The organism is Inquilinus sp. NPDC058860 (assembly GCF_042743185.1).
In the GTDB taxonomy this organism is placed as follows: domain Bacteria; phylum Pseudomonadota; class Alphaproteobacteria; order DSM-16000; family Inquilinaceae; genus Inquilinus.
In genome coordinates this window covers 1-54992 of the sequence record NZ_JBHYMS010000037.1, presented here as the reverse complement: position 1 = coordinate 54992, position 54992 = coordinate 1, and the positions used below count along the sequence as shown (strand labels likewise).

Sequence of the window (54992 nt, the reverse complement as noted above, 5' to 3'; positions counted from 1 at the left end):
CGATCAGCCAGAGATCATGCGCTTCCGCCAAAGCCGCAAGCGCGGCCATTTCGGCCGGGCGCCCATGCAGATGCACAGGAACGATCGCCTTCGTGCGTGGCGTGATCGCGGCTCTGACCGCCTCGGCGTCGATCGTCCACGCATGGGGTTCGATGTCGACGAGAACCGGGCGCGCGCCGGTATATTGGATGGCCGCGATGGTCGCCACGAAGGTGAACGCCACTGTGATGACCTCATCGCCCGCTCCAATGCCACAGGCCAACAGCGCAAGATGCAGGGCGGAGGTTCCGGAATTGACTGCCACAGCATATGAAGTTTCGCAAAAATCAGCGAAGCCCTTCTGAAACACATCCACTTCGTCGCCGAGTCCGTATCTACCGGATCTGAGAACGCGCATTGCGGCATCTTCAATCGATTCGCGCAGCGAGGCGTTCTGCGCCTTCAGATCGACAAGCGGTATTTTCACCCGACCTGCTCCGCAATCAGTGATGGGTAAATATCTCTATCGACCGGCTCAAGTTTAACAGTGTTCCGGGTAAGCCGGCCGTCCGGGAAAATCACGACCGATCTGAATATAGATCCGCAATAGGATCAACCTCATAGAGATGCCGCAGGGCCTGCGACGATGGCGGAGGCCCGCGAGACCGGTCCGGCCTCGCCCCGCCGCTACGCCAGCTTCCGCTCGCGCCGGATGATGTCGTAGGCGGCGTTGATCCGGGCCATCTTGTCGGTGGCGACGGCGATGAAGTCGGCCGGCATGCCGCGGGCCACCAGCCGGTCCGGGTGGTGCTCGCGGATCAGCCGGCGATAGGCCGCCTTCAGGCTCTCGTCGTCGATCTGCCGCTCGACCCCCAGCACGCCGTAGGGATCGACGTCGCAGCCGGCGCATTCCTCGGCACACAGGCGATGGAAGTCGGACTGGGCCAGGCCGAACAGCCCGGCCACGGCGCGCAGATAGTCCAGTTCCGCCGGCTTCACGTCGCCATCGGCCTTGGCGATATGGAACAGGCACTGGAGCAGCTCCTCCAGCACCTCCGGCCGGTCCTTGAACATGCCGGCGAGCTGCCGGGCATAGGGCTCGAACCCCGCCGAATCGCGGCGTGCCAGGTTGAACAGGCGCTCGACATTCGCCTCTTCCTCCGGCGGCACGCGGAAGACCCGGCGGAAGGCCGACACCTCCTCCGCCGTCACCGCGCCGTCGGCCTTCGCCATCTTGGCGCCCAGCGCGATCACGCCGATGGTGAAGGCGATGTGCTGGGTGGCGTCGCCATCGGCCGGCGGCTGGCCGCGATACCAGTCGACGGCATGGCCGGCCACGGCGCCCAGCAGCGCCCCGATCGGGCCGCCGATGGCCAGCCCTGCGGCCGCACCGACGATCTTACCCCAAATGCCGCTCATCCCTCGTTCCGTCCGCCGATACGCCGCCCATCGACCGCCATGATAACAGGTCGCGCGGCGGAACGGAGGGGCCGCGATGACGCGGGCCCAGCGGTTCAGCTCGCCTCCGCCGGGTTGCGCAGATAGTAGCGCCGGGTCGGGAACACCGCCTTGATCGTGGCGAAGTCCGCCGATCCGACAGACCCGCCGCCGGCCGGCAGCTTCGCCGCCGCCTCGTCGATCAGCTCGATGCGGTCGCGGGTGTCGGGATGCGACGAGAACAGCGAGGTGGTGTTGTCCTCGCCCGGCGGCACCAGCGAATCCAGGGTCTTGAACACCGCCGAGGCCTGGCGCGGATCGTAGCCGGTGGCGCGGAAGACAGTCAGCACATAGGCGTCGGCCTCACGCTCGTGGCTGCGCGAGTAGCCGGAGGTGACCAGCGCCTTGACCGGGCCTTCGAGCTGGTCGAGGGCGGCACTGCTCAGCGGCTCGACCACCCCGCTCAGCGACCCGGCCTGGGCGCTGATCTCGGTCTGGGCGACGCCCTTGCCGAAGGCGGCCAGCCGGTCGAGCATGCCCTTGCGGTCGAGCTCCTGCACCTGATGGCTCAGCTCGGCATGGCCCATCTCATGCGCGATCACGGCCGCCAGCTCGGACTCGCTGGCGACGTAGCGCAGCAGGCCCTTGTTGATGCCCAGCTTGCCGCCCGGCAGAGCCCAGGCGTTCGGGCTGTTGTCGTCCAGCACCGTGATCTCCCACCGGAACTGCCGCTTGGAGACACGGAACAGCGGCTCGGCGAAGCCGCGCACCGCCGACTGGACCCGGGCGTTCGGGTAGGCCCCGCCCGAATCCGCGACCAGGCGGGGATACAGCCCCTCGCCCATCGCCAGCTCCTCGGTCGGACTCATCTCCTTCGAGGCGAACAGCTGGCCGATGGTGCTGGCCGCCGACACCGGGTCGCTGGCGTAGTTCTGCACGGTCTGGCAGCCGCCGAGCGCGAGCGCCGCGAGGCTGGTGCCGGCCCCGGCGAGAAAGAAGCGGCGATGCAGGGTGGTGAATGGCGTGTTCAAAATATCCCCCTCATTTCGTGGTCAGACTATGGCTGCGGTCCCAGTCGGCCGGCGGCGGCGCCTGGGCGCAGGCCTTCGCGCGGTCGCGGTAGAGCGCGGCGGCCGGATCGGTGCCGGCCATCTCGGCGAAGCGCTCCGCCGCCTCGGCGAAGCGGCGGCGGTAGTAGAGGGCCAGCGCGGCGTGGAACCGCCGCACGGCCTGCACCTGCTCGGCCGTGGCATCGACCAGCGGCGCGATCGGCTCGTACACCCGGACCGGCCGCAGCTTGCCCTTGACCGCCAGATAGTCGAGCCGCCGCACCAGCCAGCGCCGCGGCAGGGCGCGATAGGTCGCCTCGCCGATCATCAGTCGGCTGCCGTAGAGCTTGTTGGCGCCTTCCAGCCGCGAGGCCAGGTTCACCGCGTCGCCGAGGACCGTATAGTTCAGCCGGGTCGGCGACCCGACATTGCCGACCACGGCCGGGCCGGAGTTGATGCCGGCCCGCAGGCCGAGCGGCGGCAGGCCCTGGTCCTGCATCGCGGTGCGGTTGTACCGGCCGAGCGCCACGAAGGCGTCCATGCCCGCGGCGACGGCGTGCTCCGCGGCGCGGGAATCGGGCAGCGGCGCGCCCCACACCGCCATCACCGAATCGCCGATGAACTTGTCGACATAGCCGCCATGGCGCTCGACCGCATCGGCGACGCGGGCCAGCAGGCCGTTGACCACCTCGACCAGCCGTTCCGGCTCGTCCTCCAGCCGTTCGCTCAGATCGGTGAAGCCGGCGATGTCGTAGAAGGCGATGGTGATCGGCCGGGTCTCGCCGGCGAGGGTCAGGGCGTCGGGATTCTCGGCCAGCCGCTCGACCAATGCCGGGGCGAGATAGTGGCGGAAGGCGTGCACCACCCGGCGCCGCGTCCGGTCCTCGACCACGAAACGGTAGACATAGACCGCGGTGTAGGTCAGGGCGAAGGCCAGCAGCAGCGGCAAGAGCGGCGGGACGATGCCGCTACCGAGCGCCGGCAGCGAGGCCAGGACCGCGACCGCGGCGGCGCCGAGCAGCGCCAGCACGCCCCAGCCCGGCGCCAGCAGGAACAGAAACATCCCCAGCGCGGTCGAGGCGACCCCGACCACGGCAGCGGCGGCCGGCGGCGGCAGCATCTGCGGCGCCCGGCCGAGGGCGAAGGTCAGCGCCGCGACGGCGTGGACCAGGGTGCCCGGCATGTTGGACCGGCTGAGCGTGCTGGCCATCGGCGCCGGCGGGCGCGCACAGCGCGCCGCCGGGTCGTGGTCCGACGCCTCGGCGAGCAGCCGCCGCGCCGTGAGGTGGCGGTCCTCGACATCGAGCAGCGGACCGATGATGACGATGCGGTCGGCGAATTCGCGGCGGAAGAAGTCGGCCTGGCCGGCCTCGGCGCAGGCAGCCAGGTCGGCGAAGTCATAGATCGGCACGTCGCGCGGACCGATGGTGAAGTCGATCACCGAAACACCCTGCGGCACGGCACGGCCGGCCCGGGCGACGAGCTCCGCCGCCAAGGTCGGCACGGTGTCCCCGCCGTCCTGGCGCCGCATGACGGCCGGGTAGGTCCGGACCACGTTGTCGGGGTCGTAATGCAGGTTGACCGGGCTCAGGTTGCGGTCGCCCCCGACCGCCGTGACCTGCCCCTGCTCCGGCCGCACCGGGACATCGCCGGACTGGGCGAAGCCGAGGACGATCCGGCCGGTCGGCGCGATCGCGGCCAGCGCCTGCTTCAACGGCCGATCGTATCTCTCGATCAGATCCCGCCGGTCCAGCGTGGTCGGGAAGATCTCGTCCAGGCCGATCACCGCAGCCCCGCCCTGGGCCAGACCGGCCAGCACCTGAGCGAGCTCCGGCGTCCAGGAGACCTTCGGCCGGTTCCACAGCGGCGGGGTGCGGTAGGTCTCCTCCCGGATCGCCACCACCGCCACCGGCAGGCGGTGCGGCAGCGGCCGGGACGTCCAGCCGAGCGGCCGGTCGAGCCGCAGCAGCACGTCAATGCCGAGACGCTGCAGGAAGCCGGCGCCGGGCAGCAGCTGGCTGCAGCCCAGGACCAGGCCGATCCCCAGCGCCACGGCCGGGCGACGGAGCCTTCGCATGATCGGGAGAGAGAAGGGAGCGTCCGGCCGCGCGTCAGCGCAGCACCACCGTGCCGCCCGCCCCCTTGGCCCCGGGATCGATCGAGAACACGGCGGACCGGCTGCCGGCCACGATCTTGTAGGGCACGCCGGTCTGCAGCTTCGGCGCGGTGCCGGGGTAGCGGAAGCCGCTGCCGCCCTGGCCTTCCCACACGCTCTGCGGCGACGGCGCGTCCAGCATCACGATGCTGACGGCGCCGTTGGCGCCGGAGAATTGCGGCCGGGCGGAGGAGACGGTGGTCTCGGCCCAGAGCCGCGGGTCGAACGGGCTCTCGCCCAGCCGGTTGACGCCGGCGCCGGCCTCGGCCGAGCGGGCGTTCACCGCGACCTGGGTGCGGGCGCAGTCGCCGCTGCCGGTCTGCACCTGCCCCCCGGCGACGCGGCTCGAGGCGACGCCGACCGTGACGACGCCGCCGCGGATGGTCTCGACCGTGCAGCCGCCGCCATAGGCCAGAACCAGCCGGCCGCTGCGGCCGAGATCGATGGTCTGGCCGGGATAGACGCTGTCCGTCACCTCGACATCGGCATCGGGCACGCCGCTGATTGCCGTCACCTGTGCCGACGGCTCCCGCCCGGCCGGGGCGGCGGTGTCGGACTGGGTGGGTGAGGAGAGGAGGTTGTCCAGCAGCCCTTCGAACTGGGCGGACGCAGCCGAAGGAACCAGAAGGGCCGCCGAGAACAGAACGGCGGCGCACGCTGAAACCAGCTTGTTCATATTCGTCAAATCCCCCGACCTCAAATTCACGACGGATGCTCTTCCGCCGCCCCCGGGACGTCAAATGCACCGCCATTGTGTCGCATTGACGGCGTCGTGGCCACGGGATTGCGGCGGCAAGGCCGCCACGGCGCGGCCTTGCCGCGCGGCAGGCGCAGGCTTAAGGTCGACGGTCGCCGTTGTTATGTCAGACCTTTGAACCGGATCATGGCCGTTCCCCAGTCGCCCCGCCCCGTCCTCGACGATCGCGCCCTCGCCGCCCTGCGCACCCTGCTGGGCGACCGCCTGTCCACCGCCGCCGCGGTGCGCGAGCAGCATGGCCGGGAGGAGACCTGGCACCCGACCATGCCGCCCGACGCGGTCGCCTTCCCGCATTCGACCGAGGAGGTGGCGGCGGTGGTGCGGATCTGCGCCGAGCACGAGATCCCGGTCATCCCCTACGGCACCGGCACCTCCCTGGAAGGCGGCATCGCGGCGCTGCGCGGCGGCGTCACCATCGACCTGTCGCAGATGAACCGGGTGACCAGGGTCTCGGCCGAGGATCTCGACTGCACCGTCGAGGCCGGGGTGACGCGCAAGCAGTTGAACGAGCATCTGCGCGACACCGGCCTGTTCTTCCCGATCGACCCCGGCGCCGACGCCAGCCTGGGCGGCATGGCGGCGACCCGCGCCTCCGGCACCAACGCGGTGCGCTACGGCACCATGCGCGACAACGTGCTGGGGCTGACGGTCGTCATGGCCGACGGCCGCATCATCCGCACCGGCGGCCGGGCGCGCAAATCCTCGGCCGGCTACGACCTGACCCGGCTGTTCGTCGGCTCGGAGGGCACGCTGGGCCTGATCACCGAGGTGACGCTGAAGCTGTACGGCATCCCGGAGGCGATCTCCTCGGCCGTCTGCGCCTTCCCGACCGTGGCCGACGCGGTCAACACGACGATCGCCACCATCCAGCTCGGCATCCCGGTGGCCCGGATCGAGCTGCTGGACGAGGTGCAGATCGGCGCCAGCAATACCTATTCGAAGCTCGAACTCGAGGTGGCGCCGACGCTGTTTTTCGAGTTCCACGGCACCGAGGCCGGCGTCGCCGAGCAGGCCGAGACGGTGAAGGCCCTGGCGCAGGAGAATGGCGGCGGCGAGTTCCGCTGGGCCACCAAGGCCGAGGACCGCACCAGGCTGTGGGAGGCGCGGCACAAGGCCTATTACGCCGGCATCGCGCTGCGCCCCGGCTGCCGCGGCATGCCGACCGATGTCTGCGTCCCGATCAGCCGGCTGGCCGACTGCCTGGTCGAGACCAAGGCCGACATCGCGGCCAGCGGCCTGGTGGCGCCGATCGTCGGCCATGTCGGCGACGGCAATTTCCACACCTGCATGATCCTGAACCCGGACGACCCGGACGAGATCGCCCGGGCCGAGGCCTTCCACGACCGGCTGGTGATGCGGGCCCTGGCGATGGGCGGCACCTGCACCGGCGAGCACGGCATCGGCTACGGCAAGATCCGCTTCCTGGAGCAGGAGCACGGCGACGGCGTGGCGGTGATGCAGGCGCTGAAGCGGGCGCTCGACCCCGCCGGCATCCTCAACCCGGGCAAGGTGCTGCCGGGGAATTGAGGCCACGGGATGTAGGTTGGGTTCGCGGGAGCGAACCCAACACCGTACGGCCCGAGCCATTGTTGGGTTCGCAAGGGCGAACCCAACCTACGAAGGTCATCCGAACAGCAGCCACAGCAGCACGATCACCGCCGCCACGGCGATGATCGCCACCACCGGAGCGTTGCGCTTCGGCTCGGCTTGGTGATTTGGCGCACCGCTGGTCACGCTCGACCGATAGGCCGGGGGATCGCTGGCCGGGAAGCTCTCCTCGACCGCCTCGTCGACCTTGTCGTCCGGCGCCGGTTCGGCCTGGCGCGGCTCGGCAGCAGACATCGTGGCCTCCCTTGGTCGTCTGCAATCTCAACGGACCGCACGGTGCCGAGTTCCCCCGGCTCCGCCTTGCCCGTATCATGGCACGATCATGCCCAGGCTGCGCATCCGTATCGACTTCGACCCCGCCGGCCCGGACCGGCAGCTCGGCCCCGGCAAGATCGGGCTGCTCGAGCACATCGCCGAGACCGGATCGATCTCCGCCGCCGGACGGGCGATGGGGATGTCCTATCGTCGCGCTTGGCTGCTGATCGACAGCCTGAACGGCTGCTTCCGCGAGAAGGTGATCGAGACCCGGCACGGCGGCCCGCAGGGCGGCGGCGCCGCGCTGACCCCCTTCGGGCAGTGGCTGGTCGAGCAGTTCCGCGCCATCGAGCAGGAGACCACGGCCAGCGTCGCCCGCCGGCTGGCCGGGCTGCAGACGGCGACGGCGGCGCCGGGTGACGCCGCCGCCAGGCCGGCGGAGGTCGAGGACTAGCGAGGCGCCCCGGCCGGCGGCAAGGCACTGTCCGGCGAGCGGCCGGCATGCCCGGACCGCGGCGTCGGCCGATCGTCGGGAGGCCGGGACGCGAAGGCCGCGCCCACCGCCATCCCCACCGAGGGGCCGATGACCGCCCAGAGGATGAGGCCGATGATCACGGCCAGTCCTCCCGCCATCCGCATTGCAGGCAGGAACGCGCCGGACGCCCCGCGGGCCGTCCGACGGCCGGACCGGACAGCGGGCAGCCGGCGGGCCGGCCGGGCTTGTAGAGATCGAAAGAGGGGACGTATTCCGGCAGGCCGAGGCCGGGATCACCGGCCCGGCGGGGAAGATCCTGCGGCGAAACCTCCTCCTCGTCGTCATCGTCGTCGTCGTCCCACCACGCGACGACGACGATCCCTGCGATGAAGGCCAGGGTGGGGCCGAGGGCGGCCCAGACGATCAGGCCTTCCATCATGGCCGGCCCTCCTCGGGCGACGGGACCGCCCGCCCGCGGCGGGGGGGCGGGAAACGCGACCGCAGATAGACCCCGAGCCAGGGCAGCATCAGCAGGATCGGCTGCAACATCGATCGCTCCTCAGAACAGGCCCGAGAGCCGGAGGAAGGACAGGCTCGACAGCTTGTCGATGGCGAGCTCCATGAGCATCAGGCCGAAGCCGGTCATCACGGCGATCGCCATCGAGGCCACCATGATCCGGCGGATCACTCCCCTGCCGGCGGCCCTGTGCATCGTCGCCGGGCTGCGGCTCCTGCGCGATCGACGGCGGCGAGGCCTCTCGGGTCGGCTCCAGCGTTCGCATGACGGCTCCTCGTTCGTGGGAATTTCTCCCACGATGAATCTGTGGGATTTTTGCCCACGTCAAATGAAATCGCATTTCGTGGGTATTTTTCCCACATCCCGGCATGATAAGGTCCGGCCGAACCGACGGACTCGCCCGCGAATGCCATCTTCCCTGCCCCCGGCTCCCCAGGCCCTGCTCAAGCCGCTGGCGCGCCTGCTGCGGCCGCTGGTGCGGCTGCTGATCCGCAGCGGCGTGACCTTTCCGGTCCTGGCCGACCTGCTGCGCGGCCTGTATGTCGACGTCGCCGCGCGCGACCTGCTGCCGGACCCGAAGGCACAGACCGACAGCCGCATCAGCCTGCTGACGGGCGTGCACCGGAAGGAAATCCGCCGGCTGCGGACCCACGCTCCCGCCGCCGACGAGACGCCGGCGGTGGTGACGCTGGGCAGCCAGATCATCGCCCGCTGGCTGGGCGCGCCGCCCTATGCGGAGGCGGACGGCCGCCCCCGGCCCCTGCCGCGCACGGGCCGCACCGCCGGCGAAGCCTCGTTCGAAGGGCTGGTCGAATCGGTCACCAAGGATGTGCGGGCCCGGTCGGTGCTGGACGACTGGATCGGCCAGGGGACCGTGTCGCTGGACGCGCAGGACCGCGTGCACCTGAACACGGCGGCCTTCATCCCCCGCCCGGGCGGGGAGGAGCAGCTGTTCTACTTCGCCCGCAACCTGCACGACCACATCGCCGCCGCGGCCGCGAATGTGTCGACCGCCGGACCCGCGCCGTTCCTCGACCGCAGCATGCATTACGACCGGCTGCGCCCGGAGACGGTGGCGCAGCTGGAGGCGACGGCCCGCCAGGCGGCGCAGCAACTGCTGACCGACGTCAACCGCATCGCGCTGGCGATGGCCGAGGGCGACGACCAGGCGGCCCCCTCCGGCGGCCCGGCGACGCCGCTGCGGCGGATCAACCTGGGTGTCTACGTGTATGTCGAGGATGATCCCATCGACGAGGAGACGGCGCCGTGATGAGCCGCATGCGACTCCTGGCTCTCGCCCTGCTGGCCGCCTGCTCCTCCGCCGGCAGCGGTGACCGTGCGGTTGCCCCGGCGGCGACCGGAGGCCCGACGGCCGGCACCGCCGGCACGACGGAGGCCGTTGCCGACCGAGGCATCGGCGGCACGGGCATCTCGCCCACGGGCCCGGTCGAGGACCGCGGCATGGGCGGCACCGGCATCGTCGGCGTCATCACCGGCTTCGGCAGCATCTGGGTGAACGGCATCGAGGTCGAGTTCGACCCGGCGACGCCGGTGCGCATCGACGGGGCGGCCGCCCGCAGCGGCGACCTGCGGGTGGGCCAGGTCGCGGTGATCACCGCGACCGGCAGCGGCTCGCGCCTCGGCGCCCGCAGCATCGCCGTGCGGCACGAAGTCTCCGGGCCGGTCGAGGCGGTGGAGTCGAACGGCACCGCGCTGCGCGTCGCCGGGCAGCGCGTCAGCGCCGACGGCCCGGTCTGGGGCGACGGCGTGCCCCAGGTCGACGACTGGGTGGCGGTGAGCGGCCTGCCCGGGCCCGACGGGGCCATCGTCGCCACCCGCATCGACCGGCGGCAGCCCGGGCGCGTCATCGTGCACGGGCCGCTGGCCGGCACCGCCGAGGCGCCGCGCATCGGCACGCTGGCGCTGCGGCCGGGATCGCGGCTGGGCGCCGGCGTCGGCCAGGAGGTGATGGTCACCGGCCACTATGCGGACGGGGTGCTGGTGCCCGACGGCGTGTCGCGGGACGGTCTGGCCGCCGATCCGGCCGGCTGGTTCGGCCGGTCGGTGAGCCGGCTGGTGATCGAATCCTACGCCAGCGCCACCCCGGGCGGGCTGCGCTGGGGCCGCGGCCTGAACGCGACGGCGGCTGGGCCGATCGGCGCCCTCGGCGCCCAGCCGCAGCGCACGATCCTCGAGCTGCAGCGGCAGCCCGGCGGCGGGCTGGAGGCGGTCGGCCTGCGCAGCACCATCGGCCGCACCGGCAACATCCCCGAAGCCCCGCGCACGGGCGGCGACCGGCCGGGCGGCTTCGGCCCGGGCGGGGCCCAGGGCTTTCCGGGAGGCCGCGAGCGGTCCGAGATGGCACCGCCGGCCCCGGGGAGGGAGGAACCGCGCGGCGGTCCGGGCGGGATCGGAGGGGGATCGCGCCCGATGCAGGGGCCGTCGGAGGGCTGCGGGGCCGGTGGCCCGGGCGATCTGTGCGGACCGACCGGCATGCCCGGCCGCGGCCATCGCGGGCGTCCGCCCGGCGGCTGACGGCCCAGGCGGCGGGGCGGTTCAGCCCCGCGCGGCCTCGCGCCCGATCAGCTTCAGCCGCAGCCATTTCGACAGGGTGTCGATCAGCGCGACCACGGCCAGCACCAGGATCAGGATGAAGGCGACCTGGTCCCAGGCCAGGATCTTGATGCGCTCGGAGATCTGCAGCCCGATGCCGCCGGCGCCGACGATGCCGAGGATGGTGGCCGAGCGGGTGTTGGATTCGAAGAAGTACAGCGCCTGCGACAGGAACAGCGGGATCGCCTGCGGCAGCACGCCGAAGCGCAGCACCGCGAGCGTCGAGGCGCCGGTCGAGCGCACGCCCTCGATCTGCTTCTTCTCCGCTGTCTCGATCGCCTCGGCATAGAGCTTGGACAGCGAGCCGATGTCGGAGACGCAGATGGCGAGGATGCCGGCCAGCGGCCCGAGCCCGACCGCGCGCACGAACACCAGCGCCCAGATCAGCTGGTCGACGCCGCGCAGCCCGTCGAACAGCCGGCGGAAACCGAAGCGCAGGAAGCCGAGCGGCATGATGTTGCGGGCACCGAGGAAGCCGAGCGGGATCGCGATCACCGAGGCCAGAAGCGTGCCGATGAAGGCCATGGCGACGGTCTGGCCGAGCGCGGTGAAGATCTCGGCGTACTGCCACTCGTCCATGCCATGCCAGGCGACCATCTGCCCGGCGATGACGAACAGGCCGTTCGGGCTGACCAGCCCTTCGTAGAGCCGGGCCGGCGAGACGTCGAAGGTCCAGAGCAGGTAGCCCAGATATCCCGCGGCCAGCAGCAGCAGGGCGGCGCGGACCAGCCGCTCGCCCGGCGGCCGGCCGAAGGCGCGGGGCAGGGCGGCGCGGGCCTGGTCGACATCGATCGGCCGGATGCGGGCGAATCGCGTGCCCATCAATGCGCCTCCCGCGGCAGGAAGGCCGAGCGCAGCCGCTCCGAGCCGAGGTCGATCAGCGTCACCGCCGCGACGATCATCAGCACCAGCGCGCTCAGCTCCTCGTAATAGTTGAAGCTGACGATGTAGTAGAGCTCCTGGCCGATGCCGCCGGCGCCGACGAAGCCCAGCACCGAGGCCGAGCGGATGTTGATCTCGAGCCGCAGCAGGGCATAGGAGAGGAAGTTCGGCAACACCTGCGGCAGCACGCCGAAGCGCATGATCTGGACCCAGGTGCCGCCGGCGGCGCGGATGCCCTCCAGCGGCTTGTCGTCGACCGCCTCGTTGACCTCCGAGAACAGCTTGCCGAGGGCGCCGGTGGTGTGCACGGCCATGGCCAGGATGCCGGCCAGCGGACCGACGCCGTAGGCCCAGACGAAGCACAGCGCGTAGACGATGTCCGGCACGCTGCGGCAGATCTCGAGGAAGCGGCGGCTGAGATGGTAGATCCAGTGGCTGCGCACCAGGTTGCGCGAGGCCGGGAAGCTGAGCAGCAGCGCCGCGGCGGCGCCCAGCACGGTGCCCAGGATCGCCATCTGCGCGGTCTGCCACAGCAGCACCAGATAGCTGCCGGCGCGGTAGTACCAGTAGGCGACCGAGCCCTGGGTCTTGCTGTCGGACAGGAGCTCGCCCCAGGCCAGCGTCGGCAGGGTGCGCTGGAAATACTCGCCGATCCGCGGCAGGCCGGCCGCCAGCTTCGACGGGTAGAATTCGCCGATAGACGCGCCGGCCAGCACGGCGGCGACGAACAGGACGAGGCCGATCAGCGTCGCCCGGCGCCGCTGGCGGACGAGCGCCCGCCGCCCGGCCTCGAAGGCCGCGACCGGGTCGGCGGGACGGTGTTCGGACAAAGAGGTCATCAAAATTCCGTAGGTTGGGTTCGCGGCAAGCGAACCCAACATTGTTACGGCGGCACGATGTTGGGTTCGCCCAAGGGGCGAACCCAACCTACGGGGCTGATCAGCTCCGCCGCGCGGTGGCTTCGGTCTCGCGCATCTTGATGATGCCGGAGAAGAAGTCGTGGGCGACCGGGGCGTAGCCGGAGCCGGCGCCCTTCTCGACCGCCTCGTAGATGTCCGGGTGCTCGGTCGGCAACCTCGACAGGAAGTCGAGCATGTCCTTGCGGAACGCCTCCGGCAGGGCCGTGCGGGTCGCCCAGGGGCCGTTCGGGATCAGGGTCGACTGCCAGACGATGCGCAGGTCCTTCATGTCGAGCATCTTCTTGTCGACCATGCTGCGCAGGGCGCCGCGGCTGTAGCCCTGGGCCGGGTCGCCCTGGCCGGAGATCCAGGTCACGCCGGCGTCGTACTGGCCCTTCATCACCGCGACCACGCCCTGCTCATGCCCGCCGGAAAAGGCGGTCGAGCCGAAGAAGCTGGCCGGGTCGTAGCCCTGGTCCTTGAGCTGGAAGTTCGGGATCAGATAGCCCGAGGTCGAGTTCGGGTCGGCGAAGGCCAGGGACTTGCCCTTGAGGTCCTCGAGCTTCTGGTACGGGCTGTCGGACTTGACATAGAGCACCGAGTAGTAGCCGGTCGACCCGTCATCCTCCTTCGGCACCACCAGCGGCTCGACGCATTTGCAGTCGAGCCACAGGCCGGCATAGCCCGAGGCGCCGAATTCGGCGAGGTCGAGCTGGCCCGCGGCCATGCCCTGCATGACGCCGGCATAGTCGGTGGCCGGGAACAGCTCCACCTTCACGTTGTAGGTGGTCTCCAGCAGCTTCTGGAAGCCGTCGTAGCGGGCCAGCCGGTCGGCGTCGTTCTCGCCGCCGAGGATGCCGATGCGGATGACCGGAACGTCCTTCTTCCAGCTCGGATCCGCCGCGAAGGCGGTGCCGGCCAGGCCGGCAAGGGTGACGGCAGCCGTGGCCGCCGCGAGGATGGTGCGCCGCATGAACATGGGTCTACCCCTTTTGCTGATCACTTGGTTCGGTCGTCCGGCGCCGCGCCGGACGCCGTCGGTTGGAGCTCAGGCCGGAACCAGCTCGCGCTCGCCGGTCCGGGGCTCGATCGCGGTCGAGGTGATGCGCTCGTCGAGAGCCTCGCGCATGCCGTCGACGCCGTAGATCCGCTCGACCACCTCCATGGTCAGCGCCTCGGGCGCGCCGTCGAAGACGACCCGCCCCTTGGCCATGCCGACCACCCGGTCGCAATAGTGCCGGGCGGTGTCGAGCGTGTGCAGGTTGACGAGGACGGTGATACCGTCCTCGCGGTTGATGGCGCGCAGCGCGTCCATGACGATCTTGGCGTTGCGCGGGTCGAGCGAGGCGATCGGCTCGTCCGCCAGCAGCACCTCGGGCTCCTGCAGCAAGGCGCGGGCGATGGCGACGCGCTGCTGCTGGCCACCGGACAGGGTGTCGGCGCGCTGCAGGGCGGCATGGGCCATGTCGAGCCGGTCGAGTGCCTGGATGGCGAAGGCCCGCTCGCGCTCGCCGAACTGCTTGAACAGCGACGGCACCGTCCAGTGCTGGGAGATGCGGCCGAGCAGCACATTGGTCAGCACGTCGAGCCGGGTGACCAGGTTGAACTGCTGGAAGATCATGGCGCAGCGGGCGCGCCAGTCGCGCAGGGCGCGGCCCTTGAGCCTGGTGACATCGACGCCGTCGAACAGGATGCGGCCGCCGGTCGGATCGGCCAGCCGGTTGACCAGGCGCAGCATGGTCGACTTGCCGGCGCCGGAGCGGCCGATCACGCCGACCATCTGGCCGGGGGCGATCGTCAGGCTGACGTCATCGACCGCGTTGACGGCGCGGAAGCTCTTGGTCAGGCCTTCGATCACGAGTTCGGCCATGAGGCACGCTCCGATGGGGTCGGGGGCGGCGCGCAGCGGGAGGCCGCGGCCCTTCGGCGTAAACGGCCTAACAGAGCGGAGTTACAGTCGCGTGATCCCCCTGTGTCGTTTCGATGAACCTCCCGAGGCTGGGGCACCGCATCGCACGGGTTGACGTTCTCCCTCAAAGCGGCTTCTTTGCGCGCCAAGGCAGCAAATCATCATACGATTTGAGGGAGTAGAACGCGTTGCCCGAGTCCCGCCCGCAGACGATCGCCAAGATCACCTGGCGGCTGATGCCGTTCCTCGGCCTGCTCTATCTGATCGCCTATATCGACCGCCAGAATGTCAGCTACGCCAAGCTGCAGATGGTCGGCGACCTTGGCCTCAGCGAGGCCGCCTACGGCCTTGGCGCCTCCCTGTTCTTCATCGGCTACTTCATCTTCGAGGTGCCCTCGAACGTGATCCTGGCCCGGGTCGGCGCCCGGCGCTGGCTGGCCCGGATCATCTTCTCCTGGGGCCTGGTCACCATCGCGCTGGCCTTCACCCAGAACGCGACGATGTTCTACATCCTGCGCTTCCTGCTGGGCGCGGCCGAGGCCGGCTTCTTCCCTGGCGTGCTGTTCGCGCTGACGCTGTGGTTCCCGCAGATGTATCGCGGCCGCATGGTCGGCCTGTTCATGGCCTGGAGCGCCCTGGCCAACGCCGTCGGCTCGACCCTCGGCGGCGCGCTCCTGGACCTCGACGGCATGCTCGGCCTGAAGGGCTGGGAATGGGTGTTCATCGCCACCGGCATCCCGGCCGTGCTGATGGGCGTCGTCACCTACTTCTTCCTGCCCGACCGGCCGGAGACGGCGAATTTCCTCGACGCCGGCGAGAAGAAGTGGCTGCACGACGTGCTGGAGCGTGAGAACGCTGACGGCAAGGAGCAGCACGGCAGCCCGTTCGCGGCGCTGCTCGACCGCCGGGTGCAGCTTCTGGCGCTGTTCTACGTCGCCTTCCCGCTCGGCGCCTATGGGCTGAGCTACTGGCTGCCGACGGTGGTGAAGGGCTTCGGCGTCTCGAACACGGCCAACGGCCTGCTCAACGTCATCCCCTGGGCCTGCGTCGCCGCCGCGCTGTGGTGGGTGCCGCGCAGCGCCGACCGCACCGGCGACCACACCTGGCACATCGTCATTCCGGCGCTGATCGCGGCCGTCTGCCTGGCGCTGAGCGTGGTGGTGCCGGGCAATGCCCTGAAGTTCGCGCTGCTGTGCGTCGCCGCGGCCGGCATCTTCGCGCCGCAGCCGGTGTTCTGGTCGCTGCCGCCGAGCTTCCTGAGCGGCGCCACGGCGGCGGCCGGCATCGCCGCGATCAACTCGGTCGGCAATCTCGGCGGCTTCATCGCCCAGAACGCGGTGCCCTGGATCGGCGACGTCACCGGCAGCCAGCTGGCGCCGATGTGGTTCCTCGCCGCCTGCATGGTGGCCGGCGCGCTGATGACCTTCGTGGTCCAGGCCGCGCTGCGCCGCCACCGGCCGCCCGCGCCGCCGACCAGCGGCCGGATGAGCCCGGCCGAATAGGGGCTCAGACCCCGCGGAACCGGGGCGGGCGGCGTTCGGTGAAGGCCGCCTGCCCCTCGCGGAAATCGGCGCTGCGATAGGCGGCCTCGAACAGCGCCGCGGTCTCGACCGTGTCGCTGTCGGCACCCGCCATGATCGCCTCGACCATCCGCTTGGCCGCGCGCAGGCTGAGCGGCGCCCGGTCGGCGAGGCCGCGGGCATAGTCCAGCGCCGCCGACTCGACCGCCTCGTCCGGCAGCACCCGGTCGACCAGCCCGATCGCCAGCGCCTCGGCGGCGTCGAGCAGGCGGCCCGAGAACAGCATGTCCTTGGCCCGGGCGGGCCCGACCGTCGCCACCAGCCGCCGCGTGTCGGCGAAGCCGTAGGCGAGGCCGAGCCGCGCCGGGGTGATGCCGAGCCGCGCCGTGCCGCCGGCGAAGCGCAGGTCGCAGGCCAGCGCCAGGCCGCAGCCGCCGCCGACGCAGAGGCCGCGGACCAGTGCGATGCTCGGCCGGCCCAGGCTCTCGACCGCCGCCAGACCCGCCCGCACCGCGGCATTGTACGCGGCGGTCGACTCGGCGTCGGCGAACACCGCGCCGAATTCGGCGATGTCGGCCCCGGCCGAGAAGGCCCGGCCGCCTTCCCCTTCGACGATCACCGCCGCGACCTCGGGATCGGCGTCGATCTCGCGGCACAGCTCCGGCAGCGCCCGCCACATCGCCGCACTGATGGCATTGTGCCGCGCCGGCCGCTGCAGCCGCAGCCGCGCCAGCCAGCCGTCGCGGAACCATCGGATCGGGGTGTCGGTCATCGGCGTCCACCAGAGTGTCATGCCCGAGCACAATAGAGGCTTCACGCAGACATAGGCACTTGATCGAACCCATCAATTTATGAGAATGAACGTTCATTCTTATCCGGATCGAGCCCATGTCCGAACCCGTCACCGCCCTCCTGTCCCGCCGCGAGGAGAAGCGCCGCCGCATTCTCGAGGCGGCGGCCGACTGTTTCGCCCGGCGCGGCTTCCACGGCACCGGCATGGCCGAGATCTGCGAGGCGGCGGGGATGAGCGCCGGCAATCTCTACCGCTACTTCCGGAACAAGGAGGCGATGATCGCCGCCCTGGTCGATGCCGAGCGCGAGGAGACGACGGCGCTGTTCCGCGAGATGGCGGACAGCAACGACCCGCTGGCCGCGATCATCACCCTGCTGGAGCGTTTCCTGACCCTGACCACCGACGCCGCCGGGCACCGGCTGTGGCTGGAGATCCTGTCGGAAGGCGCACGCAACCCGCAGATCCAGGCGGTGCTGGACCGCAGCGACGCCGAGGTCCGGCCGGCGCTGGCGCATCTGATCGGCCGCGCCGCCGCCTGCGGCCAGGCCGATCCGGCCCTCGACCCCGACCAGGCGGCGATCTGGCTCCTGATGCTGATCGACGGCTTCAGTGCCCGGGTGGCGACCGACCCGGATTTCGACATCGCCGCCGGCATCGCCTCCCTGCCCGGCATGGTCCGCCGCCTCCTCGCCCCCGGAGCCTGAGCATGGCCGGACCCGTCAACCGCTGGGCGATCCTGCCCATCGTCTCGGTGGCGCTGCTGATGGTCGCGATCGACGCCACGGTGCTGCACATCGCCGTGCCGACCCTGACCCGCTCTTTGGCGCCGAGCGCGCCGCAACTGTTGTGGATCATCGACATCTATCCGCTGCTGATGGCCGGGCTGCTGCCCGCCGCCGGCACGCTGGGCGACCGGATCGGGCACAAGCGCATGCTGCTGCTGGGGTTGATGCTGTTCGGGCTGGCCTCGGCCGCCTGCGCCTTCGCCCCCGGGCCGGAGTGGCTGATCGCCGGCCGCGCCTTCCTGGCCTTCGGCGGGGCGATGATGATGCCTGCCACGCTGTCGATCCTGCGCCTGGCCTTCGACGACCCGCGCGAACGGGCGATCGCGATCGGCGTCTGGGGCTCGGTCGCGTCCGGCGGCGCCGCCTTCGGCCCGGTGGTCGGCGGCGCCCTGCTGGAGCACTTCCATTGGGGCGCCGTGTTCCTGATCAACGTGCCGATCGTGCTGATCGCCCTGCCCTTCGCCTGGTGGCTGCTGCCCGGCCGGCGCGGCGGCGAGGAGCGGCCCTGGGACCTGCCCGGCCTGCTGCTGGCGATGGCCGGGATCATCGCCGTGGTCTATGCGGTGAAGCAGACCACCCATGCCGGCGTGAACCCATGGCAGGCGGTCGCGATCGGCCTGGCCGGCGCCGGGCTGGTGGCCGCCTTCCTGCGCCGCCAGGCCCGCGCGGCGGTGCCGATGATCGACCTGTCGCTGTTCCGCAACCCGGGCATCGCCATCGCCCTGGCCGGGGCCATGGTGGCGATGATCATCATCGTCGGCTTCGAGCTGCTGCTGAGCCAGCAGCTGCAGCTGGTGCTGGGCCTGTCGCCGCTGGACGCCGGGCTGCGGCTGGCGCCGGTGCCGCTGGCGTCGTTCCTGGCCTCGCCGCTGGCCGGCAGACTGGCGCACCGCATCGGCTTCCGCGCCATGCTGACGGCCAGCCTGGCCCTGTCCGCCACCGGCTTCGTCGCCATCGCCCTGCTGCCGCCGGGGGCGGTCTCGGCCGCCGAGATCGCCGGCTTCGTCGCCATCGGTGCCGGGGTGGGCGCGGCAATGACCGCGGCCTCGGTCCACGTCATGAACAGCGCCCCGGCGCATCAGGCCGGCGCGGTCGCCGCGGTCGAGGAGGTGGCCTATGAGCTCGGCGGCGGCCTCGGCGTCGCCCTGTTCGGCAGCCTGATGACGGTGCTGTACCGGCGGCTTCTGGTGCTGCCGCCGCTGCTGGAGGCCTCGGCGCCGGCGGCGCGACGGTCGATCGGCGAGGCGCTGCTGGCCGCGGAGACACTGGCCGCGCCTGAGTCCGGCTCGGTCGCGGCGGCGGCCCGAACGGCCTTCTCCTCGACCTATCAGGGCGCGTCGCTGGTGGCGGCGGGGCTGCTGGCGGTGACCGCCCTGGCGGCGCTGATCGTGCTGGCGCGGCGGAGGACAGCGGCGCCGGCGGGCTAACCGCCCCACGCCGTCCGCAAGGCCGTGGCGTCGGCGAGGCGGCCGCCGCTGGCGATCAGCGGCTCCGCGACCGCGCGGACGAGTTCGGCGTTGCTGATGGCGACGCTGCCGTCCGGCCGGTGCAGGTTGTTCTCGAACCCGACACGGATGTCGCCGCCCAGCAGCGCCGCGGCCAGGGCGCAGGCGGCCTCGTGCCGGCCGAAGGTGCAGACCATCCAGGATCGTATGCCAAGCACGTCCGGCGCCAGGAAGGGCAGCAGGTCCGCTGGCAGCGAGGTCTGGCCGGCGACATAGCGGCCGAGGACATAGAGCACCGGGATCTCGTCCCAGGGCACCAGCCCGCGCCGCCGCATCTCCGCCAGCCGCGCCGCCTCCTCCGGCGCGTAGAGGATGATCTGCGGCGCTATGCGCTCGCGCTTCAGCCAGGAGAGGAATTCGGCGAAGGCGGGCTCGGCGGCGGGGTCGGGGGCCAGTTCGCGCAGGGCCAGCGACACCGCCTCCGGCCGGACGGCGCGGACCACCGCCATCTGCTCCTCCGGCCGGTAGCGGCCGAGCGCCTCGCTCGTGATCTGCAGGAGCAGATCCTCGCCGACCTCCGCGCGGATCGTCGCGATCGCCGCACGATAGGCGTCGGCGTCGAGCAGATGCACCCCATCCCGATCGCGAACATGCGTGTGGATCATCGCCGCGCCGGCATCCCGGCACTCCACCGCGACCCGTGCCAGCTCGGCCGGGGTCAGCGGCAGCGCCGGATGATCCGCCTTGGTCCGCCGCCCGCCATTCGGCGCCACTGCGATCGCGACCGGCTTCCGCTCCGCCATGATCCCTCCTTCGATCCAATCGGATCACATCCGACAATATTGAAACACTTGTTGCATGCACCGCAACGGCTGCTATCGTTCGATCCATGGATCAGGGGCCGCTCGCCGAGCGCATCGTGGACCGCTTCGAGGCCATGCCGGCACAGCTGCAGGCGGCGGCGCGCTACGTGCTGGACCGGCCGCGCGACGTCGCCCTGCTGTCGATGCGGGAGCAGGCGCGCCAGGCAGGAGTGCCGCCGGCGACGATGACCCGGCTGGCCAAGCGCCTGGGCCTCGACGGCTACGACGCCGTGCGGGCCCTCTATGCCGAAGCGGTGCGGTCGGGCGATCTCGGCTTCGCCGGCCGCGCCGACGCCCAGCTGGCCAGCCAGACGCTGAAGGGCGACCGGGCGCTGGCGGCGGAGATCGCCACCACCATCGCCAGCCATGTCGCCCGGCTGGCCGAGCCGGCGGCACTGGACCGCCTGGCCGCCGCCGCCGCGCGGCTGGCCGCCGCCCGCCGGATCTACTGCCTGGGCCTGCGCGCCGGCCACCCGATCGCTTGGCACCTGCACTATGTCCTGTCCCTCTTGGGCGAACGGACCGTGCTGCTGGACGGCGCGGGCGCCACCGGCACCGATCCGATCCGCGCGGCGACGCCGGAGGACGTGCTGCTGGCCGTCAGCGTGTCGCCCTACACCCGGGCCGCGGTGGAGACCGCGCGCTGGGCCGCCGGGCGCGGCGTCGCGGTCGTCGCCGTCACCGACAGCGAGGTATCGCCGCTGGCCCAGCTGGCGGCGGAGACGATCCTGGTCGCGACCGACAGCCCGTCCTTCTTCCACAGCCTGGCGCCGGGCTTCGCCGTCGCCGAGATCCTGGCGGCGCTGGTCGCCGGCCGCGGCGCCGAGGCGCCCGCCGCCCTGCGCCGCACCGAGGCGCAGCTGGCCGCCTTCGACACCCATCTCCGCCCCTGGTCCGCCAAGGCATCGCCATGACCCGCATCCTGCACCGCCAGATCCATGCCGAGTTCCCGACCGCCGTCGCCGGCCGCGGCATCGAGGTCGTCGATTCCGAGGGCCGGCGCTACATCGACGCATCGGGCGGCGCCGCCGTCTCCTGCCTCGGCCACGGCCATCCGGAGGTCATCGCCGCGCTGCATGCGCAGCTGGACCGGATGCCCTATGCCCACACCAGCTTCTTCACCAGCGAGGTTGCCGAGCGGCTGGCCTACCGGCTGGTCGAGGATGCGCCGGCCGGGCTGAGCCATGTCTATTTCACCAGCGGCGGGTCGGAATCGGTGGAGGCGGCGCTGAAGATGGCGCGGCAGTATTTCGTCGAGACCGGCCAGCCCAAGCGCCGCCATGTCATCGCCCGGCGCCAGAGCTATCACGGCAACACGCTGGGGGCGCTGGCCACCGGCGGCAACGAATGGCGGCGGGCGCCGTTCCGGCCGCTCCTGATCGAGACCCACCACATCGATCCCTGCTTCGCCTACCGCCTGCAGCAGCCGGGCGAGAGCGACGAGGACTATGCCGCCCGCGCCGCCCAGGCGCTGGAGGACAAGATCCTGGAGCTGGGGCCGGAGACCGTGGCCGCCTTCGTCGCCGAGACGGTGGTCGGCGCCACCATGGGCGCGGTGCCGCCGGTCGCCGACTACTTCAAGCGCATCCGGGCGATCTGCGACCGCCACGGCGTGCTGCTGGTCCTCGACGAGGTGATGTGCGGCATGGGCCGCACCGGCACGCTGCACGCCTGCACGCAGGAGGGCATCGCCCCCGACCTGATGACCATCGCCAAGGGGCTGGGCGGCGGCTACCAGCCGATCGGCGCGGTGCTGCTGTCGCGCCGCCTGTTCGACGCCTTCGCCCAGGGCTCCGGCTTTTTCCAGCACGGCCATACCTATACCGGGCACCCGATGGCCTGCGCCGCCGGGCTGGCGGTGCAGGAGGTGATCCGCGGCGAACGCCTGATGGACAATGTCGCGGCCATGGGCGCGCGTCTGGCCCGCCGCCTGGGCGACCGCTTCGGCAACCACCCGCAGGTCGGCGACATCCGCGGCCGCGGCCTGTTCCTGGGCGTCGAGCTGGTGGCCGACCGCGCCACCAAGGCGCCGTTCGACCCGGCCCTCAAGCTGCATGCCCGGATCAAGCGCGAGGCGATGGCGCGGGGCTTGATGGTCTATCCGATGGGCGGCACGGTCGACGGCGTCGCGGGCGACCATGTGCTGCTGGCGCCGCCCTTCATCGTCGACGGGCCGGCGGTCGAGGCCATCGTCGAGCGCCTCGGCGACGCCGTCGACGCCACCATCGCAAGCCTGCCGGCCTCCAGAGCAGCCTGACAGGCAAATCCGGCCGACCCTCCGCCAGAGAGGGAGGCCATGCACACGATCAGAAGGGGAGAGAGATCATGAGGCTTCAGGTCACCGTATCATTGCTGGCCGCCATCGCCGCGGCGGCGCTGGCTCTCAGCGCCGGCCCGGCCGCGGCGCAGCAGCGCTTCGTCACCATCGGCACCGGCGGGGTCACCGGCGTCTACTATGCCGCCGGCGGGGCGATCTGCCGGCTCCTGAACAAGGACCGCAAGACCCACGGCATCCGCTGCTCGGTCGAATCGACCGGCGGCTCGGCCTTCAACGTCAACACCATCCGGTCGGGCGAGCTCGATTTCGGCATGGCCCAGTCCGACGTCCAGTTCAACGCGCTGAACGGCGCCGGGGCGTTCAAGGATTCGGGAGCGTTCCCGGAGCTGCGCGCGGTGTTCTCGGTCCATCCCGAGCCCTTCACCGTGCTGGTCCGCAAGGAGGCCGGCGTCGCCGCCTTCACCGATCTGAAGGGCAAGCGCTTCAACGTCGGCAATCCCGGCTCCGGCACCCGCGCTTCGCTGGAGGAGCTGCTGGCGGCGCTGGGCTGGACCCTGGCCGATTTCTCGCTGGCCTCCGAACTGAAGGCCGACGAGCACGGGCCGGCCCTTTGCGACGACAAGATCGACGGCTTCTTCTACGGCGTCGGCCATCCTTCGGCGAACATCCAGGATCCGACCACCACCTGCGGCGCCAAGCTGGTGCCGATCACCGGTGCCGCGGTCGACAAGCTGCTGGCCGAGAAGCCCTACTACGCCCGCGCCACCATTCCGGGCGGCCTCTACAACGGCAACCCGGACCCGACCGAGACCTACGGCGTAACGGCGACGCTGGTCACCTCGGCCGGCACCGATGAGGAGGCGGTCTACCAGCTGGTCCGCGCGGTGTTCGAGAATTTCGACGAGTTCAAGGGCCTGCACCCGGCCTTCGCCCATCTCGACCCGAAGCAGATGATCAAGGCCGGCCTCTCCGCCCCGCTGCATCCGGGCGCCGAGCGGTATTACAAGGAGAAGGGCTGGATGTGACGGCCGGCCGGAGTGGTCGGATTGAGGAATGGACCCTCTTTTCCCTGTCAAGCCCGGCAATGACAGATAAAGAGGATCGCCCCCTCACCTGACGGCTCATCGACCTCCAGCACCAACAAACAGGGAGAGGCGGTCATGACCGACACGCCGGGGCTGCAGCCGAGCGCGGAACTGGAGCAGCTGGTCGCCGAAGCCGATACCGGCGGGCGCAAGCCGGCCGGCGCCGCGGCGACGCTGCTGGCCGGCATCGCCATCGCCTGGTCGCTGTTCCAGCTGTGGTACGCCTCGCCCCTGCCCTTCCGGCTCGGCTTCGGCGTGTTCAACGACACCGAGGCGCGGGCGATCCATCTGGGCTTCGCCCTGTTCCTGGCCTTCACCGCCTATCCCGCCTTCGCCCGGTCGCGGCGCGACCGGGTGCCGGCGATCGACTGGATCCTGGCCGTCCTCGGCGCCTTCGCCGGCGCCTATCTGTTCCTGTTCTACCGCGAGCTGGCGCAGCGCCCGGGCCAACCGACGACGCTCGACCTGGTCACCGCAGGCGCCGGCATCCTGCTGCTCTTGGAGGCGACGCGGCGGGCGCTGGGCCTGCCCATGGTCGGCGTCGCCCTGCTGTTCATCCTGTTCACCTTCGCCGGCCCCTGGATGCCCGAGGTGATCCAGCACAAGGGCGCGTCCCTCACCAAGTTCCTGCAGCACCAGTGGCTGACCACCGAGGGCATCTTCGGCATCGCGCTCGGCGTCTCGACCAGCTTCGTCTTCCTGTTCGTCCTGTTCGGCACCCTGCTGGACAAGGCCGGGGCGGGCAACTGGATGATGCAGATCTCGATCGCGCTGCTGGGCCATCTGCGCGGCGGCCCGGCCAAGGTGGCGGTGGTGTCCTCGGCGCTGAACGGCGTGGTCTCCGGCTCCTCCGTCTCCAACGTCGTGTCCGGCGGCATCTTCACCATCCCGCTGATGAAGCGGACCGGACTGTCCGGCGTGAAGGCCGGGGCGATCGAGGCCGCGTCCTCGATCAACGGCCAGATCATGCCGCCGGTGATGGGCGCCGCCGCCTTCCTGATGGTCGAGTATGTCGGCATCCCCTATTCCGAGATCGTCAAGCACGCCCTGCTGCCGGCCGTCGCCTCCTATGTCGCGCTGCTGTACATCGTCCATCTCGAGGCGCTGAAGATCGGCACCAAGCCGATCCCGCGCGAGCGCATGGCACTGCAGGCGCGCCTGCTGCGCACCGGCCTCGGCCTCAGCGGCATCATCGCCGCGATCGGCCTGCTCTATTACGGCATCCTCGGCGCGCAGGCGGCGTTCGGCGCCGCGGCGCCCTGGGTCCTGGCCCTGGCCGGGCTCGCGCTCTACGGCGCCAGCCTGGCCTATGCCGCCCGCTTCCCGGATCTCGCCATCGACGACCCGAACACGCCGCTCTTGCACCTGCCCCGCGCCTGGGACGTGACCCGCACCGGGCTCGACTTCCTGATCCCGCTGGTGGTGCTGCTGTGGTGCCTGATGGTGGAGCAGATGTCGCCCGGCCTGTCGGCCTTCTGGGCGACCATCGCGATCATAGGCATCCTCGCCACCCGCGGACCGCTGCTGGCCCTGTTCCGCCGGCAGGATCTGCCGCAGGCGCTGCGCCGGTCGTTGGCCGAGCTGGTCGACGGGCTCGGTCTCGGCGCCCGCAACATGATCGGCATCGGCATCGCCACCGCCACCGCCGGCATCGTCGTCGGCACCGTCACCCTGACCGGCCTCGGCCTGATGATGACCGAGCTGGTCGAGGCCGTGTCCGGCGGCAACGTCATGATCATGCTGGCAATGATCGCGCTGGTCAGCCTGGTGCTGGGCATGGGCATCCCGACCACTGCCAACTACATCCTGGTGGCGACGCTGATGGCGCCGGTGGCGGTCGAGCTCGGCGCCCAGGCCGGCCTCGCCATCCCGCTGATCGCAGTGCATCTCTTCGTGTTCTATTTCGGCATCATGGCCGACATCACCCCGCCGGTCGGCCTGGCCGCCTTCGCCGCCGCCGCGATCTCGCGCGAGGACCCGATCAAGACCGGGTTCCAGGGCGCCCTCTATTCGCTGCGCACGGCGGTGCTGCCTTTCGTCTTCGTGTTCAACCCCGGCATGCTGCTGATCGGGATCGAGGGCTGGGCCGACCTCGCCGCCATCGTCACCGTCACCTTCGCCGCCGTGCTGCTGTTCTCCGCCGCCACCATGGGCTATTTCGTGACCCGGTCGCGGCTGTGGGAGAGCGCGCTGCTGCTGGTCGCCTGCTTCGCCCTGTTCCGGCCAGACTGGTGGCTCGACCGCTTCTATCCGGCGACGGTGTCGCAACCACCAGCCACCTTCCTGGCCGAGGTCGCGGCGGCGCCCGCCGGCCACCGCCTGACCTTCGTGGTCGAAGGCATCTCGATCGAGGGCGACGACGTCCGGAAAACCATCAGCCTGCCGCTCGGCGAGCCGCAGCCCGACCCGGCGCGGCGCCTGCGCGCGGCGGGGCTTGGCGTCAGCGCGATGGGCGACGGGGTGACGATCACCGATGTCGGCTTCGGCTCCTACGCCCGGCGCACCGGTCTCGAGGCGGGCTACGACATCGCCGCGGTGCTGACACCGGCGGACAGGCCGCCGCATCTCTGGATCTATCTGCCGGCGCTGGCGCTGGCCGGGCTGGTCGCCCTGCTGCAATGGGGCCGAACGGGCCGGCTGGCCTCACGCGGCCGGCCGCCGGCTCAGGACGGGTTGGCGGCAAAGACCTCGGAGCAGTAGATGGTGTTGCCGCCGGCCAGCACGAAGAACACAACGTCGTCGCTGTGGGTCAGCGCCGTGACGGTGCAGGCGATCGGCAGGACCTGGTCGTCGATGGTCTTGGTGTCGTGCCGCTCCCACACCAGCTTGCGGCCGCCTTCCTTGGTGGGGGTGTCATGGTCGGGCGGGCCGAGATCGGCGATCATCTGCGCCGAGGGGTGGTCCTGATAGGGGGCGATCCGCTCCCCGAAGCGTTCCCGGGCCGCTGCGGAGACGCTCTCCGCCGTCTGCGGCTCGGCGCAGGCGGCCAGCAGCAGGAGCGCGGCGACGAGGATCGGCGATTTCGGGAAGGGCAACAGGCTACTCCGGCCAGCGGTCGCAACGAACGTCCAGCGTGTACACGCCGCGGGGGAGGCGGTCCAGCGGAGCCTACAACGGCTGCAGCCCGAACCGGTCCAGCTCGTCCGGCAGGAACGGCGACGCCGACAGCACGTAGACGAGATGGAACGGCTCCGCCCGGCCCGGCCGGAACACCGGCAGCGATGCGGGCGAGAAGCCGGCGGACCGGGCCCGGGCGACGAAATCCCGATCCTCGAAGGCGGACCAGACCATCAAGATCCCGTCGGCCTTGAGCGCCCGACGCAGGGTGCCGAGGCCGCTTGCCCCGTAGAGCGTCGCGTTCCCGGTCGCGGAGAGCGGCTCCGGCCCGTTGTCGACGTCGATCAGGATGATGTCGAAGCCGGAGCCTTCGGCCGCCACGGCGAGGACGTCGCCATGCCGGATCCCGGCGGAACGGGCGCCGAGGGACCGGGGCCTCGTGTAGCGATCGAACCAGCGGATCACCGCCTCGGACAGCTCGGCCACCGTGATGCGGCCGGCCCCGCCGAGATGCCGGACCAGGCTGGCCAGGGTGTAGCCGAGGCCGAGGCCGCCGACGAGCACCTCAGGGTCGGGGCTGCGCGCCAGCCGGGCGGCGAGCTCGCCGAGCCGGTCCTCCGACTCGTGATACGCGCCGTTCATCAGCTCCCAGCCGTCGACCCGGATCATGTAGACGCCGTCGCGCTCGTAGAGGTCGAGCACTCTGTCGCCGAGCGCGGCGCTGTCGACATGAACCCAGGCCATCCCGCAAGCATCCCTCTTCCCGAACGAAAGACGGAGTTGTCGCCGATTTCGGCGGCCGGCGCATCCTTCGGCCGCGGTTCAGGCCCCGCGGCGGAACCAGGCGCCGGAGGCGATCGCTCCGAGCATGGTCAGGCCGTAGGCGGCGAGGCCGAGAGCGAGGCTGGCGAACAGCGCGTCGAGCGACCCGGTCCAGCGCAGCGCCAGCCAGCCGCCGCCGACCGCCAGCGCCACCCGCAGCCCGCCGGCGATCAGCGGCCAGGCCAGCTGCCCCGCTCCCTGCGAGGCGAAGTACAGCGCCAGCCCCAGGCCGAAGAAGCCATAGGCCGGGCCGACGATGCGAAGATAGGCGGTGCCGGTCTCCAGCATCCGCGGATCGGCGCTGAACAGCGCCAGCCAGGCGTGCGGCCAGATCGCGGCGGCCAGGCCGATCGCCTCGGTCAAAGCGAATGCCATGGCTCCGCCAGTCAGGGCGATGCGCAGCGCCCGGTCCGGCTGGCCGGCGCCGATATTGGTGCCGACCAGCGCCACCAGCGGCGCGCCGAGGCCGAAGACCAGCGGGATCAGCAGATATTCCAGCCGGGCGCCGGTGCCGAAGCCGGCGACGGCATCGACCCCCGCCGCGGCGGCCACCAGCGCCGTGACCACGGCGATGACGACGTTGCTCTGCAGCGAGTTGAGGGCGCCGACGGCGCCGATCCGCAGGATGTCGGCGAAGAAGCCCCGGCGCAGCGGCGACCGGCGCAGCCGCGCCAGGTTCCGCCCGGACAGCACGTACCATGCGAGCACGGCGGTGCCGACCAGGTAATAGGCCAGCAGCGCCACGCCGCCGCCGGCGACGCCGAGCGCCGGGACCGGCCCGAAGCCGAAGATCAGCAGCGGCGAGACCGGGACCAGGAACAGCACGCCGCCGCAGGTCACCAGCGCCGGCACCAGCATGTTGCCGGTACCGCGGATCACGCTGGCCAGCCCGTTCATCAGCCACACCAGCACACTGCCGGCGAAGACGACGTCGGAATACAGCAGCGCCGCCTCCAGCGCCCCGCCGCTGCCGCCGAGCAGCCGGTAGACCGGCCGGCCGAAGGCCAGCATGCCGACGGTGCAGAGCAGGCCGAGCGCAAGGTTGATGACGACGGCGTGCAGCACCAGCGCATCGGCGTCGCCGCGCCGGCCGCCGCCGATCGCACGGGCCACGGCGGCGGAGATACCGCCGCCGATGGCGCCGGCCGAGATCATCTGGGCCAGCATCACCGGCGGAAACACCAGCGCCATGCCGGCCAGGGCGTCGGTGCCGAGATGCGACAGCCACCACGTCTCGATCAGCCCGGTCGAAGCCTGGGCCAGCATCACCAGCACGTTCGGCCAGGCCAGGCGCAGGATGGTCGGCACGATCGGGCCGTGCAGCAGCATCCGGGTGCGGGCGCTGAGCGCGGCCGGCGCTGACGCCGGGGCCGCGCCGCTGGGGACGGCCGGGCTGTCGGCCAGGGCGGTGTCAATGCGCATCGGCAGAAGATCCTCTGGGTGGCGCCACCTTGCGCATCAGCGGCACCATCAGGGCCGCGATGGTCAGGCAGACGCAGAGCACGAGAAACGCGTCGGCATAGGTCAGGGTCTGGGCCTCGCGCAGGGTGAGCGACCACAGCTGCCGCAGCGCCGCCTCGTGGCCGCGCTGGGCGTCGCCGCCAAGGGCCATGGTCTGGGCCGCCGTCACCTTCTGCACCAGCTCGACCGCCGCCGGATTGGCCGGGGTCAGGTGCTCGGCCAGCCGCAGGAAATGCAGGTTGGTGCGGTCGTTCAGGATGGTGGCGCAGGCGGCGATGCCGATGGCGCCGCCAAGGTTGCGCATCAGGTTGAACAGGCCGGAGGCGAGCTTGAGCCGGTCTGGCGCCAGCCCGCCGAGCGTCAGGGTCACCGCCGGCGCCACCGCGAATTGCTGCGAGAAGCCGCGGAAGGCCTGGGGCAGCAGGAATTCGCGCCAGCCCCAGTCATGGGTGATCGGGGTGAACAGCCACAGCGAGAGGGCGAAGCAGGACAGGCCGAACATCATCAGCCAGCGCAGGTCGAACCGCCTGGCGAACCAGGCGTAGACCGGGATGGCCATGATCTGGAACACACCGGTCGAGAACACCGTCAGGCCGATGTCGTAGGCGCTGAAGTCGCGCACCCGGCCGAGAAACTGCGGCGTCAGGTAGATGGTCGAGAACAGGCCGATGCCGGTGACGAAGGAGAAGAAGCAGCCGAGCGCGAAGTTGCGGCTCTTCAGCGCCCGCAGATCCACCACCGGCCGCTCATAGGTCAGGCTGCGCCAGACGAAGAGGGCGCCGCTGACCGCCGCGATCCAGGCGGTGGCGCGAATGCCATCGTCGCCGAACCAGTCCCAGCGCGGCCCCTCCTCCAGCGTGTATTCGAGGCAGCCGAGGAACAGCGCCATCAGCACCATGCCGGGATAGTCGGCGCCACGCAGCAGCGACCAGTCCGGCTTGTCGATCTTCACCAGGATCGGCACCACGATGGTGATGAAGGCGCCGGGGACCAGGTTGACGAAGAACAGCCAGTGCCAGGAGTAGTTGTCGGTGATCCAGCCGCCGATGGTGGGGCCGAGGGTCGGGGCCAGCGAGGACAACGCGCCGATCGTCGCCGCCGCGACCACCACCTTCGGGCCCTGGAAGAAGGCGAAGGCGGCGGTGAACACGGTCGGGATCATCGAGCCGCCGAGGAAGCCCTGCAGCGCCCGGAAGGCGATCATGCTGTTGATGTCCCAGGCCCAGCCGCACAACAGGCTGGTCAGGGTGAAGCCGGCGGCCGAGACGCTGAACAGCCAGCGCGTCGACATCACCCGCGACAGCCAGCCGGACAGCGGGATGACGATGATCTCGGCGATCAGGTAGCTGGTCTGCACCCAGGCGGTCTCGTCGACCCCGGCGGACAGGCCGCCGCCGATGTCGCGCAGCGAGGCCGAGACGATCTGGATGTCGAGCAGCGCGATGAAGAAGCCGACGCACATCACGGCGAAGGCGAAGATCTTCTGGCCCTCGGTCAGCCCGGCGATGCCGCCAGGGGTGGCCGGGCTGACCGAGGCGGCGTTCATTTCCCTTCCCGCTGGTCGACATTGGCGGTCACCGACAGCCCGGGCCGCAGCCGGCCCAGCGTCGAGGCGTCGCCATCGAGCAGGATGCGCACCGGCACGCGCTGGACGATCTTGGTGAAGTTGCCGGTCGCGTTCTCCGGCGGCAGCACGCTGAACTGGGCGCCGGTGGCCGGCGCCAGGCTGGCGACGTGGCCGTGGAACACCTCGCCCGGCAGCACGTCGGCCGTCACCGTCGCCGCCTGGCCGGCGCGCATCTGCGCCAGCTGGGTCTCCTTGAAATTGGCGTCGACCCACAGGCCGGTGGCCGGCACGAGCGACAGCAGCTGCGACCCCACCGTGGCGAAGGCGCCCTCCTGGGCGGCACGGTTGCCGATGGTGCCGTCGATCGGCGCCCGGATCTCGGTGTAGCCGAGATTGAGCTGCGCCGTGTCGCGGTCGGCGACGGCCGCGGCCAGCGCCGCCCGCGCCTGCTGCTTCTGGGTGTCGATGACGTCGAGCTGGCGCTGCGCCGCCTGCAGCGTGGCTTCGGCCTTCTGGCCGTCGGCCACCGCCTGCTTGTGGTCGGCATCGGCCTTCTGGAAGGTCTGGACCGAGGCGAAGGACCGGGCCGAGAGCTGCTGGTAGCGCGTCTGGTCGTCGCGGGTGCGCACGATCTCGGCGTCTGAAGCGGCGATGCCAGCCTGGGCCTGGGCGATCACCGCCTGCTGCAGCCGGTACGTGGCGTCGAGATTGGCCAGGGTCGCGTTCTGCTGCGCCACCGCGGCCTCGGCCTTGGCCAGCGCCGCCCGGTAGTCGCGGTCGTCCAGCCGGACCAGCAGATCGCCGGCATGGACCGGCTGGTTGTCGGTCACCGCCAGGGTGGCGACGAAGCCGGCGACCTTGGGTGCGATCACGGTGATGTTGCCGCCGACATAGGCGTCGTCGGTGCTCTCGAAGAAGCGGCCGACCGTCCACCAATCGTGGCCATACCAGCCGCCGCCGAGGAGGATGGCCAGGGCCACGCCGGACAAGGCCAGGCGCTTCCTGGTCAGCCGCGGCTTCCGCACGACGGGCGCCTGGACCGGGGTCGAGGCGTCGCGGTCGAGGACGATGGCGTTCATGGCGTGGCCTCCGGGGCGGCGAAGGTTGCCTGGGCGAGCTTGCGCCGCATGCGCTCGTCGGCAGCCGGGCCGGGGCCGGGCCGGAAGGTATGCGAGGTCATCTCGCGGCCGGTGTTACGGTCGACCAGCACCGGGTCTGCAACGGCGCCGGTCGCGCGGTCGACCAGCTGGACGCTGGCGCCCTCCGGGGCGAAATGGCGATTGCCCCAGGCAACCAGCGACCAGACCACCGGCCGGAAGTCCCGGCCCATCCCGGTCAGCACATACTCGTCGCGTGGCGGCTTCTCGCTGTAGCACCGCCGCTCCAGCAGGCCGGCCTCGACCAGGCTGTTCAGCCGCCGGGTCAGCATGCTGGGCGCGATGCCCAGGCTCTTCTGGAACTCGTCGAAGCGGGTCAGGCCATAATAGGCGTCCCGCAGGATCAGGATGCTCCACCACTCGCCGACCCGCTCGAGGCTGCGGGCGACGGGGCATTGCGTGGTGCCGAAGCTCTTGCGCTGCATGGCGATGCCTTGTCGACATCATTGAATGATATCCGTCATATAGATAGGTCACTATCATTTTGCAAGTGACATGATCGAGCGAACGCCGAAAAGCCCTCGCCGTCCCGGCATCATCCGTTTGCGATGGATTCGAGGGACCCGGGGCCACAAGATCGGCGTGATGGGGACCCACGAGATCTTCCTGCACTTCCTGACCACGGTGAAGAACCCGCTGGTCCTGGCCGCCTGCCTCCTGACCGTGCTGTTCATGCCGAATCGCTGGGCCATCCGGCTGGTCACGATCGCGACGGCGCTGGCGTGGGGGGTCTTCAGCGTGACGGTCGTCCGCCCGTCCGATCATCCGCTGCCGGCTTTGGCCATCAGAGGGGTGGCGGGTGCGCTGGTCGCCGAATTGGCGCTGCTCGTGGTGGTGCCGATGATCGTCCTGGGCCTGGCGGCCGCGCGGTCGCTGCTGGCCTGGCTGCGCCCGCCGCCTTAGAGCGGCATGAATGAGCTCAGGCTCACGCAGCGAGACCGGGTGGGGTGATCCCGGCCTCGACAACCGCCCCTCACCCGGAGGCGCAAGCGCCTCCGACCTCTCCCGCAAGCGGGAGAGGCAAAAAACACCTGGATCTCGTAGGTTGGGTTCGCGGCAGCGAACCCAACAGGATTGGGGGCCGCGGTAGCGGCGGGATGTTGGGTTTGCCAACGCGAACCCAACCTACGCTGTTACCCTGTGTCCGGGGCCTTGGGCCTGCGGCTGCCGGCGGAGCGGGGCTCGGGCGGACCCTCGTCATCCTCACCGTCCTCCGGCGGGATGAAGCCAGATCCTCCATGGCCTCGTCGGCCATCTCCAGCCAGCGCTCCACCTGCGGCGGGAAGCCCCAGCGCCGGCACAGCGCCGCCACCGCGACCTCCGGCCGGCTGGCCTCGATCAGCTCGACCACCTCCGGCCGCTTGACCCGCTCGCAGACCTCGGCGGCGCGGCGGTCGATCTCCGCCTCGTCCTTGGAGACCTCATGGGCCGCCGCCAGCATCGCCAGCTTCACCCGCAGGGCGTGCCGGTCCTCCTGCGCCGACTCGCGCTTCGCCGCGGCCTTGCGCCGCTCCTCGCGGTGGCCGGTGAATTTCTCCTCCAGGAGCAGGGTCAGCCGCAGCGAGCGGGTGACGACGGCGATCCGCTGGCAATAGTCGACGCCGGGCTGCGGCGCCTCGACCGCCTCGGTGCGGGTGGCCTCGACGATCTCCATGTGGACGTCCGCCACCCGGGCGAGCATGCGCAGATGCCGCGCCGCCCGCTCCTCCTGGGGAGCGGCCGGGGCCTCCGACACCTGATCGGTCTGCGCCGCATCCATGGAACATATCGTGAACTAGATCGCAAATTAATCAACTGAATATTGTGTTTAGAACCGGAAGGGGACCCCGCCAGGGCCATCCTATCCGGCCCCGAACTCATCCCGATCGAGCGGGCAGCAGGTCGATGCGCGGCTCTCGCGCGGGCATCGCATCTCTGTTGCGCGGCCCGGCCCTTACCGGCCAGAATGCCGTCGCGCCGCCGAGGACATGCCCGCAACCCGCCCTGTCGGGCGAGAGGTGATCCTTGAGTCGTGACCGCCAGCTGCATCTCGGCGCCTTCATGCGCCCGGCCAGCATCCACACCGGCGCCTGGCGCTATCCCGGCGCCTACCTCGACGCCAACTTCAACTTCGGCCATCTCAAGCGCTTCGCCCAGACGCTGGAGCGCGGCCGCTTCGACGCCTTCTTCATGGCCGACCACCTGGCCGTGCTGAACATGCCGGTGGAGGCGCTGAAGCGCAGCCACACGGTGACCTCGTTCGAGCCCTTCACCCTGCTGTCGGCCCTGGCCGGCGCGACCGAGCGGATCGGCCTCGTCGCCACCGCCTCGACCACCTTCGACGCGCCCTACCACATCGCCCGGCGCTTCGCCTCGCTGGACCACATCAGCGGCGGCCGCGCCGGCTGGAACATCGTCACCACCTCGAACCCGGACGCGGCGCTGAACTTCGGCCTCGAGGAGCATATGGAGCATGGCGAGCGCTACGACCGCGCCCGCGAGTTCTACGACGTGGTCACCGGGCTGTGGGACAGCTGGGCCGACGACGCCTTCATCCGCGACGTCGAGGCCGGAATCTATTTCGATCCCGCGAAGCTGCATGTGCTGGACCACAAGGGGCCGCACCTGTCGGTGCGCGGGCCGCTGAACATCGCCCGGCCGCCGCAGGGTTGGCCGGTGATCGTACAGGCCGGCGCCTCGGACTCCGGCCGGCAGCTGGCGGCGGAGACGGCGGAGATGGTGTTCGCCGCCGGCTCGACCCTCGCCGCCGGCCAACGCTTCTATGCCGACGTCAAGGGCCGGATGGAAGCGATCGGCCGCGACCGCGATCATCTGAAGATCCTGCCCGGCGCCTTCGTCGTGGTCGGCGACACGGTCGAGGAGGCGCGGGCCAAACGGGCGAAGCTAGATAGCCTCGTCCATTATGAGAGCGCCATAGCGTCCCTCTCGATCGCGCTGGGCACCGACGCCTCGGGCTTCGACCCGGACGCGAAGTTGCCGCCGATCTCGGAGACCAATGCCAGCAAGACCGGCCGCGAGCGGGTGCTGGAGCTGGCGGAGCGCGAGGGCCTGACCGTGCGCCAGTTGGCCCAGCGCCTGGGCGGTTATGCCGGCCTCGCCTTCGTCGGCACTCCGGCGACGATCGCCGATGAGATGCAAGCCTGGCTCGACGGCGAGGGCTCGGACGGGTTCAACGTGATGTTCCCCTACCTGCCCGGCGGCCTCGACGACTTCGTCGACCAGGTGGTGCCGGAGCTGCAGCGCCGCGGCCTGTTCCGAAAGGAGTACGAGGGTACGACGCTGCGCGACCATCTGGGTTTGCCGCGGCCGGCGAACAGGTTCTTCTAGGCGCCTCGCGGCCGGGCCTGCGCCCCGGCCGGCCGATCCGCAACATTCGGCGGCGCCATCCAGCTCACAACCGGCAGCGGGCCGTGACGCCGGGTCGGACGGTGTAGGTGTCCGTCGCCGGGTTGTAGCTGCGGTAACGCTGGGCGCAGGCGCGCTGATGCGCCGTCAGGGACTGGTCCGTCTGGCGCGGCCGCTGCGCGCGCCTCTGCTGCAGGCGCTGCTGGTGCCGCCGCAGATTGTCGTAGCGCTGCGAGTCGAGATACGGGCCGAGCCATTGCGCGGCGGCCGGCAACGACGTGACGGCGCCGGCCGGCACCATCAGGGCGACCAGGACGGCGAGGCGGATCGGCAGTCGCGACGTCATGACGCCATGGAACAGTCCGGCGGGTCGCGGAGTCAACCAGCCGCCGCCGAACCGATCGCCCGGTCGCCCTGTTGATCAAGGGTATCCGCGAAGCGAGGTCGCTCGTGAGGCGTTCCGGACTCCTGCTGCGCCGCCTGCGCCGCGGATTGCAAGCGCATCGGCGACATGCGGGACTGCGTCGACGCCTGCCGGCGTTGCGCCCGATCCTGCCACGCCATGACGGCCTGACGGTCGAAACCGGCGCTGGTGCGGACGGCGGGACTCGAACCCGCACTCCCGAAGGACGCAGATTTTAAGTCTGCTGTGTCTACCGGTTCCACCACGTCCGCACGGCGCCTCTATCGCCCGGCCCCGCCCGCCGCGCAAGCCGAATGCGGCTTGCCGGCGGACGGATCGGCCCCCATTGTCCGGACATGAGCGATTTCCAATGGATCCACCTGATCTGGCTGGTCGCCGCCCTGATCCTGGTGGCGCCGGCCGTGCTGCGCCGCGGCTGGGACGGTCGCGGCCTGCTCTACCTCGCCGCCTGGCTCGGCATCGCGCTCCTGATCGGGCTGGCCTACTCGTTCTTCTCGGGATCGAGGCCCGCCGTGCCGCCGAGCGAGACCACCAGGGAGCGCACCGCCTCGGCGGCCGTGGACAGCTTTTCGGCATCGGTGCCGCGCAGCACCAGGCTGGTGCCGAACCTGCCGGCGCGGAAATACGGGTAGCTGCCGATCGAGAGCTCCGGATAGACCGCGGCGACGGCGCCGAGCCCGGCGGCGATCACGCCTTCGCCGAGGTCGCAGGTCACGGTGCGGCTGAGCACCTTGTCGCCGCCGGCGAGCGTCGGGGCGATGCCGTCGAACATCGCCTGCATGATCCGCGGCACCCCGGCCATGACATGGACGTTGCCGATGCGGAAGCCGGGCGCGGCGCTGACCGGGTTGTCGATCAGCACGCCGCCCTCCGGCACGTTGGCCATGCGCAGCCGCGCCTCGTTCAGCTGGCCGGCCTCGTAATGCGCCTCCAGCCGCCGCACCGCTTCGGGGTGGCGCAGCAGGGGCACGCCGAAGGCGCGGGCGACGCATTCGGCGGTGATGTCGTCATGCGTCGGGCCGATGCCGCCGGTGGTGAAGACATGGTCGTAGCGCGCCCTGAGCGCATTGACCGCAGCCACGATCTCCTCCGGGTCGTCCGCCACCACCCGCGCCTCGCGCAGGCTGATGCCGAGATCGGTCAGCCGCTCGGCCAGGAAGCCCATATTGGCGTCCTTGGTGCGGCCGGAAAGGATCTCGTCGCCGATCACCAGAACGGCGGCGGTCACGATGCGCGTATCGGTCATGGTCCTGCCCTGGGCTCGAGTCGGGCGATGCTATCGCCTGGACGGGCCGCGAGACAGGCGGAAATCGCTAGCGATAGCCGGTGGCGTCGGCCGGCTTGCCGGCGTCCTGCACCTCCGGCACGTAGCGCCAGGCGTCGGGCTGCGAGCCGTCGAGGTCGGTGAAGCCGTAGACCCGGGCCAGCTGGCCGCTGGACAGGGACCGGCCGTTCCACCGCGCCCGGTCCGGGTCGGCCGCCAGCGCCGCCACGGCGCGGCCGGTGAAGCGCGGCGTCTCCGAGATGATGAAATGCGGCTGGATCTTCGTCGCGTCGCGCCAGGTCTCCTCGGTGACCTGGTAGGCCTCGAGCATCATCTCCGACCGCATCCAGCCCGGCGTCAGCGACACCGAGGTGGCACCGTGCGGCGCCAGGTCCTTGGCATGGGCCCAGGCCATCCGGTTCACCGACACCTTGGCGAGATCGTAGAAGGGCGACAGCCGGTAGTGGTCGGCGTTGTACTCCGCCGTGCCGTCGGTGACCTCGACCAAGAGGCCGCCGGGATGCCGGATCAGCAGCGGCAAGGCGTAGTGCGCCGTGATCAGATGGGTGTGCACGCCGAGCTGGAGCAGGCGCAGGCCGTTCCGCAGATCGTGCTCCCACACCGGCTTGTTCCACTCGAACAGCGTCTCGCCGCCCCAGAGGTCGTTCACCAGGATGTCGAGCCGCCCCTGCTCGCCCCGGATGCGGGCGACCAGGCGCTCCACCTGTTCCGGCACCAGATGGTCGGCCTGCACGGCGATGCCGCGGCCGCCGGCGGCCGAGACCAGCTCCGCCGTCTCCTCGATCGTCTCCGGCCGCCGGTATTCCGAAGCCTGCCCGCGGATGCTGCGCCCGGTGACGTAGACGGTGGCGCCGGCCGCCCCGAGCTCCACCGCGATCCCCCGCCCGCACCCACGGGTCCCGCCCGCGACCAGGGCGATCCTTCCGTCCAGCGGCAGCGGCATCGTCTCCTCCTTCGGCCAATCATGTTTATAAATGCTCGTTTGGTTATAAAGCAGAGTCAAGCCGGTCACGACACCCCTCGACCGGCCGCCTCCCGGCCATGCGGACGGCAACCTCTCGGCGTCCGGCCGAGTCGCCCCCATATCCCGCCGGGTGGCGACCGCGCGGCGGCGGTGCTATAGGCTAATGGCGATGCGAGACAGGACAGAAAGCGTGACCGAGGTGGAACACCAGACCCGCGAGGAAGGCCACATCCCCCTGCATGGCGAGGCCGAGTTCGCGGCAATGCGGCGTGCCGGCCGGCTGGCGGCCGAGACCCTCGACTTCATCGCCCCCCATGTGCGCCCCGGCGTCACCACCGACGAGCTGGACAAGCTGTGCGACGGCTTCATGCGCGACCATGGCGCGGTGCCGGCAACGCTGGGCTATCGCGGCTATCCGAAGTCGAGCTGCATCTCGCTGAACCATGTCGTCTGCCACGGCATCCCGGGCGACCGGAAGCTGGAGAACGGCGACATCCTGAACATCGACGTCACCCCGATCCTGGACGGCTGGTATGGCGACAGCAGCCGCATGTACGTCGCCGGCGACAAGATCGCGGTCAAGGCCAAGCGGCTGATCGAGGTGACCTATGAGTCGATGATGCGCGGCATCGCCGCGGTCAAGCCCGGCGCCACGCTGGGCGACATCGGCCACGCCATCCAGAGCCATGCCGAGGGCCACCGCTTCTCGGTGGTCCGGGACTTCTGCGGCCACGGCGTCGGCCGCGTCTTCCACGCCCCGCCCAGCATCCTGCATTACGGCCGGCGCGGCGACGGGCTGGCGCTGCGCGAGGGCATGATCTTCACCATCGAACCGATGATCAATGCCGGCCACTGGGCGGTGAAGGTCCTGTCCGACGGCTGGACCGCGGTGACCCGCGACCGCAGCCTGTCGGCCCAGTTCGAGCACACGGTCGGCGTCACCAGGGATGGGGTGGAGATCTTCACCCTGTCCCCCGCCGGCCACACCCAGCCGCCCTATTCCCTTTCGTAGCCGGGGGCGCCGTGACCGAAGCGCCGGAGGCGACGGACCCGGTTCCCACCTACACCGGCCATCGCGACCGGCTGCGGCAGCGCTTCCTGACCGCCGGCGCCGCCGCCCTCGCCGACTACGAGATCCTGGAGCTGCTGCTGTTCGCGGCGATCCCGCGGCGCGACACCAAGCCCCTGGCCAAGCAGCTGATCGCCACCTTCGGCAGCCTGGGCGCGGTGCTGGCGGCGACACCGACCCAGCTGGCCCAGCGCGGCGGCCTGAGCGACATCAGCGTCGCCTTGCTGAAGGTGGTGCAGGCCGCGGCCGAGCGGCTGCTGAAGGAACAGGTGACCGACCGCCCCGTGCTCGGCTCCTGGCAGGCGCTGCTGGACTATCTCGGCGTCGCCATGAAGTTCGGCGGCACCGAGCAGGTACGGGTGCTGTATCTCGACCGCAAGAACGCGCTGCTGGCCGACGACGCCACCGCCCAGGGCACGGTCGACCAGGCGCCGGTCTATCCGCGCGAGGTGGCGCGCCGGGCGCTGGAGCTCGGCGCCAGCGCCTTGATTTTGGTCCACAACCACCCCTCCGGCGACCCGACGCCGTCGCGCGCCGACATCGAGATGACCAAGGCGGTGGCCCGTGCGCTGGAGACGGTCGGCGTGACCCTGCACGACCACGTCATCGTCGGCCGCAAGGGCCACTCCAGCTTCCGGAGCCTGGGGCTGCTCTGACAGCCGCCGAACGTGCTCCGCCCCCCGACTCCTCTCAACCCGCCGGTCTTCAGCCCGGCACCGGCGCATCCTCCCGCACCAGGCCTTCGCGCTTCAGCTCGGCCCAGAACTCGGCCGGGATCGGGGTCGCGATCAGGGCGTGGTTGCGCTCCACCTCCTCCGGCTTGACCGCGCCCGGGATCATCGAGGCGACCACCGGATGGGCCAGCGGGAACTGGATCGCGGCGGCCGGAAGGGGCACGCCGTGGCGCCGGCACACCGCCTCGATCCGCGCCACCCGCTCCAGGATCTCCGGCGGCGCCTCCTTGTAGTTGTAGCGGGCGCCGGGTACGGCGCCGGTGGCGAGGATGCCGGAATTGTACGGCCCGCCCAGCATGATGCCGATGTTGCGGCGCTGGCACAGCGGCAGGAAGTCGTCGAGCGCCGTCTGCTCCAGGAGGGTGTAGCGCCCGGCCAGCAGGAAGCAGTCGAAATCGCCACCCTCGGCGAAGCGCATGCACGCCTCGACCTCGTTGACGCCGACGCCGATCGCCTTGACCACGCCCTCCTCGCGCAGCTTGAACAGCGCCTTATAGGCCCCGGCCAGCGCCTCCTGCAGCCGCTGCTCATAGGCCGCGCGCGAGCCGTGGGTCCAGATGTCGACGTCGTGGATCAGGAGGATGTCGACCGAGGAGATGCCGAGGCGCATCAGGCTCTGCTCGAAGGAGCGCATGGCGCCGTCGTAGCTGTAGTCGAACACCGGGTTGAACTCGAGCCCGCCGGCCCAGGTGCCGCGGTCGACCCCGCCGCGCCCCGGCGGCACGAAGACGCGCCCGACCTTGGTCGACAGCACGTAGCTGTCGCGCGGCCGCGGCCGCAGCACCTGGCCGAAGCGGTGCTCGGACAGGCCGTGGCCGTAGAGCGGCGAGGTGTCGACCAGGGTGACGCCCAGCTCCAGCGCCTTGGCCATGGTCTGGATCGCCTGCGCGTCGGGCAGCTTCTGATAGAGGTCGCCGAGCGGCGCGCCGCCGAAGCCGAGCTGGGTGACGGGAACGCCGCTCTTGCCCAGCGGGCGCGTGGCGATCGGGTCCATGGGCGGGTCCTCTCTCAGCGTCTTGGGCTCAGTCGAGCCGGTAGAAGGCGATGGCGGTGTCGCGATAGAGCTGCCGCAGCTGCGCCTCCGACGAATCCGCGAGGATGGCGTCCAGCGTGTCGACCCAGCGGCGATAGCTGGAGGCCAGCTCGCAGACGGGCCAGTCGCTGCCGAACATGGTGCGGTCGAAGCCGAAGCAGTCAATCGTATGACGTATGTAGGGCTCGATCCGGGCCCGGGTCCAGCCCTCGTGATCGGCTTCGGTGACCACGCCCGACAGCTTGCACCAGACGTTCGGCAGCGCCGCCAGGGCCCGCATCTGGTCGCGCCAGGGCCGGTCGAGCCCGTCCCGGATCCCCGGCTTGCCGATATGGTCGAGGACGAAGCGGATCTCCGGGCAGCGGCGCACCAGCTCGATCGCGGCGTCGAACTGCGGATGGAAAATGCAGAGGTCGAAGGACAGGTCGTATTCGGACAGGAGCCGCACGCCTTCGACGAAGCCGGGCCGGATGCAGAAATCCACCGCCTCGCCCTGGATCAGCCGGCGGATGCCGCGCAGCTTCGGGGCGGCGGCATGCAGCGCGTCGAGCTCGGTCCGCACCGCCTGGCCGTCCTCGACCGCCGCCGCGGCGACGATGGCGCCGAGACGCGGATCGGCGAGCGCATCGACCCAGCGCGCCTCCTCCACCCGCTGCACCGGCGCGACGTCGACCTCGACGAAGACGTAGCGGTCGATCGCCACGCCGTCGCGCTGCCGGTCGTACACGTCCGGCAGGTGGCGCGACTTCAGGCCAGGGACCTGCTCCATCCACGGATAAGACAATATGGCTGGATCATAAATATGGACGTGGCTGTCCACGATCGGAAAACCGGGCACGTGAATCCTCCACGAACGGCATTTTTGCGGACTTTAGTCTAAAAGGCGGTCGATGCCATCAGGCCGTTGCGGTCCGCCGAGAAGTTGCTCCAGCCCGCCGATGTCCGGCAGGCAGAGATCGGCGAGACCGACCAGGGTCCGGGCGGTGCCGGTGCCGCTGAGCACGCCGACGCAGAGGCCGACCCCGGCCGCGCGGCCCATCGCCATGTCGTGCCGGTTGTCGCCGACCATGAGGACGGCGCCGGGCGGCAGGCCGGTGGCGTCGCAGAAGCCGTAGACCATGCCCGGATTCGGCTTGTGGCCGTGGCCGCTGTCATAGCCGGCGATGAAATCGACCAGGTCGAGCAGGCCGAACATCGCCAGCGTGCCGCGGATCGCGACCTCGCCGTCGCTCGAGGCCACGCCGAGCTTCAGCCCGCGGCCGCGCAGCCGCCGGAACAGCCCGGCCGGGTCGGCGACGGTCGGCCGGATCACGGCCGTGGCCGCACTCTGGAAGATGCGGTCCATCTCCGGCACCAGCAGGTCGAGATCGTAAGGGCTGCCGGCGGCGATCCAGGCGGCCGCGATCTCCGGCGTCGCCCCGGCGGCGAACAGGCTGTCGGCGCGGACCGCGCCGGTGTGCGGGTCGGCGCCGCCGACCTCCAGCAGCCGCAGCGCCAGCTCCGGGTCGCCGGCCGCAGCGAACAGGGCGGCCTCGCGATTCAGCGGCAGCCAGGTCGCGTCATAGTCGATCAGCGTGCCGTCCTTGTCGAACAGGATGCCGCGGATGTCGGCCGTGCTCATCGCGCCTCTTCCTCGAAATAGCCGCCTTCGAGCGTGATGTGGCTCAGCGTCCGGTCCTCGTGCCGCATGCGCCAGGACAGCAGTTTCTGGGCATAGGCCAGCATCTCCCCGGCATAGGCTGGGTCGCGGCTGCGGTCCTCGAACTCGCCGGGGTCGCGCTCCAGGTCGAAGAACAAGGGCGGCAAAGCGGTGCAGTGCACGTATTTGCGCCGGGCGTCGCGGATCACCTGGACGCCGCACTGGTCGGAATGCAGCCGCGCCTCGCCGACCCGCTCGCGCACATTGCCGAAATCGTAGAACCAATGCGCCGCATCGCGCCAATCCCGCGGCCGCCCGCCCCGGCAGAAGGGCAGCAGCGAGCGGCCGTCGCACTGCCGCGGCACCGGCAGGCCGAGCCAGCCGAGGATGGTCGGCAGGATGTCGACCGATTCGGTGAAGTCGTCGACCTGCCGGCCGCGGCTGGAATCCGCCTCCGGCCGCGGGTCGCGGACGATCAGCGGGATGTGGGCCGACTGATCGAAATAGCCGAGCTTGCCGAACAGGTAATGGTCGCCGAGCTGCTCGCCATGGTCGGAGGTGAAGACGATCAGCGTGTCGTCCCACTGGCCGCTGGCCTTCAGGAACTCGAACACCCGGCCGAGGTGATGGTCGACCTCCGACGCCAAGCCGTAATAGGCGGCCCGGACCGCGGCGACGCCGGCGGCGTCGAGCGCCGAGGCCGGCCCTTCGGCCCGGTTCAGGAACGTGTCGAGCCGCACCGCCCGGTGCAGCCCGTCCAGGAGCGGATGCTGCGCCCCCTCCGCCGCCGCGGACGGGCCGCGCAGAGGCGCCGGCACCGAAGCCGGATCATAGGCCAGGTGCCAGGGCGCCGGGGCGGCGAAGGGCGGGTGCGGGCAGATATAGGTCAGGTGCACGAACCAGGGCCGGCCCTGCAGCACCGCCAGATGGCGCAGCACCTGATCGGTCATGAAGGCGGTCTCGCTGTCCTCGGCCCGGATCCGAGTCGGGCCGAAGCCGCCGGGCGCCGCCTCGGCCTCCGGATCGGGGTCGTAGAGCGGGTCCCGCCCCTCGCCCGGCGCCGGCACGTCGTAGCCCTTGGCCAGCAGGTCGGCGATCCAGGCCCGGCTGGATTCGGACAGGGCGAGCACCGGGGTGAAGCCCGGGGCCACGCTCTCGTAGCTGTGGCGCGCCGGGTCGTCCGGCGCCCGGCCGCGCGGGTCCAGCGAGGTGTCGGTGTAGCCGAACAGCAGCGGGTCCCAGCCGCCGCGCCGAGCCTCCAGCGCCAGATTCGTGTGGCGGGCGTCGAGCGGCATGCCGTTGCGCACACTGCGATGGATGTGGGGATAGAGGCCGGTCAGCAGCGAGGCGCGCGACGGGCCGCAGGGATAGGCGACGGTATGGTGGCGCCGGAACAGCGTGGCCTCGCCCGCCAGCGCGTCCAGCGCCGGGGTGCGGATGCAGGGATGGCCGACTGCCGACAGCATGTCGCCGCGCCACTGGTCGGCGGTGATGAACAGGACGTTGGCCAAGCTCACGGCTCCGCGTGGAACGTTCCCATGCTGATAGCGCAACGGCAGGCGACGCGACACGGGAAAGCGAAGGGCCCGCGCGGCGGCGGCGCGGGCCCTTCGGCCTGACGAGAGATGCGTCCGGTCGCCTACGGGATGCGCAGAACCTGGCCCGGATAGATCTTGTCCGGGTGCTTCAGCATCGGTTTGTTGGCCTCGAAGATCTTCGGATAGTCGTTGGCGTTGCCGTACTCCGCCTTGGCGATCGCCGACAGCGTGTCGCCCTTCTTGACCGTGTAGAACCTCGATTCCGGCGCCGGGGCGGCGGCGGCGAGGTTGTTCTCGACGGCCGCGATGCCGGGCGTGTTGCCGACCGCGAGCGCGATCTTCTCCGCCACTTCGGTGGAGGCGACATTGCCGCCGACCGTCACCTTGTCGCCTTCGACCTTGATGTCGACGCCGGCGGGGTCGAGCCCCTGCGCCTGGATCTGCTTCTTCAAATCGTCCGCCGTCGCGGCCTCGGCCTCGCCGCCGCCGAACAGCTTCTCGCCGGCACTCTTGATGAAATTGATCAGCCCCATGGCACACCCCCTGGTTGCCTGGTTGGTGCTCGCCGTCACGGGCCTCCGTCCGACCCCTGGCCGGTTGCGGAGGATCAACGGCAAGCTGGGGACAATGTTCCCAGACCCGCCGCCCGCTGTCACGCCGCCATCGCCTGCCCGCACCGGCTGCAGAAGCGGGCCGCGGCCGGATTCGGCGCCCGGCACGCGCCGCAGGCGACGCTTTCGGCCTTGGGTCCGCAGGCGCCATGGGCGCAGCAATCGTCGGCCTCGCCGTGCGCGGCCTGGCCTTGGCCGCGGTCGTGCCCCTGGGCGTGATCATGCCCATGGCCGGCCGCCGCCGGCCGGACCGCGGGCAGCAGGCGCAGCAGCCTGAGCGCGTTCAGCGTCACCAGCACGGTCGCCCCGGTGTCGGCCAGGATCGCCATCCACAGCGAGGTCGCGCCGAACAGGGTGGTGGCCAGGAACAGCGCCTTCAGCCCGAGGGCGACGGCGATGTTCTGGTGGATGTTGGCCAGGGTGGCGCGGGACAGGCCGATCAGCTCGGCCACGCCGATGACGCGGTTGTTCATCAGCGCCGCATCCGCCGTCTCCAGCGCCACGTCGGTGCCGCCGCCCATGGCGATTCCGACCGAGGCCGCGGCCAGCGCCGGCGCGTCGTTGATGCCGTCGCCGACCATCGCCACCGGCCCCTGGGCCTTCAGCCGGCCGATCGCCGCCAGCTTGTCGTCCGGCAGCAGCTCGGCCTCGACCGCGATGCCGAGCGTGGCGGCCACGGCCGTGGCGGGGCGGCGGTTGTCGCCGGTCAGCATCACCGGCTGGACGCCGGCCCGGCGCAGCGCCGCCACCGCCGCCGCGGCGTCCTCGCGCGGCTCGTCGCGCAGCGCGATCAGCCCGCGCGGGCCGGCCTCGCCCAGCAGCACGACCACTGTCTTGCCCTGCGCCTCCAGCGCCGCCACCCGGTCGGCCAGCCCGGCCGGCAGCGGGCCGCGTTCGGCGGCATAGCGCGGCGACCCGACCGCCAGCAGGGCGCCGCCGACCCGGCCCAGCACCGCCTTGCCGGCGATGGCCGAGGCCTCGGCGACGGCCGGAACGGCGAGCTTGCGGGCGGCAGCGGCCTCGAGGACGGCGCGGGCCAGCGGATGGCTGGAGCCGCTCTCGACCGCGGCGGCCTCGGCCAGCACCGCGGCCTCGCTGCCCTCCAGCGCCACGATGTCGGTGACCTGGGGCCGGCCGACGGTCAGCGTGCCGGTCTTGTCAAAGGCCACGGATTTGACCTTGCCCAGCATCTCCAGCGCCGCGCCGCCCTTCAGCAGCAGGCCGCGGCGGGTGCCGGCGGCGATGCCGGAGGCGATGGCCGCCGGGGTCGACAGCACCAGGGCGCAGGGGCAGGCGATCAGCAGCAGCGACAGGCCGCGATAGGTCCAGACCGTCCAGTCGCCGCCGAAGAACAGGGGCGGCACCGCGATCACCAGCGCGGCGACGGCCATGGCGGCCGGGGTGTACCAGGCGCTGAAGCGGTCGATGAAGCGGGCGGTCGGCGCCTTGCTGGACTGCGCCGCCTCGACCCTATGGATGATCCGGGCGATGGTGTTGTCCGCCGCCGCCCGCGTCACCCGCAGGCGCAGCACGCCGCCGGCATTGATGCTGCCGGCATAGACGGCGTCGCCCGCCGCCTTGGCCACCGGCACGGATTCGCCGGTGATCGGCGCCTCGTCCAGCTCCGACGCGCCGTCAACGATCGCGCCATCGGCCGGCACCCGGTCGCCGGGGCGGACCAGCACGATGTCGCCGATGGCGAGGTCGTCGACCGCGACGGTGGCCAGGACACCGTTGGTCTCGCGCTGTGCGGTGCGCGGCACCAGCGAGACCAGCGCCTTGATGCCCTGGCGGGCGCGGCCGGCGGCGACGGTCTCCAGGAGCTCGCCGACGGCGAACAGGAACACCACCACCGCCGCCTCCGACGCGGCGCCGATGGCGATGGCGCCGATCGCGGCGACCGCCATCAGCGTCTCGATGCTGAAGGGCGAGCCGGAGCGGATCAGGGTCAAGGCGCGGCGGGCGACCGGCACCAGCCCGATCAGCGCCGCGGCGAGATAGGCCCATTCGGCCTCGGCCGGGACGATCTGCGCCGCGACGAAGGCCGCCGCCAGCAAGAGGCCGGTGAAGCCGACCAGCTGCGCCTTGCGCTCGTGCCACCAGGGCGCCGCGTCGGCCGGCGTCAGCGCCTTGGCCGTGTCGTCGATCGCGGTCGGGGTGAAGCCGAGGGCGCGGATCTTGTCCTCCACGGCGTGGCCGTTGGCGGCGGCGCCCTGCGCACCGAGAGCCAGGAGGCCGGTGGCGAAGCTGACCTCGACGCCGCTGACGCCCTCGATCCGGCCCAGCGCCGTCTGCAGCTTGCCGACGCAGCTCGGGCAATCCATGCCCTCGACCCGATAGCGCAGGGTCCGGCCCTGCCCGCCATTCGCCGCTGCCATGCGACGCACTCCCTTGCCGAAAGATCCGTCGCAGGGGAAGATGGGAGCTACAGCGACTGTAGCTTCAAGAGGAAAATTCATGTCCGCGCGCGGCGACGCGATGCCGATCGGCGAGCTGGCCCGCCGCACCGGCTGCAAGGTCCAGACCATCCGCTACTACGAGCAGATCGGGCTGATGCCGGAGGCGGCGCGGACGCTCGGCAACCAGCGGATCTACGGCCGGGCGCACAGCGACCGGCTGGCCTTCATCCGCCACAGCCGCGAGCTGGGCTTCCCGCTGGACGCGATCCGCCAGCTGCTGACCCTGGCCGACGACCCGGCCCAGCCCTGCGCCACCGCCGACCGGATCGCGCAGGAGCAGCTGGCGGCGGTGCAGGCCCGCATCGCCCGGCTGGAGGCGCTGAAGGTGGAGCTGGAGCGGATGGTGGAGCAGTGCCGCCACGGCACCATCGGCCATTGCCGGGTGATCGAGGTGCTGGCCGACCACAGCCACGGCCACTGCCTGCATCCGGACCATGGGGCGGGCGAGGAGATCGAGACGGCGGCCTGAGGTCTGCGGGGCTGCCGGCGTCGACACCCCCCTCACAGGGAGGCGCAAGCGCCTCCGACCTCTCCCGTGATCCCCGGGTCAAGCCCGGGGAGGAGAGGCAAAAAGAACCGGCTTCGTAGGTTGGGTTCGCGGCAAGCGAACCCAACAGAGGCGCGAGACTGTGAGATGTTGGGTTCGCCCGACGGCGAACCCAACCTACGCGGTCGCGCCGCAGTGGCGTTCAACTGCTGTCCGGCTTCGGGAGAGCCGGCACGGGCCGGCCGGTGTCGGGCTCATCCAAAGGACGAGGCCAGTCGGGCTCGGGCCGAGCCGCCACGGGGGCAGCGTCGGCAGGGTGGTCGGGCAGGCGATCGACCCTCTCCAGGGCAGTAGCGCCGTCCCGGTCCCGCGGCAGCAGGGCCGCGTCCAGGTCGCGCCGCTCCTCCGCCTCCTCGCCCGGTTCGGGCGCGTCCTCCAGGCATTCGCTCTCGGCCAGGGATTCGCGCGGCTCCGTCCGAGGCTCGCTGTCTCTCGGCCCGGCAGCCGGCGCGGCCTCGGCCGGCGCGGCTTCGGCGGCCGTCTCCTCCGCCGGCGTGCGCTCCGCCTTCCCGGCCTTGCGATCCTGGTAATTCTCGCGGACCCGCTGGCTCATCGCGATCGACAGCCGAACCGAACGGGCCAGGCGCACCTGCGCCAGCGCGAAATCCGGCCTGTTCGGCACAATCGGCGTCGCCAACTGCTCCGTCGCCGTCATCCGGGCCGTGCGGAGATGGATCTCGACCAGCTCGGCCAGCGAGCCCAGCGCCCATCGCGTCCAGGCCAGGTCCATATCGGCCAGCCGGGCTTCCTCCGCCGCGAAGTCGGATGGCGCCATTTCCATGGAACATATCATGAACGAATATGGCGGATAATGCCACTGCAATCTTGTCCCGCGCCTCGCCGGCCGCACGTCGGCGGGACGGCGGACAAGAATGAATGGCTCCGGATCCGGGAATCCGACAGAGTGACGGCCCAGGGAGGACACCATGGACATCACCATCCCGCTGCTCAGCATCCTCGGCGCCATCGTGGTCGGCGCGGCCAGCCCGGGGCCCAGCTTCGTCTTCGTCACCCGCACCGCCATCGCCCTGTCGCGCCGCGACGGGCTGGCGGCGGCGCTGGGCATGGGCGTGGGCGGCGTGGTCTATGGCGGGCTCGGCCTGTTCGGCCTGCAGGCGATCCTGGCCCAGGTGGAATGGCTGTATCTGACGCTGAAGGTGCTGGGCGGCCTGTACCTGCTGTGGCTCGCCTTCGCCCTGTGGCGCAGCGCGGCGCAGCCGATCGCGGTGCCGAAGACGGCGGAGGGCCGGCCGCGCAGCGTCCGCCGGTCCTTCACCCTGGCCGCGGTCACCCAGCTGAGCAACCCCAAGGCCGCGATCGTCTATGGCAGCATCTTCGCCGCCTTCCTGCCGCCGCAGGTGCCGGCCTGGACCTTCGCCGTGCTGCTGCCGGCGATCTTCGCCATCGAGGCCGGCTGGTACGCCATCGTCGCCCTGGTGTTCTCCGCCGACAGGCCGCGCGCCGTCTATCTGCGCTGGAAGCGCTGGTTCGACCGCGCCGCCGGCTCGGTCATGGGCGCGCTGGGTATTCGCCTGATCCTGGGGGCGGGCCGCCTGTAGGTTGGGTTCGCGGCCCGCGAACCCAACAGGCCGACGATGTTGGGTTCGCCGACGGCGAACCCAACCTACGGATTTTTCAGAACCGCGTGACGACGCTGATGCCGGTGCCGTCGAAGCGGTCCATCTGCGTCAGCGCGACCGCCGCCTCGTCCAGGCCGATGCGGCTGCCGATCAGCTGCTGCGGGGCCAGCGTGCCGGCGGCGATCATGTCCAGCATCGCCTGGTAGCGGAACGCCTGCATGCCGTGGCTGCCCAGGATCTCCAGCTCATAGGCGATCACCCGGTCCATCGGCACCGGAGAGCGGGCATGGTCGTCCAGCATCAGCCCGATCTGGATGTGGCGGCCGCGCCGGCGCAGGCAACGGATCGAGTTCATGCAGGTGGCCGGATGGCCGAGCGCGTCGACCGAGACATGGGCGCCGCCGCCGGTCAGGTCGCGGATCTCGTGCACGACATTGGCCGAGGTCGCCGCGTTGACCGTCGCCGCGGCGCCGAGGCGGCGGGCGAGGTCGAGCTTCTGCTCGGCCAGGTCGACCGCCACGACATTGGCGCCGAGCGCCCGGGCGATCATGATCGCCGACAGGCCGACGCCGCCGCAGCCATGCACCGCGACCCAGTCCCCGCCCCGGACCCGGCCCTGGTCGACGATGGCGCGGAACGAGGTGGCGAAGCGGCAGCCCAGGCTGGCCGCCGTGGCCATGTCGAACCCGTCGGGCAGCCCGACCAGGTTGGCGTCGGCGAAATCGAGCGCGACATATTCGGCGAAGGAGCCCCAGGCGGTGAAGCCGGGCTGGAACTGCCGCTCGCAGACCTGCTGATTGCCGCTGGCGCATTCGGGGCAGTGGCCGCAGCCGGCGACGAAGGGCACGGTGACCCGCTGGCCCTCGCGCCAGCGCCGGACCTGCGGCCCGACCGCGACGATGGTGCCGGCCAGCTCGTGCCCGGGCACATGCGGCAGCACGATGTCGGCGTCATGCCCCATCCAGCCGTGCCAGTCGCTGCGGCACAGCCCGGTCGCCTCGACCTTCACCACCACGCCCTCCGGCGAGGGCGACGGATCCGGCACGGTCTGCACGGTCGGCGCCTGGCGGAACTGTTCGAAGACGACGGCTTTCATCGGGGCAGGACCTGTGGCTGTTGAATGAGGGCGCGTGGAGACGCTGGAAGGATGTGAGGGAATCGGAGCCCTCTCTCAATCTGTCATTGCCGGGCTTGACCCGGCAATCCAGGGGCCACCCGGAGCGGCATCGACATTTCCTGGATGCCCGGGTCAAGCCCGGGCATGACAGCATTGGAACCGAGTCAGGCTATGCCGAAAATCCGGTGCGTGCCTTCGACGTCGCGCAGGACGTGGCGGCCGAGGTCGAGCAGCGGGCGGCCGCAGGCGTCGCGGAACGGCTCGGACACCAGCACCCGGCGGCGCAGGGTCTTGGTCAGCTCCTCCAGCCGGCTGGCGCGGTTCACCGCCGGGCCGATCACGGTGAAGTCCAGCCGCCGCGCCGCGCCGACATTGCCGTAGGCGATCTCGCCGAGATGCAGGCCGATGCCGAAATCGACCGCGTCCAGCCCGACGAGGCCAAGCTCGGCATTGGTGGCGTCGACCTTGGCGCAGAAGGCCTCGGCCGCGGCCAGGGCGGCGGCGCAGGCGGTGCCGCGGTCGGTCTCCGCCGTCACCGGGAAGATCGCCAGCACCGCGTCGCCGATGAACTTCAGGATCTCGCCGCCCTGGCCCTCGATCGCCACGCCCATGTCGCCGAACCAGCCGTTCAGCATCGCCACCACGTCACGGATGGCGTTGGTCTCGCTGCGCCGGGTAAAGGCGCGCATGTCGGCCAGCCAGATCGCCGCCTCGATCCAGTCGACCTCGCCGCGCTCGATCTGGCCCTCGACGATGCGCTGGCTGGTGCGGGCGCCGACATAGGTGTCGAGCAGGTCGAGCGCGATGCGCTTCCACACCTGGCGCTCGGCATAGGGGCTGAACAGCCGGGCCGCGGTGTCGAGCGCCTTCAGCTCGTCGTCGTCGAAGCCGCCCGGCTGCCGCGTGGCGAAGGACAGGAAGCGGGTGCGGCTGGTGTCGAGGAAGGGCAGCGGCGTGATGAAGTAGTCGGTGGAGCCGAGCTGCTGCAGCTCCTGCAGCAGCGGCATGTCGCCGACATCGGCATCGAGCCGCCGGCGATACGGCCGCTCGGTGTCGTCGACGATCTTGGTCGGGCTGTTGAGATAGCCCGGGCTCTGCAGGATTCCCTGCCGGGCGCGCTCCCCGAACTCGATGACCTCGTCGCTCCAGACCAGCGCGGTGCCGCTGATCTCGGGATGCAGCACCTCGAGCCCGAGATGGATCCGCCGGGCCGGGGCGATGGTCTCGGCCACCCGTTCGCAGAACCCCGGGAACAGGCCCTTCAGCGGCACCGGCCGCCGCGTCGCCTCGACCAGCCAGAGGCCGAGCGCCTGCAGCCCGGCGCGATGCCGTTCGGCGATCGGTCGGCAGTCCCAGTCCGGCGGCAATCCGTCTTGCATGTCGGGAGAAGAACCCTTCGGCGGGGCGCGGTCAATGCGGCGCTTGGCGCGGACAGCATCGCATTGCCGGGCGGCCATGGCCACCGCCGCGGCCATGCCGCCCGTGCGCGAGCTGTCCGTCTGCCCTGCAGCGAGGTCATGTCATCGGCGCGGCTTGCAGCCTATCCTGTCGCCGATTTCGCACCGTCCAGCAAGAGAGGACCACCATGGCTGCGCAGCGGACCGGCTCCGACCTTCTCGTCGAGGCCCTGGTCAATGAGGGCGTGGACCGCGTCTTCGGCGTGCCCGGCGAGGAGAATCTCGACATCGTCGAATCGCTCCGCCGCTCGGGCATCGAGCTGATCGTCACCCGGCACGAGCAGTCGGCCGCCTTCATGGCCGCGACCTATGGCCGGCTGACCGGCAAGGCCGGCGTGTGCCTGACCACGCTCGGCCCCGGCGCGCTCAACCTGACCACCGGCGCGGCCTATGCCCTGCTGGGCGCCATGCCGATGGTGATGATCACCGGGCAGAAGCCGATCCTGAAAAGCCGGCAGGCGCAGTTCCAGATCGTCGACATCGTCGCCACCATGCGGCCCCTGACCAAGTTCTCGCGCCAGATCGTCAGCACCGGCGCGATCCCGACCCTGGTGCGCAACGCCTTCCGCATCGCCCAGGAGGAGCGGCCGGGCCCGGTGCATCTGGAGCTGCCGGAGGACATCGCCGCCTTTCCGGCGCCCGACGGGCTGGGGCCGGTGCCGCTGCACCCGCTGGAGCTGCCGGTGGGCAATGACGAGGCCGTCGCCACCGCGGCGGAGATGCTGCGCGCGGCCGAGCGCCCGCTGGTGATGATCGGCGCCGCCGGCAACCGCCGCCACCTGGTGCCGGCGCTGTCCGACTTCGTGCGCCGGATGAACATCCCGTTCTTCAACACGCAGATGGGCAAGGGCGCGGTCGACGGCAATTCCGGCCTCTATATCGGCACCGCCGCTTTGTCCGAGGGCGACTATCTGCACGACGCGGTGACGAGCGCCGACCTGATCCTGGCGATCGGCCACGACGTGGTGGAGAAGCCGCCCTTCATCATGGAGCAGGCGGGGCAGACCGTGATCCATGTCGGCTACCAGCCGGCCGACATCGCCGAGGTGTATTTCCCGGACCATGAGGTGGTGGGCGACATCGGCGCCTCGCTGGCCCGCATCGCCGAGGAATTCGGCGGGCCGCACCCGACCGCGGCCGAGGCCTTCGCCGAGCTGCGCCGCAAGATCCTGGAGAAGGTGTCGGCGGACGGGACGAGCGACAGGTTCCCGCTGCTGCCGCAGCGCATCGTCCACGACGTGCGCGCGGTGATGCCGGAGGACGGCGTCGTCGCCCTCGACAACGGCATGTACAAGATCTGGTTCGCCCGCAGCTACCGCACCCACATCGCCAACACCATCCTCCTGGACAACGCGCTGGCGACCATGGGCGCCGGCCTGCCCTCGGCCATGGTGGCGGCGATGCTGCATCCGGACCGCCGGGTGATGGCGGTGTGCGGCGACGGCGGCTTCATGATGAACTCGCAGGAGCTGGAGACGGCGATCCGGCTGAAGCTGAACCTGGTCGTGGTGATCCTGGTCGACAACGCCTACGGCATGATCCGCTGGAAGCAGGAGGCGCAGGGCTTCGCCGATTGGGGCCTGACCTTCGGCAACCCGGATTTCGTGACCTATGCCAAGGCATACGGCGCCACCGGCTGGAAGGTCGAATCCGCCGAGGATTTCGCGCCGACCTTGGAGCGGGCCTTCAACCAGGGCGGCGTGCACCTGGTCAGCGTGCCGATCGACTACACCGAGAACAGCCGCGTCTTCATCGAGGAGCTGCGCTCCCACGCCTCGGCGGTGGAAGCCGATTGAGGCGCGGTGAAAATGGCGGTGAGCCGAAGTCGGGAGCCGGGGTGTTGTCCCCATAGGACCGCCCCAGCGACGCCCAGGAGGGAACGGCATGTATATCGCCCGCTTCTCGTACGACGTTCAGCCGATCAACCGCCAGAGCGCGATCGACTTCATCCACCGCGAGGTCGAGGCCGCGCGGCGCAACCGGCTCAAGGCCCGGCTGCTGGTGCCGCTGACCCGCGGCCAGGGCGGGGCGGCGCTGCAGTTCGAGGTGGAGCTGACCAGCCTGGACCAGTTCGACCAGTTCCGCGAGCGCGGCGTCGGCGACGACGAGGAGACGGGCCGCTGGATGCACGCCTTCAGCGAGGTCCTGGCCTCGCCGCCGACGGTCGAGCTGCTGCGCGTGGAGGACAGCCGGTAGTAGGCGGGCGGGCTATTGGTGTTTCCGCCCACGGGGCAAGGCATCGCCCTTCGCCGGAGGATTGCCGACACCGGCGCGCTTGAGGATCTCCAGCGCCTTGGGGATGTCCGCCCGCGCCGCGCGTTCGGCGAATATGCGCAGGCTCCAGACTTCCTCGAACTCCTCGCGGGTGACTTCTTCCGGAACGAACTCGGGGTCGGCGGCAATTTTCGCGATCGACGGGACAGGAACCAGACCCAACCGGGTGCCTCCGTGCTCCACTCGGTTATCGGCGTACCCTATGGAGCCGTCCGGAAAGATCTCGATCTTCCGGGTTTCCCGTCGGGCCTCGTCGAGCTCGCTGATGAGCAGCACCGGCTCATTTGGGAAACTGTGAAGCCACCGAACCTGAATGTATTCCAAGCGGATCTCCCTCGGATCTACCGCCGTATCATACCGTTTTTTGGACACGTAGGTTGGGTTCGCGAACGCGAACCCAACATCGGTTCGGGCCGCAGCATGTTGGGTTCGCCGAGGCGAACCCAACCTACGGTTCAGCCTCCAGCGCATCGCCCCATTTCAGCCGGCGCGCGGTCTTCAGCAGCGCCCCGTCGCGCTTGGTCACGGTGCGCTCGACCAGCCCCTCCGGCGCGCAGAGGCGCAGGTCGATGCGCGAGCCGGCGCCGCGGGGCGGGGCGATGACGCGGCCCGTGATCGGTGCGGCCGGGCGGCGGGACACCGCGACATAGGCGAACTTCTCGTCCTCCCACGGCACCTCGCCGCCCTTGGCCTGGCGGTGCAGGCGGGAGCGGGCGACGCGCCGGGCGAAATGGCACCAGTCGGGGTCGACCAGCGGACAGGCGCGATCGTGCGGGCACGGCGCCACGACATGGCCGCCGGACGCGATCAGGCGGTCGCGGGCGTCGAGGATGCGGCGGTACCCGGCCGGAGTGCCGGGCTCGACGATCAGCAGCACGCCGCCGGTCGCGGCCCAGAGCCCGTCGACCAGGGCGCCGCGCCGGTCGGGCGCCAGCTCGTCCAGCACATAGGACAGGATGACGAGGTCGTGCGCCGGCAGATCCGGCAACGGCTTCGTCAGGTCGGCGGCGCGCCATTCGGCCGGCGGCAGCGCCTCCCCGGCCAGCCGGGCGCCCCAGTCGCGGAAGGCGGCGCTGCCCTCCAGCAGGGTGGCGGCGGCGAGGTCCGGCCAGGTGTCGGCAGCGGCCCAGAGCGCGGTGCCCGGCCCGGCGCCGGCGTCGAGCAGGCTGGCGGGGGCGAAGTCCGGCCGACGCTCCGCCACCGCCTCGAGGCAGGCGCGGACCGCCGCGTAGGTGGCGGGCAGCCGGGTGGCGAGATAGGCCTGGACCGCCCGGTCGTCCGCGACATGGAAGCGACCGTCGCGCAGCTCCGCCCGGTAGCGCTGCGACAGCCGCGATGCCGCGGCCGACAGCTCGGCCAGGGCGACGCCCTCCAGCGCCCGGTCGACCGCGGTCCGCAAGGCGGCCGGCAGCTCCATGAGTCAGGCCTCTGGGCGCAAACCCCACGAGTCCCCCCTCCCCCCGCGGGAGGGGGGTAGGGGGGAGCAGTGATTCGGCGCCGGCGGTGTCGGCGTCGACGACCAGGATGCGGCGGCCGGAGGGCATCGAG

At 71.0% G+C, this 54992-nt stretch carries 54 protein-coding genes and 1 tRNA gene (1 of these 55 running past the window's edge); 19 read left to right on the top strand and 36 right to left on the bottom strand.

The genetic code is table 11. The features are described 5' to 3' along the window. From ACFW16_RS23095 to ACFW16_RS23075, 5 genes are all read right to left on the bottom strand, one after another. Positions 1 to 466, bottom strand: the start of a protein-coding gene (locus tag ACFW16_RS23095; RefSeq protein ID WP_380309405.1) for a DegT/DnrJ/EryC1/StrS family aminotransferase. Its footprint begins 746 nt before the window's first position; the window shows 466 of its 1212 coding nt (coding positions 1–466); its start codon is at positions 464 to 466; the stop codon falls past the left edge of the window. 200 nt (positions 467 to 666) lie between these two features. Next, a complete protein-coding gene (locus ACFW16_RS23090) occupies positions 667 to 1398 on the bottom strand; it encodes a TerB family tellurite resistance protein (RefSeq protein WP_380309403.1) in 732 nt (243 codons plus the stop codon). A 95-nt stretch (positions 1399 to 1493) separates the two neighbouring features. After that, positions 1494 to 2447, bottom strand: a complete 954-nt coding sequence (locus ACFW16_RS23085; protein ID WP_380309401.1) for a M48 family metalloprotease — start codon at positions 2445 to 2447, stop codon at positions 1494 to 1496. 10 nt (positions 2448 to 2457) lie between these two features. Then, positions 2458 to 4542: an adenylate/guanylate cyclase domain-containing protein gene (locus ACFW16_RS23080; RefSeq protein WP_380309399.1), complete on the bottom strand. Its 2085-nt coding sequence runs from the start codon at positions 4540 to 4542 to the stop codon at positions 2458 to 2460. 34 nt (positions 4543 to 4576) lie between these two features. Then, positions 4577 to 5296, bottom strand: a complete 720-nt coding sequence (locus tag ACFW16_RS23075; protein ID WP_380309397.1) for a hypothetical protein — start codon at positions 5294 to 5296, stop codon at positions 4577 to 4579. A 207-nt stretch (positions 5297 to 5503) separates the two neighbouring features. Between ACFW16_RS23075 and ACFW16_RS23070 the strand changes: the two genes are divergently transcribed. Then, positions 5504 to 6904 (top strand): FAD-binding oxidoreductase, encoded by a 1401-nt coding sequence (locus tag ACFW16_RS23070; protein WP_380309395.1) that lies wholly within the window; start codon positions 5504 to 5506, stop codon positions 6902 to 6904. Positions 6905 to 7000: 96 nt separating this feature from the next. Here ACFW16_RS23070 and ACFW16_RS23065 read toward each other — a convergent pair whose 3' ends face one another. Continuing rightward, positions 7001 to 7219 (bottom strand): hypothetical protein, encoded by a 219-nt coding sequence (locus ACFW16_RS23065; RefSeq protein ID WP_380309393.1) that lies wholly within the window; start codon positions 7217 to 7219, stop codon positions 7001 to 7003. 88 nt (positions 7220 to 7307) lie between these two features. On the opposite strand from ACFW16_RS23065, the gene ACFW16_RS23060 reads away from it, so the two are divergent. Then, complete coding sequence (locus tag ACFW16_RS23060; protein ID WP_380309391.1) at positions 7308 to 7694, top strand: winged helix-turn-helix domain-containing protein; 387 nt, start codon at positions 7308 to 7310, stop codon at positions 7692 to 7694. A gap of 157 nt (positions 7695 to 7851) precedes the next feature. Here ACFW16_RS23060 and ACFW16_RS23055 read toward each other — a convergent pair whose 3' ends face one another. Both ACFW16_RS23055 and ACFW16_RS23050 read right to left on the bottom strand, forming a co-directional pair. After that, a complete protein-coding gene (locus ACFW16_RS23055) occupies positions 7852 to 8154 on the bottom strand; it encodes a hypothetical protein (protein ID WP_380309389.1) in 303 nt (100 codons plus the stop codon). Between the two features lie 120 nt (positions 8155 to 8274). Next, positions 8275 to 8427, bottom strand: coding sequence for a hypothetical protein (locus tag ACFW16_RS23050; RefSeq protein WP_380309387.1), 153 nt, complete (start codon positions 8425 to 8427; stop codon positions 8275 to 8277). Positions 8428 to 8638: 211 nt separating this feature from the next. Between ACFW16_RS23050 and ACFW16_RS23045 the strand changes: the two genes are divergently transcribed. Next, on the top strand, positions 8639 to 9502 hold the full coding sequence (locus ACFW16_RS23045; RefSeq protein WP_380309385.1) for a DUF6502 family protein: 864 nt from the start codon (positions 8639 to 8641) through the stop codon (positions 9500 to 9502). Then, complete coding sequence (locus tag ACFW16_RS23040) at positions 9502 to 10767, top strand: DUF5666 domain-containing protein (RefSeq protein WP_380309383.1); 1266 nt, start codon at positions 9502 to 9504, stop codon at positions 10765 to 10767. Before ACFW16_RS23045 ends, ACFW16_RS23040 begins: the two co-directional genes overlap by 1 nt. Positions 10768 to 10788: 21 nt before the next feature. Here ACFW16_RS23040 and phnE (ACFW16_RS23035) read toward each other — a convergent pair whose 3' ends face one another. From phnE (ACFW16_RS23035) to phnC, 4 genes are all read right to left on the bottom strand, one after another. Next, on the bottom strand, positions 10789 to 11667 hold the full coding sequence (phnE, locus tag ACFW16_RS23035) for a phosphonate ABC transporter, permease protein PhnE (protein WP_380309381.1): 879 nt from the start codon (positions 11665 to 11667) through the stop codon (positions 10789 to 10791). Further along, a complete protein-coding gene (gene phnE / locus ACFW16_RS23030) occupies positions 11667 to 12566 on the bottom strand; it encodes a phosphonate ABC transporter, permease protein PhnE (RefSeq protein ID WP_380309379.1) in 900 nt (299 codons plus the stop codon). Before phnE (ACFW16_RS23030) ends, phnE (ACFW16_RS23035) begins: the two co-directional genes overlap by 1 nt. Before the next feature lie 100 nt (positions 12567 to 12666). After that, positions 12667 to 13605 carry a phosphonate ABC transporter substrate-binding protein gene (gene phnD, locus ACFW16_RS23025; protein ID WP_380309377.1) on the bottom strand — a complete coding sequence of 313 codons (939 nt, stop codon included), beginning with the start codon at positions 13603 to 13605 and terminating at the stop codon, positions 12667 to 12669. Positions 13606 to 13674: 69 nt separating this feature from the next. Then, positions 13675 to 14496, bottom strand: coding sequence for a phosphonate ABC transporter ATP-binding protein (gene phnC, locus ACFW16_RS23020; protein ID WP_380309375.1), 822 nt, complete (start codon positions 14494 to 14496; stop codon positions 13675 to 13677). Between the two features lie 227 nt (positions 14497 to 14723). Here phnC and ACFW16_RS23015 point away from each other — a divergent pair, with 227 nt between their 5' ends. Then, positions 14724 to 16037, top strand: a complete 1314-nt coding sequence (locus ACFW16_RS23015; protein ID WP_380309372.1) for an MFS transporter — start codon at positions 14724 to 14726, stop codon at positions 16035 to 16037. 4 nt (positions 16038 to 16041) lie between these two features. Here the strand turns inward: ACFW16_RS23015 and ACFW16_RS23010 are convergent, their stop codons facing one another. After that, positions 16042 to 16827, bottom strand: a complete 786-nt coding sequence (locus ACFW16_RS23010; RefSeq protein ID WP_380309370.1) for an enoyl-CoA hydratase-related protein — start codon at positions 16825 to 16827, stop codon at positions 16042 to 16044. 116 nt (positions 16828 to 16943) lie between these two features. Here ACFW16_RS23010 and ACFW16_RS23005 point away from each other — a divergent pair, with 116 nt between their 5' ends. Both ACFW16_RS23005 and ACFW16_RS23000 read left to right on the top strand, forming a co-directional pair. Then, a complete protein-coding gene (locus tag ACFW16_RS23005) occupies positions 16944 to 17552 on the top strand; it encodes a TetR/AcrR family transcriptional regulator (RefSeq protein WP_380309368.1) in 609 nt (202 codons plus the stop codon). 2 nt (positions 17553 to 17554) lie between these two features. After that, positions 17555 to 19060: an MFS transporter gene (locus ACFW16_RS23000; RefSeq protein WP_380309366.1), complete on the top strand. Its 1506-nt coding sequence runs from the start codon at positions 17555 to 17557 to the stop codon at positions 19058 to 19060. Here ACFW16_RS23000 and ACFW16_RS22995 read toward each other — a convergent pair. Beyond that, a complete protein-coding gene (locus ACFW16_RS22995) occupies positions 19057 to 19881 on the bottom strand; it encodes a 3-keto-5-aminohexanoate cleavage protein (protein ID WP_380309364.1) in 825 nt (274 codons plus the stop codon). The genes ACFW16_RS23000 and ACFW16_RS22995 overlap by 4 nt on opposite strands. Before the next feature lie 116 nt (positions 19882 to 19997). Between ACFW16_RS22995 and ACFW16_RS22990 the strand changes: the two genes are divergently transcribed. The 4 genes from ACFW16_RS22990 to ACFW16_RS22975 all read left to right on the top strand — a co-directional run bounded on the left by ACFW16_RS22990 (position 19998) and on the right by ACFW16_RS22975 (position 26004). Then, positions 19998 to 20855: a MurR/RpiR family transcriptional regulator gene (locus tag ACFW16_RS22990; protein WP_380309362.1), complete on the top strand. Its 858-nt coding sequence runs from the start codon at positions 19998 to 20000 to the stop codon at positions 20853 to 20855. Further along, positions 20852 to 22198: an aspartate aminotransferase family protein gene (locus tag ACFW16_RS22985; protein ID WP_380309360.1), complete on the top strand. Its 1347-nt coding sequence runs from the start codon at positions 20852 to 20854 to the stop codon at positions 22196 to 22198. The genes ACFW16_RS22990 and ACFW16_RS22985 overlap by 4 nt, the downstream gene beginning before the upstream one ends. Positions 22199 to 22266: 68 nt before the next feature. Continuing rightward, on the top strand, positions 22267 to 23244 hold the full coding sequence (locus ACFW16_RS22980; protein ID WP_380309358.1) for a TAXI family TRAP transporter solute-binding subunit: 978 nt from the start codon (positions 22267 to 22269) through the stop codon (positions 23242 to 23244). A gap of 135 nt (positions 23245 to 23379) precedes the next feature. Beyond that, the gene (locus tag ACFW16_RS22975; protein ID WP_380309356.1) at positions 23380 to 26004 is read left to right on the top strand and encodes a TRAP transporter permease; all 2625 of its coding nucleotides are present in this window, start codon (positions 23380 to 23382) and stop codon (positions 26002 to 26004) included. Here ACFW16_RS22975 and ACFW16_RS22970 read toward each other — a convergent pair. From ACFW16_RS22970 to ACFW16_RS22945, 6 genes are all read right to left on the bottom strand, one after another. Next, positions 25968 to 26339: a hypothetical protein gene (locus ACFW16_RS22970; RefSeq protein ID WP_380309354.1), complete on the bottom strand. Its 372-nt coding sequence runs from the start codon at positions 26337 to 26339 to the stop codon at positions 25968 to 25970. The genes ACFW16_RS22975 and ACFW16_RS22970 overlap by 37 nt on opposite strands. 73 nt (positions 26340 to 26412) lie before the next feature. Continuing rightward, positions 26413 to 27105, bottom strand: a complete 693-nt coding sequence (locus tag ACFW16_RS22965; protein ID WP_380309352.1) for a hypothetical protein — start codon at positions 27103 to 27105, stop codon at positions 26413 to 26415. Between the two features lie 78 nt (positions 27106 to 27183). Then, a complete protein-coding gene (locus tag ACFW16_RS22960; protein WP_380309350.1) occupies positions 27184 to 28605 on the bottom strand; it encodes an MATE family efflux transporter in 1422 nt (473 codons plus the stop codon). Beyond that, on the bottom strand, positions 28595 to 30190 hold the full coding sequence (locus ACFW16_RS22955) for a DHA2 family efflux MFS transporter permease subunit (protein ID WP_380309348.1): 1596 nt from the start codon (positions 30188 to 30190) through the stop codon (positions 28595 to 28597). Before ACFW16_RS22955 ends, ACFW16_RS22960 begins: the two co-directional genes overlap by 11 nt. Further along, on the bottom strand, positions 30187 to 31290 hold the full coding sequence (locus tag ACFW16_RS22950; RefSeq protein WP_380309346.1) for an HlyD family secretion protein: 1104 nt from the start codon (positions 31288 to 31290) through the stop codon (positions 30187 to 30189). The genes ACFW16_RS22955 and ACFW16_RS22950 overlap by 4 nt, the downstream gene beginning before the upstream one ends. Further along, the gene (locus tag ACFW16_RS22945) at positions 31287 to 31793 is read right to left on the bottom strand and encodes a winged helix-turn-helix transcriptional regulator (RefSeq protein WP_380309344.1); all 507 of its coding nucleotides are present in this window, start codon (positions 31791 to 31793) and stop codon (positions 31287 to 31289) included. Before ACFW16_RS22945 ends, ACFW16_RS22950 begins: the two co-directional genes overlap by 4 nt. Before the next feature lie 160 nt (positions 31794 to 31953). On the opposite strand from ACFW16_RS22945, the gene ACFW16_RS22940 reads away from it, so the two are divergent. After that, complete coding sequence (locus tag ACFW16_RS22940) at positions 31954 to 32271, top strand: hypothetical protein (protein ID WP_380309342.1); 318 nt, start codon at positions 31954 to 31956, stop codon at positions 32269 to 32271. A 70-nt stretch (positions 32272 to 32341) separates the two neighbouring features. On the opposite strand, the gene ACFW16_RS22935 is transcribed toward ACFW16_RS22940, so the two are convergent. Continuing rightward, complete coding sequence (locus ACFW16_RS22935) at positions 32342 to 33127, bottom strand: hypothetical protein (RefSeq protein ID WP_380309340.1); 786 nt, start codon at positions 33125 to 33127, stop codon at positions 32342 to 32344. 245 nt (positions 33128 to 33372) lie between these two features. On the opposite strand from ACFW16_RS22935, the gene ACFW16_RS22930 reads away from it, so the two are divergent. Next, positions 33373 to 34695 (top strand): LLM class flavin-dependent oxidoreductase, encoded by a 1323-nt coding sequence (locus ACFW16_RS22930; protein WP_380309338.1) that lies wholly within the window; start codon positions 33373 to 33375, stop codon positions 34693 to 34695. A 64-nt stretch (positions 34696 to 34759) separates the two neighbouring features. Here the strand turns inward: ACFW16_RS22930 and ACFW16_RS22925 are convergent, their stop codons facing one another. The 4 genes from ACFW16_RS22925 to ACFW16_RS22910 form a co-directional block, all read right to left on the bottom strand. Next, a complete protein-coding gene (locus ACFW16_RS22925; protein WP_380309336.1) occupies positions 34760 to 35059 on the bottom strand; it encodes a BA14K family protein in 300 nt (99 codons plus the stop codon). A gap of 244 nt (positions 35060 to 35303) precedes the next feature. Beyond that, positions 35304 to 35388 (bottom strand) — tRNA-Leu (locus ACFW16_RS22920). Positions 35389 to 35618: 230 nt separating this feature from the next. Further along, positions 35619 to 36383 carry a competence/damage-inducible protein A gene (locus tag ACFW16_RS22915; protein WP_380309334.1) on the bottom strand — a complete coding sequence of 255 codons (765 nt, stop codon included), beginning with the start codon at positions 36381 to 36383 and terminating at the stop codon, positions 35619 to 35621. 67 nt (positions 36384 to 36450) lie between these two features. Then, positions 36451 to 37365, bottom strand: coding sequence for an SDR family oxidoreductase (locus ACFW16_RS22910; RefSeq protein WP_380309332.1), 915 nt, complete (start codon positions 37363 to 37365; stop codon positions 36451 to 36453). 220 nt (positions 37366 to 37585) lie between these two features. On the opposite strand from ACFW16_RS22910, the gene map reads away from it, so the two are divergent. Both map and radC read left to right on the top strand, forming a co-directional pair. Beyond that, a complete protein-coding gene (map, locus tag ACFW16_RS22905) occupies positions 37586 to 38398 on the top strand; it encodes a type I methionyl aminopeptidase (RefSeq protein WP_380309447.1) in 813 nt (270 codons plus the stop codon). A gap of 11 nt (positions 38399 to 38409) precedes the next feature. Beyond that, complete coding sequence (gene radC, locus ACFW16_RS22900; protein ID WP_380309330.1) at positions 38410 to 39111, top strand: DNA repair protein RadC; 702 nt, start codon at positions 38410 to 38412, stop codon at positions 39109 to 39111. Positions 39112 to 39160: 49 nt separating this feature from the next. Here radC and ACFW16_RS22895 read toward each other — a convergent pair whose 3' ends face one another. The 6 genes from ACFW16_RS22895 to ACFW16_RS22870 all read right to left on the bottom strand — a co-directional run bounded on the left by ACFW16_RS22895 (position 39161) and on the right by ACFW16_RS22870 (position 46388). Further along, positions 39161 to 40183: an aldo/keto reductase gene (locus tag ACFW16_RS22895; protein ID WP_380309328.1), complete on the bottom strand. Its 1023-nt coding sequence runs from the start codon at positions 40181 to 40183 to the stop codon at positions 39161 to 39163. Between the two features lie 28 nt (positions 40184 to 40211). Next, a complete protein-coding gene (locus ACFW16_RS22890) occupies positions 40212 to 41042 on the bottom strand; it encodes an amidohydrolase family protein (protein ID WP_380309445.1) in 831 nt (276 codons plus the stop codon). A 51-nt stretch (positions 41043 to 41093) separates the two neighbouring features. Then, the gene (locus ACFW16_RS22885; protein ID WP_380309326.1) at positions 41094 to 41843 is read right to left on the bottom strand and encodes an HAD family hydrolase; all 750 of its coding nucleotides are present in this window, start codon (positions 41841 to 41843) and stop codon (positions 41094 to 41096) included. Next, positions 41840 to 43372 (bottom strand): alkaline phosphatase family protein, encoded by a 1533-nt coding sequence (locus ACFW16_RS22880; protein WP_380309324.1) that lies wholly within the window; start codon positions 43370 to 43372, stop codon positions 41840 to 41842. Before ACFW16_RS22880 ends, ACFW16_RS22885 begins: the two co-directional genes overlap by 4 nt. 128 nt (positions 43373 to 43500) lie before the next feature. Further along, on the bottom strand, positions 43501 to 43932 hold the full coding sequence (gene lysM, locus ACFW16_RS22875) for a peptidoglycan-binding protein LysM (protein WP_380309322.1): 432 nt from the start codon (positions 43930 to 43932) through the stop codon (positions 43501 to 43503). A gap of 119 nt (positions 43933 to 44051) precedes the next feature. Further along, on the bottom strand, positions 44052 to 46388 hold the full coding sequence (locus ACFW16_RS22870; RefSeq protein ID WP_380309320.1) for a heavy metal translocating P-type ATPase: 2337 nt from the start codon (positions 46386 to 46388) through the stop codon (positions 44052 to 44054). Positions 46389 to 46467: 79 nt separating this feature from the next. Here ACFW16_RS22870 and ACFW16_RS22865 point away from each other — a divergent pair, with 79 nt between their 5' ends. Beyond that, on the top strand, positions 46468 to 46938 hold the full coding sequence (locus tag ACFW16_RS22865; RefSeq protein ID WP_380309318.1) for a helix-turn-helix domain-containing protein: 471 nt from the start codon (positions 46468 to 46470) through the stop codon (positions 46936 to 46938). 220 nt (positions 46939 to 47158) lie between these two features. Here the strand turns inward: ACFW16_RS22865 and ACFW16_RS22860 are convergent, their stop codons facing one another. After that, positions 47159 to 47944 carry a hypothetical protein gene (locus ACFW16_RS22860; protein ID WP_380309316.1) on the bottom strand — a complete coding sequence of 262 codons (786 nt, stop codon included), beginning with the start codon at positions 47942 to 47944 and terminating at the stop codon, positions 47159 to 47161. Between ACFW16_RS22860 and ACFW16_RS22855 the strand changes: the two genes are divergently transcribed. Then, positions 47943 to 48575, top strand: coding sequence for a LysE family translocator (locus ACFW16_RS22855; protein ID WP_380309315.1), 633 nt, complete (start codon positions 47943 to 47945; stop codon positions 48573 to 48575). The genes ACFW16_RS22860 and ACFW16_RS22855 overlap by 2 nt on opposite strands. Before the next feature lie 76 nt (positions 48576 to 48651). Here the strand turns inward: ACFW16_RS22855 and ACFW16_RS22850 are convergent, their stop codons facing one another. Together ACFW16_RS22850 and ACFW16_RS22845 are read right to left on the bottom strand one after the other, a co-directional pair. After that, complete coding sequence (locus ACFW16_RS22850; RefSeq protein WP_380309313.1) at positions 48652 to 49692, bottom strand: zinc-dependent alcohol dehydrogenase family protein; 1041 nt, start codon at positions 49690 to 49692, stop codon at positions 48652 to 48654. A 185-nt stretch (positions 49693 to 49877) separates the two neighbouring features. Then, positions 49878 to 51092, bottom strand: a complete 1215-nt coding sequence (locus ACFW16_RS22845; RefSeq protein ID WP_380309311.1) for an adenylate/guanylate cyclase domain-containing protein — start codon at positions 51090 to 51092, stop codon at positions 49878 to 49880. A gap of 206 nt (positions 51093 to 51298) precedes the next feature. Here ACFW16_RS22845 and ACFW16_RS22840 point away from each other — a divergent pair, with 206 nt between their 5' ends. Next, entirely contained in the window at positions 51299 to 52966 is a 1668-nt protein-coding gene (locus ACFW16_RS22840; RefSeq protein ID WP_380309309.1) for an acetolactate synthase large subunit, read from the top strand. Positions 52967 to 53054: 88 nt separating this feature from the next. Then, positions 53055 to 53366, top strand: a complete 312-nt coding sequence (locus ACFW16_RS22835) for a hypothetical protein (protein WP_380309307.1) — start codon at positions 53055 to 53057, stop codon at positions 53364 to 53366. A 12-nt stretch (positions 53367 to 53378) separates the two neighbouring features. On the opposite strand, the gene ACFW16_RS22830 is transcribed toward ACFW16_RS22835, so the two are convergent. After that, entirely contained in the window at positions 53379 to 53768 is a 390-nt protein-coding gene (locus tag ACFW16_RS22830) for a DUF6881 domain-containing protein (RefSeq protein ID WP_380309305.1), read from the bottom strand. 124 nt (positions 53769 to 53892) lie between these two features. Then, complete coding sequence (locus ACFW16_RS22825; RefSeq protein WP_380309303.1) at positions 53893 to 54861, bottom strand: small ribosomal subunit Rsm22 family protein; 969 nt, start codon at positions 54859 to 54861, stop codon at positions 53893 to 53895. Positions 54862 to 54992 lie beyond the last annotated feature (131 nt).

What these genes read in the sequence shown, in the direction of transcription:
- ACFW16_RS23090 (WP_380309403.1), bottom strand. Translation starts at nt 1,398, where the DNA reads ATGAGCGGCATTTGGGGTAAGATCGTCGGTGCGGCCGCAGGGCTGGCC.
- ACFW16_RS23080 (WP_380309399.1), bottom strand. Translation starts at nt 4,542, where the DNA reads ATGCGAAGGCTCCGTCGCCCGGCCGTGGCGCTGGGGATCGGCCTGGTC.
- ACFW16_RS23075 (WP_380309397.1), bottom strand. Translation starts at nt 5,296, where the DNA reads ATGAACAAGCTGGTTTCAGCGTGCGCCGCCGTTCTGTTCTCGGCGGCC.
- ACFW16_RS23070 (WP_380309395.1), top strand. Translation starts at nt 5,504, where the DNA reads ATGGCCGTTCCCCAGTCGCCCCGCCCCGTCCTCGACGATCGCGCCCTC.
- ACFW16_RS23065 (WP_380309393.1), bottom strand. Translation starts at nt 7,219, where the DNA reads ATGTCTGCTGCCGAGCCGCGCCAGGCCGAACCGGCGCCGGACGACAAG.
- ACFW16_RS23060 (WP_380309391.1), top strand. Translation starts at nt 7,308, where the DNA reads ATGCCCAGGCTGCGCATCCGTATCGACTTCGACCCCGCCGGCCCGGAC.
- ACFW16_RS23055 (WP_380309389.1), bottom strand. Translation starts at nt 8,154, where the DNA reads ATGATGGAAGGCCTGATCGTCTGGGCCGCCCTCGGCCCCACCCTGGCC.
- ACFW16_RS23050 (WP_380309387.1), bottom strand. Translation starts at nt 8,427, where the DNA reads ATGCACAGGGCCGCCGGCAGGGGAGTGATCCGCCGGATCATGGTGGCC.
- ACFW16_RS23045 (WP_380309385.1), top strand. Translation starts at nt 8,639, where the DNA reads ATGCCATCTTCCCTGCCCCCGGCTCCCCAGGCCCTGCTCAAGCCGCTG.
- ACFW16_RS23040 (WP_380309383.1), top strand. Translation starts at nt 9,502, where the DNA reads ATGAGCCGCATGCGACTCCTGGCTCTCGCCCTGCTGGCCGCCTGCTCC.
- phnE (WP_380309381.1), bottom strand. Translation starts at nt 11,667, where the DNA reads ATGGGCACGCGATTCGCCCGCATCCGGCCGATCGATGTCGACCAGGCC.
- phnE (WP_380309379.1), bottom strand. Translation starts at nt 12,566, where the DNA reads ATGACCTCTTTGTCCGAACACCGTCCCGCCGACCCGGTCGCGGCCTTC.
- phnD (WP_380309377.1), bottom strand. Translation starts at nt 13,605, where the DNA reads ATGTTCATGCGGCGCACCATCCTCGCGGCGGCCACGGCTGCCGTCACC.
- phnC (WP_380309375.1), bottom strand. Translation starts at nt 14,496, where the DNA reads ATGGCCGAACTCGTGATCGAAGGCCTGACCAAGAGCTTCCGCGCCGTC.
- ACFW16_RS23010 (WP_380309370.1), bottom strand. Translation starts at nt 16,827, where the DNA reads ATGACCGACACCCCGATCCGATGGTTCCGCGACGGCTGGCTGGCGCGG.
- ACFW16_RS23005 (WP_380309368.1), top strand. Translation starts at nt 16,944, where the DNA reads ATGTCCGAACCCGTCACCGCCCTCCTGTCCCGCCGCGAGGAGAAGCGC.
- ACFW16_RS23000 (WP_380309366.1), top strand. Translation starts at nt 17,555, where the DNA reads ATGGCCGGACCCGTCAACCGCTGGGCGATCCTGCCCATCGTCTCGGTG.
- ACFW16_RS22995 (WP_380309364.1), bottom strand. Translation starts at nt 19,881, where the DNA reads ATGGCGGAGCGGAAGCCGGTCGCGATCGCAGTGGCGCCGAATGGCGGG.
- ACFW16_RS22985 (WP_380309360.1), top strand. Translation starts at nt 20,852, where the DNA reads ATGACCCGCATCCTGCACCGCCAGATCCATGCCGAGTTCCCGACCGCC.
- ACFW16_RS22980 (WP_380309358.1), top strand. Translation starts at nt 22,267, where the DNA reads ATGAGGCTTCAGGTCACCGTATCATTGCTGGCCGCCATCGCCGCGGCG.
- ACFW16_RS22975 (WP_380309356.1), top strand. Translation starts at nt 23,380, where the DNA reads ATGACCGACACGCCGGGGCTGCAGCCGAGCGCGGAACTGGAGCAGCTG.
- ACFW16_RS22965 (WP_380309352.1), bottom strand. Translation starts at nt 27,105, where the DNA reads ATGGCCTGGGTTCATGTCGACAGCGCCGCGCTCGGCGACAGAGTGCTC.
- ACFW16_RS22960 (WP_380309350.1), bottom strand. Translation starts at nt 28,605, where the DNA reads ATGCGCATTGACACCGCCCTGGCCGACAGCCCGGCCGTCCCCAGCGGC.
- ACFW16_RS22955 (WP_380309348.1), bottom strand. Translation starts at nt 30,190, where the DNA reads ATGAACGCCGCCTCGGTCAGCCCGGCCACCCCTGGCGGCATCGCCGGG.
- ACFW16_RS22950 (WP_380309346.1), bottom strand. Translation starts at nt 31,290, where the DNA reads ATGAACGCCATCGTCCTCGACCGCGACGCCTCGACCCCGGTCCAGGCG.
- ACFW16_RS22945 (WP_380309344.1), bottom strand. Translation starts at nt 31,793, where the DNA reads ATGCAGCGCAAGAGCTTCGGCACCACGCAATGCCCCGTCGCCCGCAGC.
- ACFW16_RS22940 (WP_380309342.1), top strand. Translation starts at nt 31,954, where the DNA reads ATGGGGACCCACGAGATCTTCCTGCACTTCCTGACCACGGTGAAGAAC.
- ACFW16_RS22935 (WP_380309340.1), bottom strand. Translation starts at nt 33,127, where the DNA reads ATGGATGCGGCGCAGACCGATCAGGTGTCGGAGGCCCCGGCCGCTCCC.
- ACFW16_RS22925 (WP_380309336.1), bottom strand. Translation starts at nt 35,059, where the DNA reads ATGACGTCGCGACTGCCGATCCGCCTCGCCGTCCTGGTCGCCCTGATG.
- ACFW16_RS22915 (WP_380309334.1), bottom strand. Translation starts at nt 36,383, where the DNA reads ATGACCGATACGCGCATCGTGACCGCCGCCGTTCTGGTGATCGGCGAC.
- ACFW16_RS22910 (WP_380309332.1), bottom strand. Translation starts at nt 37,365, where the DNA reads ATGCCGCTGCCGCTGGACGGAAGGATCGCCCTGGTCGCGGGCGGGACC.
- ACFW16_RS22895 (WP_380309328.1), bottom strand. Translation starts at nt 40,183, where the DNA reads ATGGACCCGATCGCCACGCGCCCGCTGGGCAAGAGCGGCGTTCCCGTC.
- ACFW16_RS22885 (WP_380309326.1), bottom strand. Translation starts at nt 41,843, where the DNA reads ATGAGCACGGCCGACATCCGCGGCATCCTGTTCGACAAGGACGGCACG.
- lysM (WP_380309322.1), bottom strand. Translation starts at nt 43,932, where the DNA reads ATGGGGCTGATCAATTTCATCAAGAGTGCCGGCGAGAAGCTGTTCGGC.
- ACFW16_RS22870 (WP_380309320.1), bottom strand. Translation starts at nt 46,388, where the DNA reads ATGGCAGCGGCGAATGGCGGGCAGGGCCGGACCCTGCGCTATCGGGTC.
- ACFW16_RS22865 (WP_380309318.1), top strand. Translation starts at nt 46,468, where the DNA reads ATGTCCGCGCGCGGCGACGCGATGCCGATCGGCGAGCTGGCCCGCCGC.
- ACFW16_RS22855 (WP_380309315.1), top strand. Translation starts at nt 47,943, where the DNA reads ATGGACATCACCATCCCGCTGCTCAGCATCCTCGGCGCCATCGTGGTC.
- ACFW16_RS22860 (WP_380309316.1), bottom strand. Translation starts at nt 47,944, where the DNA reads ATGGTGTCCTCCCTGGGCCGTCACTCTGTCGGATTCCCGGATCCGGAG.
- ACFW16_RS22850 (WP_380309313.1), bottom strand. Translation starts at nt 49,692, where the DNA reads ATGAAAGCCGTCGTCTTCGAACAGTTCCGCCAGGCGCCGACCGTGCAG.
- ACFW16_RS22845 (WP_380309311.1), bottom strand. Translation starts at nt 51,092, where the DNA reads ATGCAAGACGGATTGCCGCCGGACTGGGACTGCCGACCGATCGCCGAA.
- ACFW16_RS22840 (WP_380309309.1), top strand. Translation starts at nt 51,299, where the DNA reads ATGGCTGCGCAGCGGACCGGCTCCGACCTTCTCGTCGAGGCCCTGGTC.
- ACFW16_RS22835 (WP_380309307.1), top strand. Translation starts at nt 53,055, where the DNA reads ATGTATATCGCCCGCTTCTCGTACGACGTTCAGCCGATCAACCGCCAG.
- ACFW16_RS22825 (WP_380309303.1), bottom strand. Translation starts at nt 54,861, where the DNA reads ATGGAGCTGCCGGCCGCCTTGCGGACCGCGGTCGACCGGGCGCTGGAG.